Below are 51,333 nucleotides of genomic sequence, written 5' to 3'. Positions count from 1 at the left end.
GGCCGGGGCGGCACCCGTGCGGGCAGGAGCAGCACCCGTGCGGGCAGCCGGAGCCGCAGCCGCCGGGCGAGCCGGGGCGGCGGGCTGGGCCGGGCGCGGGGCAGCCGGAGCGGCGGCCTGGACCGGGGTGGGAGCCGGAGCCTGGGCGGGCGCGGGGGCCGCGGCCTGGGCAGGTGCAGAAGCAGGGGCGGCCGCCGGAGCGGGAGCCGGCTGCGGCGCGGGCGCCGCGGCGGCCTGCGCCTCGGCCTCGGCGGCGCGGCGGCGCTCTTCCTCCTGGCGGCGCGCCTCGGCCTCGGCCTCGCGCTTGCGGGCCTCGGCGGCCTGGCGCTCACGCTCGGCGGCGGCCTCGGCCTCGCGGCGGGCGGCCTCGGCCTCCGCCTCGGCACGGCGCTTCGCCTCCTGCTGCTCGCGCTCGCGGCGCTGCGCATCGGCCAGGGCCGCGGCGCGGGCGGCGCTCTCCTGCTCGCTCAGCGTGCGCAGCACGACGCCCGAGGAGGGGCGCGGCGCGGGCCGCGCAGCCGCGGCCGGCGCCGCGGGAGCGGGCCGGGGGGCGGGTGCCGCCTCGCGCGGGGCAGGAGCCTGGGTGCCGGGCGTCGCGCCGATCACGCGGCGCTTGACCGTCTCCACAACGACCTGTTTCGACCGGCCGTGGGAGAAGCTCTGACGCACGGTTCCCGACTCGATCGGCCGCTTGAGGGACAGCGGCTTCGCGGGTGCCTTCGTCAGAGTCTTGTCGCCCGGGTTGTTCGTATCGCTCATTCAGTTCGAACCCTTGAGGGTTTCCATCGTCCCGTGAACCGACGCCCCCTTGGACGCCGACCAGACTCGTCCTGAGCAGGAAGCGGTGAGCTTGAGCCCACGGATCCAGCCAAGAATTCCTAAGATGTCGCGTCCCGCAATGACCGCGAGCCTCGACCCCGCTACCGCCGGAAGGTCTATGGACCTCCTGGCAGGGGCGGGTCGCCCCCGTCATCGCGGGCCAAGCCCGGCTCCTCGATCGCCGTACCGGCGCCCTCGAAGGAGCGTAGCCGACGCCAACGCGCCAGGCAGCCGGTGGCTCCGACTCCTGCGACGAGCGCAGCGTGTATCACATGATCCCGACCCAAGGCCATGTCCAATTCGCTCTCGGACAGGTCATCCACGATCGGGATCCCCGATATGGCGTCGCCATGCCGCCGCCGCAACGCCTGAGTGAGCTTGCGCCGCCCGTCCGGGCTCGCCTCGGCCGCGTGGAACAGGGCGGCGATGCCGGGCTCGCCACCGATCGCCGCCTCGACCTTGCCGAAGCCCGTGACGACGCAGCCCGCCTTGTTGGCGAGCGCCAGCGCCTGGCGGAGATCCGCCCGCAGGCCGGCGCCGACCCGGTCCGCGAGATCCTCGGGTACGGCCTTGGCCTTGCCCTTGAAGGCCCGCTGGAACTGGCGGCGGCGCACCGCCTCGGCCACCGTCTCGCGCCGGGCGCCGACCCAGGCGCCGCGGCCGGGCAGCCGGGCGCGCAGGTCCGGCACCACCGCGCCCTCGGGATCGAGCACGAAGCGGATCAGGGCGTCGGGCGCCGCGACCGCGCGCGTGACGATGCAGGTGCGCTGCGGCACGCGGCCGCCGGGCCCCGCATCGAGCGCCGGCTCGTCCTCGATCTCGGTCGCGGCTTCCATGGGACGATCCTCAGGCCTGCGCCTCGGCGGATTCGCCCTCGGCCGGGCCTTCCTCAGCCTCGGCCTCGGCCTCCGGCTCGTCCTGCACCCAGCCGGCATGGCGGCGGGCGGCCATGATCATGGCCTCGGCCTCGGCGCGCGACAGGTCGAACCCGTCGAGATAGCCCGCATGGCGCACGGCCTCGGGGCCGCGCCCTTCCGTGTAGCCCACGAGGTCGTCGGTGGCGCAGCCGGCGAGGTCCTCGATCGTCTTCACCTCGTTCTCGCCGAAGGCGACCAGCATCGGCGTGGTCACGCCCTCGATCTCGCGCAGCTCGTCCTCGACCCCGAGCTCGCGGCGGCGGTCGTCGTGTTCCTGCTCGATGCGGGCGAGGTGGTCCTGGGCGCGGGCCTGGATCTCGGCGCCGGTCTCCTCGTCGAGGCCGTGGATGTTGCCGAGCTCGCCCGGCTCGACATAGGCGATCTCCTCGACGGAGCGGAAGCCCTCGGCGGCGAGCAGCTGGCCGACGGTCTCGTCGACGTCCAGCGCCTCCATGAAGATCTGGGTGCGCTCGGCGAATTCCTTCTGGCGGCGCTCCGATTCCTCGGCCTCGGTGAGGATGTCGATGTCCCAGCCGGTGAGCTGCGAGGCGAGGCGCACGTTCTGGCCGCGGCGGCCGATGGCCAGCGAGAGCTGGTCGTCGGGCACCACCACCTCGATGCGGTCGGCCTCCTCGTCGAGCACCACCTTCACCACCTCGGCGGGCTGGAGGGCGTTGACGATGAAGGTCGCCTGGTCCTCGGACCACGGGATGATGTCGATCTTCTCGCCCTGCAGCTCGCCGACCACCGCCTGGACGCGCGAGCCGCGCATGCCGACGCAGGCGCCCACGGGGTCGATCGAGCCGTCGCGCGAGATCACCGCGATCTTGGCGCGCGAGCCCGGATCGCGGGCGACCGCCTTCACCTCGACGATGCCGTCATAGATCTCGGGCACCTCCTGACCGAACAGCTTGGCCATGAATTGCGGGTGCGAGCGCGAGAGGAAGATCTGGGGCCCGCGTACCTCGCGGCGCACGTCGAACAGGTAGGAGCGGATGCGGTCGCCGGGGCGGAAGGTCTCGCGCGGGATCATCTCGTCGCGGCGCACGATGCCCTCGCCGCGGCCGAGATCGACGATGACGTTGCCGTACTCGACGCGCTTGACGAGGCCGTTCACGACCTCGCCGATGCGGTCCTTGTACTCCTCGTACTGGCGGTCGCGCTCGGCGTCGCGCACCTTCTGCACGATGACCTGCTTGGCCGACTGGGCGGCGACGCGGCCGAAATCGAAGGGCGGCAGGGTGTCGGAGATCACGTCGCCGACGAGCGCGCCGGGATTGTAGCGGCGGGCCTGGTCGAGGGTGATCTCGCGGGCGTCGTTCTCGACGAGATCGACCACGAGCAGGTGGCGGGAGAGGCGCAGCGCCCCGGTCTTCGGATCGATCTCGGCGTGGACGTCGGTCTCGGCGCCGTAGCGGGAGCGGGCGGCCTTGGCGATCGCCTCCTCCATCGCCTCGATGACGATCTGGCGGTCGATCACCTTCTCGCGGGCGACCGCGTCGGCGATCTGGAGGAGTTCGAGCCTGTTGGCGCTGACGACGGCCATCGGTTCAGGTTCCTTCTACTCGTCAAACGTGCGGACCGCCCGGGGCAGTCCGTTGAAACGGAATCAAGGTCTTCACTGCGCTCTTCTTCGCCGAACCGGCCTCCGCTTCGGCTTCAGGAACGCGCTAGTGGAGCGAGTCGCGGTCCTTGAGGCGTGCGGCCTTCGAGATCACGGGCTTCTTCGGGCCGGGCCCCTTTGCGGGCTTGGCCTTCACGGGCTTGTCGGCCTTCGGCTTCGGGCGCTTCGGGGCCGGGATGAAGCGCACCTGCGGCGCCGCCTCCTCCGGCTCCTCGTCCTCCTCCGGCTCCTCGTCGGCCGGCGGGCCGCCGCGGCGGAGCGATTCGCGGATCAGCTCGTCGGTGAGGACGAGATGGGCCTCGGCGAGATCGGCCAGCGGCAGCACGATGCGGCTCGGCAGGCCCTCCTTCACGTCGGGCAGGTCGATCGGCACGGTGCGCGCGACCGCGTCCGGCTCGCCGATGATGCCGCGGAAGCGCTTGCGCCCGTCGAGCGGACGGGCGAGCTCCACCTTGGCCTCGTAGCCGGACCAGCGGGCGAAATCCGAGACCCGCACCAGCGGCCGGTCGATGCCGGGGGAGGAGATCTCGAGGTTGTAGGCGCCGCCCACCGGATCGTCGAGATCGAGGATCGGCGAGATGGTGCGGCTCACCGCCTCGCAATCCTCGATGGCGCAGGTGCCGTCCGGCCGCTCGACCATGATCTGCACCGTGGCGTTGCCGCCGGAGGTGACCTTCACGCGCACGATGCGGAAGCCGAGCCCCTCGATCGCGCCCTCGATGACCTGGACGACGCGCGCGGCGACGCCGCTCTCGCTGACGAGACGCTTCTCGGTGGCTTCCGCCATATCCGCCATGCTGGTCGATCTCCGGCGCTTCGGGAGCGCGCGACGTAGGGCGCGGCGGGGTGCGGCAATAAAAAAGAGCGGGCCCCGGGGGACCCACTCCGAACCGCAGCCTCGCGACTGCCATCAGAACTGTTGCCGCGTAGATAACGCCGGATTGGGGCAAGTTCAAGTTCGCCGGGCGACGAGTCTTCCCATTTCCGCCCGACCGGCATGGCATCGGGCCGCCTCCCGATCCGGCAGAGGTGAGCACGCATGACGCACGACGACGCCTCCGGCCCGGACCCCGCACGCCTCCACCCGCTGCCGGCGCATCCGCGCGTCGTCTTCCTGAGCAACCTCGACCTGCCGCCGAACGTCACGGTCGGCGCCTACAGCTATTACGACGACCCGGCCGGGCCGCAGGCCTTCCTCGACAACATCCTCTACCACTTCGCCTTCCTGGGCGACCGGCTGAGGATCGGGAAGTTCTGTGCGCTGGCGAGCGGGGTGCGCTTCCTGATGAACGGCGGCAACCACCGCCTCGACGCGCCCTCGACCTACCCGTTCCTGATCTTCGGCGGCGCCTGGGCCGCCTACGAGCCGGCGGGCAGGTTCCCGAACCGGGGCGACACGGTGATCGGCAACGACGTCTGGCTCGGCTACGACGCGACCATCCTGCCGGGCGTCACGATCGGGGACGGCGCGGTCGTGGCGGCGAAGTCGGTGGTGAGCGCGGACGTGCCGCCCTACGCGATCGTCGCCCGGAACCCGGCCCGCGTGGTGCGGCTGCGCTTCCCCGAGGCCGACATCGCCCGGCTCCTGCGCATCGCCTGGTGGGACTGGGACGCCGAACGGATCACCCGGAACCTCGCCGCCATCAGCGACGGCAGCGTCGACCGCCTGGAGGCCGCCGCCTCAGCGTGAGGTCTTCGCATAGGGTACCGCCGGCGGGGTCAGCGGCGGAGCCTGCTCGACGCGGCAGACGGCCGCGACCCAGAGGGCGAGCAGGCAGAGCAGCGAGATCTCGCGGAAGCGCAGGCGGGGTGGATTCGGCACGGGCATGAACGGGCATCCTCGGGGAGGGCGCCTTGTGCCGGGCTCGTGTTTCCGGATTGTGTGGGAAATTTGCCCACAAACTGAAGGAACGGATCAATCCTCCTCGATCGGGAAGGGCGTCGGCTCCCAGTACCGCTCGACCTTGTGGATGCGCACCGCCTCGGCCTCCCAGCGATGGAGGATCGCCGCGATGGCGGCGCGGTCGCCCGTGCGGAGCGGCTCGGCGATCTCGAGGATGCGGCGGCGCTCGTCCCGGTACTGGATGCAGTCGGAGGCCTTGTCCCAGGCCTCCATGGCGCTCCGCGTACGCGTGCCGCGCTTGGGATAGACGAGGGGCTCCGGAGGCTCGTAGTCTCCGTAACGATCCGTCTCGTGGCGTTCCCAGAGCCGCGCGAAGACAGCCCGCGCCTCGTCGAGAGCCCCCTCCGCGAGCGCGATGGCCATGCGCTGCCCATCGTGCAGCCCCCCGTGGGGGACGAGGTAGCTGTGGTAGAAGGCCAGATAGGCGCGATGGTCCAGCGCCATCGGGCGCAGCAGCGGCAAGACCTGCTCCTCGACGGCACGCGTGAAGATCTGGTCGATCTCGGGAACCGTCAGTTCCCAATGCCCGATCGTTTGCCCCCAAGCGGCGAGCTGCGGATAGTCCGGCTGCAGATCGCATTCCGGTTGCAGAAAATATTCTCTGGTAAAGGGTGCCGGAGGAGGTTCGCGGCTGAACAGCTCTGAGAAGCTGCCGATATCGGAATGGATTGACGCTCCACCCCAATATAAAGGCGTCAGACTCAGACTTGGACTAAACATACTCGGATCGCGGCATGAATTGACCCAGACCTGAGCAATGAAATGCCGAACCGGCTGGATCCAGATCGCGTACGAATTGGCCTGGAAAAGATCCGGATTGCGCTCCAGCAACGCACGAAAGAGCCACTTCTTCTGCTTGGCGTTCGTCACGTGCGTGGCCTCATCTGGATGACGATGATCCGTTGGGTTTCAGGGAAATATTTCTTTGCCGCGTCCGCGTAGCGGACCGCATTCGACCAAGCGAGACCGCGAGATCCCGTCTTGTGGTCGTAGATGCAGGCGACCGTCGGCCTAGGCCTATGATAGATATCAAGCCGGCTCGTCCCAGCTTCACCATATTTTCCCTCCTTTCCGTCCGTTCTGATCGAAAGCTCAGAAAAGAGATTTTTGCTTTTCTGAGCTTTGGCCCACTGGTCCATCCTGTAATGAACGGCATTTCCGACCTCGGCCGGGGTCCGATACAGACCACTTCCGCGCACGGCCGCGTTGAAAGCGTCGAGCCGGGATTGGAGCTCCTCAGTTTTCGGACAGGCGGCCTCAAGGGCCTGCTGATCGACCCGGCCGACCCAGATAACCGGCATCTGTCCGTCATCCTTAGTCCCTCGGAACTCGTGCGCCGTGATACCGAGGACAGTGCCGTAGCCGCCGCGCCGCGCTGAGAGGGCCGAGAAGAGGGTGCCGGCAAGTTCCAGCGTCCGCAGGATCCGGACGGCCGCCACGGCTGCCGGGACAAACTGCAGGAAGGCGGGCTGCGCTATCGCCTCTGCCTCGGCGCCCTGCTCCGTGAAGGTGCTGCGCGAGAGGATCTCGCCGGAGACGCCGTCCCGGATGGTCTGCGTCGCGCCGGAGGTCTCGAAGATCCGGCTCTCGCCGTCCGGCGCGGTGACCGCGTGCTGCTCGTCGAAGTCGCGCCGGCCCGCATGGATGCGGATCGACAGGATTCGGGTGCCGTCGTCGAGGAGCGTCTCCTCGCGGGTCTGGGCAGGCTCGGATCCGGGAAGCTGGGCCCATTGCGGCCGGATCACCTGCGCATCGTCGTCAGAGAGCGTCCACCCTCTATCCCCTCCGCCGCCCTCGGCGACCCATTGCCCGCCATTCGACTGCCCGGCCGGCGCGCGCGCTTGGTCGGACCAGTCCTTCCGGCGCAGGGCCTGCTCCAGACGGAGCAGCTTCGTCTCCGTGGACAGCCCGGCCAGCAGGCCCTTCAGGCTTCGGACCTCGTCACCGACCCGCGGTTGTCTTGCCATGGCACCGATCCGAATCGCCCTTGATTAGGATCAAATACCAGAACAAAACGGGAATTTCCAGCCTTATTTCCTAGTGCGCCGGCAACGAAAAACGCCGCCCCGCGAGCGGGACGGCGTCGGTAGAGCGAGAAGGCCGACCCGGCGCCTCGGCGCGGGCCGCGAGCAGGATCAGGCGGCCTGCTTCGCCTTCTGGAGGAGCTTGCGGTTGATCAGCACCTCGGCGATCTGGACGGCGTTGAGGGCCGCGCCCTTGCGGAGGTTGTCCGAGACGCACCAGAAGGCGAGGCCGTTCTCCACGGTCGCGTCCTCGCGGATGCGGGAGATGTAGGTCGCGTCCTCGCCGGCCGCCTCGTGCGGGGTGATGTAGCCGCCGTTCTCGCGCTTATCGACCACGAGCACGCCCGGGGCCGCGCGCAGGATCTCGGTGGCCTGCTCGGGCGTGATCGGGCGCTCGAACTCGACATTCACCGACTCGGCATGCCCGATGAAGACCGGCACGCGCACGGCGGTGGCCGTGAGCTTGATCTTCGGGTCGAGCATCTTCTTGGTCTCGGCGACCATCTTCCACTCTTCCTTCGTGTAGCCATCCTCCATGAACACATCGATGTGCGGGATGACGTTGAAGGCGATGCGCTTGGTGAACTTGGTGTTCGTCACCTCGCCGGCCGTGAACACGGCGCGGGTCTGGTTGAACAGCTCGTCCATGGCGTCCTTGCCGGCGCCGGAGACCGACTGGTAGGTCGAGACCACCACGCGCTTGATGCCGGCCGCCTCGTGGAGCGGCTTCAGCGCCACGACGAGCTGGGCCGTCGAGCAGTTCGGGTTGGCGATGATGTTGCGCTTGGTGAAGCCCGCGACCGCGTCGGCGTTCACCTCGGGCACGATCAGCGGCACGTCCGCGTCGTAGCGGAAGGCCGACGAGTTATCGATGACCACGCAGCCCTGCTGGCCGATGCGGGGGCTCCACTCCTTGGAGGCCTCGCCGCCGGCCGACATCAGGCAGATGTCGGTATCGGAGAAGTCGTAGGTATCGAGGGCTTTGACCTTCAGAATCTTGTCGCCGAAGGAGACCTCCTGGCCCTGGCTGCGGCGCGAGGCGATCGCGACGACCTCATCGGCGGGGAATGCCCGCTCGGCCAGAATGTCCAGCATCTCGCGGCCCACGTTGCCCGTGGCGCCGACGACGGCAACCTTGTAGCCCATCTTACCTCTCCGCTATCCGACGATCCGTCCGCGGCGATCCTTCGGTCCCGGCGGCCTCGCGCATCGCGGGCCGGCACGGATCGTTGCCCGAATCCGGGCATGGCCGGGCGGGCCCGACCTGACGAGGCAGGTGGGGCCGGCGGCCGGCCAGAGCAAGACGCCCGGTTCCCACCCCTGTCAAGGGCGTGCGCGAACAGGACGGGCGGTTCTCTCATCCGGCAACGGAGGATTCACCAGGGCGGGAGAAAGCGCCGCACCATCGCGCCGCCGGAAACCGATCGCTTGGGCGCGCCGCGGCATGCTCGCCACCGGCGGGGCCGTCCCGCCGGAGGTGACGCAAGGCCGCGATGCAGAGCGAGCGCAGGTTCGAGCCCCCGATCGGGGAGGGCGGGACGGAGGGCCTGGCGGATCGACGCCGGCTGCCGCTGGTGTCGCTCACCCTCAGGCTCGCCGCCGCCTCCGCCGCGATCGCCGCGCTCAGCCTTCTCGCACATGGCAGCCTGCGCCGGGCGTCCGCACCCCAGCCGGAACCGCCGGCCGAGGTCGCCGCCACGCCCTTCGTGCCCTCCACCCCGGCCGCGCCGGCCAAGCCCGCCCTGGCGCCGCTGCCCGGGCGGCTGGCGCTCGCCGATCCCGACGGGCTCGACCCGGTACGGATCGAGCCGGCGCGGATCAACCCGGCGACGGGCCTGCGCGAGGAGGTGGTGGCGCGGGGCGCCTTCGACGCGATCGAATCCCCCGCCCTGCGGCTGACCCTGACCCGCGATGCCGGCACCGCGGCGCCGCCGAGCCTGTTCGTGACCCTCGCCCGGCGTGCCGCGGACGGGCCGGCGCTGGCGGTGATCCGCACCGGCGCGCGCGGCCGGGTCGCCACCAAGTTCGGCACGGTCGAGACCCTGGAGGCGACGCTCGCGGGCGCCGCGCGGCGGATCTGCACCGGCTTCGTCACCCTGGAGGCCGCGCCGGCGCGCATCGACGGCTGGCTCTGCGCGCCGCTCGGCCAGCCGCCGGAGCCGCGGGCGCTCGCCTGCGCCCTCGACGGCCTGACCCTCGACGGCGCCGAGGAGCCGGCAGCCGGCGTGTTCCGCGCGGCGGAGGGGCGGCGCGATCCGGCCTGCGGCAATGCCAGGCCGAGCGCGGCGGCGGAGGCGGCCGGACGCACCGGCTCGATCCGCGGTCGCCGTCAGGTGTCGGGCTCGCGCGGCTGACGCGCGCAGGCAACAAAAATTGAGGCGATTCCTGGGCGAAACCGTGTTAGCTCGGCCGTGCGAGCGGAACAAACGGCAACGCTCAGGCGTCTACTCCACAAGAATGCGGCGCGGATTGTTAACACATCGGCGCCACGATCAGCCCCGCTTCAACCAAGGTGCGACATGCGCTCGATCCAGATCGCCCTCCTGGGCGCCCTCGCCGTGACCGGCCTCGGCCTTGCCGCCCCGGCTCCCGCGGCGGCCCAGGACGGCTACGCCCCCGGCGTCGGCTACTACCGGGTCAGCCGCCCCCTGCCGATCCGCATCCGCCCGCGCAGCTGGCTCGACGCCGGCAACGTGGTCGAGCCCGGCAACGGCTCGGTGTCGAACCCGGCGACCAACCCGGTCCTGATCGCGCAGTCCAACGCGCTGAACCCGGTCTATGGCCGCAACGACCGCTTCGGCTACGGCATCCTGCCCGACCCGATCACCAACGGCCCCTTCGTCGGCGCCCGCTCGACCGCGATCCGCAACGTCGACCTCTCGGCCATCGACGCGATCGACCCGACCTCCTACGTGTCGCGCTACGGCAACCCGTACTGATCGCGACACCCACCCCGGACACGAAAAGGGGCGCGCGGCGAGGGCCGCGCGCCCCTTTCTCGTTTGGGATCCGGGTGTCGAGAAGGCTCAGCCCTCTCGCGGGTCCAGGGCGGAGCCCTGGTCATCGAAGATCAGGGCTCCGCCCCGATACCCCGCCCAAGGGACTAGGCCCTTGGGATCCCAGGTTCAGGCCACGCGGGCGCGGAGTGCTGCGGCGATCGCCTCGGCCATGGCCTTGGTGCCGACCGCCGTGGCGCCGTCCGTCGCGATGTCGGCGGTGCGGGTGCCGGCGGCGAGCGTGTCGGTGATGGCGCGCTCGACCAGATCCGCCGCCTCGCCGAGGCCGAAGGAGTAGCGCAGACACATGGCGAGCGAGCCGATCATCGCGATCGGGTTCGCCTTGTCGGCGCCCGCGATGTCGGGGGCCGAGCCGTGCACCGGCTCGTAGAGCGCCTTGCGCAGGCCGCCGGCCTCCGCCGCGCCGAGCGAGGCCGAGGGCAGCATGCCGAGGGAGCCGGTGAGCATGGCGGCCACGTCGGAGAGCACGTCGCCGAACAGGTTGTCGGTCACCAGCACATCGAACTGCTTCGGGCGCCGCACGAGCTGCATGGCGCAGTTGTCGGCGAGCACGTGCTCCAGCTCCACGTCGGTGTAGTGCTGCGCGTGGACCTGCGTGACGACCTCCTTCCAGAGGACGCCGGACTTCATCACGTTGTTCTTCTCGGCCGAGGCGACGCGGCCGGAGCGCTTGCGCGCGAGGTCGAAGGCGACGTGGGCGATCCGCTCGATCTCGCCCGTGGTGTAGACCTGGGTGTCGACGGCCCGCTTCGAGCCGTCCGGCAGCACGGTGATCTCCTTCGGCTCGCCGAAATAGACGCCGCCGGTGAGCTCGCGCACGATCATGATGTCGAGGCCCTCGACCAGCTCGCGCTTCAGCGCCGAGGCGTCGGCCAGGGCCGGGTAGCAGATCGCCGGGCGCAGGTTCGCGAACAGGCCGAGATCCTTGCGCAGGCGCAGCAGGCCGGCCTCGGGGCGGATGTCGTAGGCGACGCCGTTCCATTTCGGCCCGCCGACCGCGCCGAGCAGGATGGCGTCGGCGGATTTGGCGCGGGCGAGGGTCTCGTCCGCGAGCGGCTTGCCGTGCACGTCGATGGCCGAGCCGCCGACGAGGTCGGTCTCGGTCTCGAAGCTGGCGATGCCGGTCTCCTTGAGGGCGGCGAGCACCGTCTCGACGCCGGCCATCACTTCGGGGCCGATCCCGTCGCCGGGCAGGAGCAGGAGGTTGTAGCTGGCCATGGGCGCTCGTCTCGTCACGCAGGGAATACGTGCCCGGGGCTGTATCGACGGGGCTGGCCGCTTGGCAAGCGGGGAGGGGAATCCTGCTGACTCTCCCTCCCCCCTCTGCGGGGGAGGGTGGCGCCCGAAGGGCGTCGGGAGAGGGGAGCCCGGCTTCAGGGTCCCGGCACGGCATCGATGCCGCGCACCATCCTGCGCCGTCGCACCCTTCTCCCGCGCTGCATCCGCAAGGCACCCTCTCCTGCAGAGGGGGGAGGGCGATCCCGCGCGGGTCGGACAGGACTACGAAGTGCGCGCGCCCCGCCGAAGCGGGGCGCGGGATGGATCAGGCAGCCGGCTTCAACGCGCCGGTGCGGAGGTGGAAGTCCGGCCCGTTGATCGTGCGGGCGACGTGGCCGGCGCGGATCAGGTAGTCGCCGAAATGCTCGCCCGGATTCCGGCCCTTCGCGTAGTCGGCGAAGAGCGGGTCGAGGGTGGAGCGGATCTCGCCCGCCGTCACGTCCTCGCGGTAGAGCTTGCTTAGGCGCGAGCCGTCGAAGGCGGCGCCGAGATAGAGGTGGTAGCGCTCGGGGCCGCGGCCGACGAGGCCGATCTCGGAGATGAAGGGCCGGGCGCAGCCGTTCGGGCAGCCGGTCGAGCGGATGGTGATGTCCTCGTCTTGGAGGCCGTGGCTCGCGAGGCTCTCCTCCAGCTCGGCGACGAGGTCGGGCAGGTAGCGCTCGCTCTCGGCGAGCGCCAGGCCGCAGGTCGGCAGGGCGACGCAGGCCAGGGAGTTGCGGCGCAGCGCGCCGGCATCCTTGGTCAGGCCGTATTCGTCGACCAGCGCGTCGATCTCGGCCTTCCGTGCGGCCGGGACGTTGGCGATGATCACGTTCTGGTTGCCGGTCAGGCGGAAATCGCCCTCATGCACCTCGGCGATGCGGCGCAGCCCCGAGAGGAACTGGGGCCCGGCCTCGATGTCCTTGATGCGGCCGGAGGGCACGTAGAGCGTGAGGTGATGGCGCCCGTCCTCGCCCTCGACCCAGCCGTAGCGGTCGCCGTTGCCGGTGAAGGTGAAGGGCTTCGGATCGGCAAGCTTCTTGCCGACGCGCTTCTCCACCTCGGCGCGGAAGGCGGCGAGGCCGTAGCGCTCGATCGTGTATTTCAGGCGCGCGTTCTTGCGGTTCTTGCGGTTGCCCCAGTCGCGCTGCACGGTCATCACCGCCTCGGCGGCCTTGAGCGCGTCCTCGGGCTTCACGAAGCACATCACGTCGGCGGTACGCGGGTAGGTGTCGGTCTCGCCATGGGTCATGCCCATGCCGCCGCCGACGGTGACGTTCCAGCCGGTGAGCGTGTTCTTCTTGTCGAGGATCGCGATGAAGCCGAGGTCGTGGGCGAAAATGTCGACCTCGTTGGAGGGCGGCACCGCGACCACGGTCTTGAACTTCCGCGGCAGGTAGGTCTTGCCGTAGATCGGCTCGACCTCGCTCGCATCCTCGCCGCCGACCACGCGCTCGCCGTCGAGCCAGATCTCGCGCCAGGCATTGGTCTTCGGCAGGAGCGAGTCGGAGATGTCCTTGGCGAGCTGGTAGGCCGCCTTGTGGGCTCCGGTCTGGGCCGGGTTCGTGGCGGCCATGACGTTGCGGTTGACGTCGCCGCAGGCCGCGATCGTGTCGAGCAGCGCCGCATCGATCGCCGCCATGGTGCGCTTCAGGTTCGACTTGATGACGCCGTGATACTGGAAGGTCTGGCGCGTGGTCGCGCGCAGCGTCCCGTTGGCGTAGGTCGTCGCGATGTCGTCGAGGATCAGCCACTGCTTCGGCGTGACGACGCCGCCGGCGATGCGCAGGCGGATCATGAAGCTGTAGGCCTTGTCGAGCTTCTTCTTGGTGCGCTCGGCCCGGATGTCGCGGTCGTCCTGCAGGTACATCCCGTGGAACTTCACGAGCTGCCCGTCATCCTCCGAGATCGCGCCGGTGGCGTGCTGGAGGAGGCCGTCGGCGAGGGTGCCGCGGAGATAGCCGCTCGCGATCTTGATGTGCTCGTTGGCGGCGAGCTTGGCCGCGCGCGCGGCCTCGGCCTCGGTGATCGGCCGCTCGGTCGGCGGCGTCTCGTAGACGCGCTCGGGCGAGGCGGCGGTGTCGGCGTCGTCGCGGGGGCTGTGGTCGTCCATGGGATGTATCCGAATAGCTGAACGCGTCTCCCTCCCCCCGCTGCGGGGGAGGGTGCCGAGCGGAGCGAGGCGGGAGAGGGGAGCGACGCCGCAGGAGAGGTTGCGCCTCTCACCGATGCTCCCCCCTCCGGAGGCCGGGCTCCCCTCTCCCGACCCTCGCCGAGGCGAGGGCCACCCTCCCCCGCAGAGGGGGAGGGCAGGTGTCTTCCGGAGACTAGAGCCGTTCCCGATCGCGCTGCAAACGAGAACAACTCTAAATCTTTGTCTTGACGCTCCCCTTCACCGAACCGGCCTCCGCTTCGGCTCTGGAGCGCCCTCGTCCCTAGTAAACGTCCTGCTGGTAGCGGTGGCTCCGCTCGAGGCCGGCGACCTGCGCCTCGGCATCGGCCGCGCTCAGGCCCTTCACCGCCTCGTAGGCCTTCACCACGGCGGCGCGCACGTCGCGGGCCATGTTCTTGGCGTCGCCGCAGACGTAGAGATGGGCGCCGCCATCGAGCCAGGCGACGAGGTCCTTGGCGTTCTCGGCGATCCGGTCCTGCACGTAGATCTTCTCGCGCTGGTCGCGCGAGAAGGCGACGTCGATCTTGGTCAGCGAGCGGTCGGCCAGCGCCTCCTGCCATTCGAGCTGGTACAGGAAGTCGTGGGTGAACTGGCGGTCGCCGAAGAACAGCCACGAGCGGCCGGGGGCCTCGACGGCGCGGCGCTCCTGCACGAAGGCGCGGAAGGGCGCCACGCCCGTGCCGGGGCCGACCATGATGATGTCGGTGGCCGGGTCCGCCGGCAGGCGGAAATGGCGGTTGGGCTTCACCCGCACGCGGAGCTTGGCGCCGTTGCGGATGCGGTCGGCCACGTGGACCGAGGCGACGCCGGCGCGGGCCCGGCCATGCGTCTCGTAGCGCACCGCCGCGATGGTCAGGTGGACCTCGTCGCCCACCTCCTTGCGCGAGGAGGCGATCGAGTAGGCCCGCGGCGGCAGCGGCCGGGTGATGGTGTTGAGGTGCTCGGCCGAGAGCTTGGCCGGGTAGGTCTCGATCAGGTCGATGAGGTGGCGGCCCTCGATCCAGGCGCGGACCTCGCCGCTCTCGATCAGCCGCTGCGCCTCGGCATGCCCCGTGGCCTTCACGAAGCGCTCGACGGTGGCGGCCGAGAGGGTGGTGATGTCGCGCTCGGCGAGCAGCGCCTTGCGCAGGGCCTCGTCGCCCGCGAGGCCGGCGGCCTTGAGGATCTCCTCGACGAGCTGCGGGTCGTTCTCGGGATAGATCTCCAGCGAATCACCCGGCTCGTAGGCGGGCGCGCTCTCCTCGAAGGCGAGCGCCAGGTGGATCGTCTCCTTGTCCGATCGCGAGGAATTGAGATTCACGTGGTCGACGACCTCGACCACGACCGGCTCGCGGCTCGGCTCGGCCTCGTCGTCCTCGGCCGCCCCGGCGCGGGCGAAATCCACCGCCACCACGTTGTCGGCGGCGGCCGGCGCCAGCGCCTTCAGCGCGCCCTTGATCCAGTCGGCGGCGGGCTTCTCGAAGTCGAGGTCGAGGTCGGCGCGCTCGGCCGCGCGCTTGCCCCCCAGCGCCTCGAAGCGGGCGTCGAGCGCCTTCCCGATGGCGCAGAACTCCGCGTAGCTCGTGTCGCCGAGAGCCAGCACCGCGAACTGGACGCCGTCGAGGCGGGGGGCCGAATCACCCATCAGCTCGCCATAGGCGCGCACCGCGCGGGCCGGCGGCTCGCCCTCGCCCCAGGTGGCGGCGATGGCCACGATCTTGCCGGCCTTGGGCAGGGTCGCGAGGTCGAGGTCGGCGAAGTCCACCACCTTCGGCTTGAAGCCCTGCTTGCGCGCGAGCTTGCCCACGTCGCCGGCGAGCTTCTCCGAGTTCCCCGATTCGCTGGCGTAGAGGATCGTCAGCGGCTCGGCGGCCTTCGGCGGGGCGGCCGGGACGGCGGCGGGCTGGCCGCCCGCGGCGTCGAGTCCCGCCAGGAACCCCGCGAGCCAGGCGCGCTGGATGGGCGTCGCCGTGCCGAGCACGGCGTCGAGACTGGCGCGCTCGCTGTCGGCGAAGGGCGCGGTTCGGGGGAGGAGGGCAGGGCGTGACATCAGTTGGACCATGTCGTCGTCGGCGAGGCTTCTGTCAACGGGGGACGTTCTTTTTATAGAACTAGATACCGAGAGAAGAAGCCGTCTGTTGTTGCGATGCGAAAGAGAATTTCATTCTCCCACCACCGCCAGCGACGGGGCCGTGCCCGGCAGATGGCGGCTGTTGGTGGGCGGAGCGGGAAGCGGCAGGGCGGTGGTGGACTTCACCTTCTCCATGGCGAAGCGCGAGGTCACGTTCTTGAGCGGCAGCGTGGCGATCAGCTTCTTGTAGAAGGTGTCGTAGGCCTGCATGTCGGCCACCACCACGCGCAGCATGTAGTCGACGTCGCCGGCCATCCGGTAGAATTCCAAGACCTCCGGCATCGAGGCCACGGTCTCGGCGAAGCGCTCCAGCCACTCCCTGGAGTGGTCGGCGGTCTCGATGGAGACGAACACCGTCAGCCCGAGGCCGAGCTTGACCGGATCGAGCACGGCCACGCGCCGGTCGATCACCCCATCCGCCTCAAGGCGCTGGATGCGCTTCCAGCACGGCGTCTGCGACAGGCCCACGCGCTCGCCGATCGTGGCAATGGAGAGCGTCGCGTCCGTCTGGAGCAGTGCCAGGATCTTCAGGTCGATCGAATCCACGGAGCCTCCTGCGAGAGAGGGGCGGGCCGGCTTGCGAGAAGGATCTTTCCCTCAGGCGCAACCCGGTCGCCCGGACTCCGTTGCGCCTTCCGTTCTCGCCGCGGGGCTGGATGCACCGCGTGCAAGGCGACCCCGCCTTGACTTCGTTCGTTATAGCGAACATTTCTGAAGACACCAAACGCAGTTTTCCACCCGATACGCCATGAACGCCTTGGACTCACAGGCCGCGGACTCTCTCGCCGCCGCCATGAAGGAGCGCGACCTCGCCGGCCGGATCCGGCTGATCGAGGCCGAGCTGCCCGGCCGCCTGGTCTTCACGACGAGCCTCGGCATCGAGGATCAGGTGCTGACCCACGCCCTAGCGCTGGCCAAGGGCCGCACCGAGATCGTCACCCTCGACACGGGCCGGCTCTTTCCCGAGACCTACGACGTCTGGGCCGAGACCGAATCCGCCTACGGCATCCGCATCCGGGCCTATGCGCCGGAGCGCGAGGCCGAGGAGCGCTTCGTCGCCGAGGAGGGCATCAACGGCTTCCGCCACTCGGTGGCCGCGCGGCAGGCCTGCTGCGGCTTCCGCAAGGTCGAGCCGCTGGGCCGGGCGCTCGAGGGCGCGCGCGGCTGGCTCACGGGCCTGCGCGCCGGCCAGTCGGCCAACCGCGCCGCCACCCCGCTCGCCAGCTTCGACGCCGAGCGGAACCTGATCAAGCTCAACCCGCTGGCCGACTGGTCGCGCGAGGACGTGGACCGCTTCGTGCGGGACAATTACGTGCCCTACAACGCGCTCCACGACCGCGGCTTCCCCTCGATCGGCTGCGCCCCCTGCACCCGGGCCGTGCGCGTCGGCGAGCCCGAGCGCGCCGGCCGCTGGTGGTGGGAGCAGGAAGAAAAGAAGGAATGCGGCCTGCATATTGGGCGCCCCGAGGCCTCCGTGCAGCCCGGCCGCGAGGCCGCCGCATTCGAACCCGACACCTCACGGAATTTGGAGATGGCCCGATGAGCGCCGCTTCCTCGGCGAGAGCCGCGCTGACCCAGGAACTGAGCCAAGCCCAGCGCCACGCGCGTCTGACGCATCTGCAGCGCCTCGAGGCGGAGAGCATCCACATCTTCCGGGAGACGGTCGCCGAGACCGAGCACCCGGTGATGCTCTACTCGATCGGCAAGGATTCCTCGGTCCTGCTGCACCTCGCGCTCAAGGCCTTCGCGCCGGGCCGGCTGCCCTTCCCGCTGCTCCACGTCGACACGACCTGGAAGTTCCGCGAGATGATCGCCTTCCGCGACCAGCGGGCGAAGGAGCTCGGCCTGGACCTTCTGGTGCACACCAACCCGGACGGGCTCGCCAAGGGCGTCGGCCCGATCAGCCACGGCTCCGAGGTGCATACCGACGTGATGAAGACGCAGGCCCTGCGTCAGGCGCTGGACAAGCACAAGTTCGACGCGGCCTTCGGCGGCGCGCGCCGCGACGAGGAGGCGAGCCGCGCCAAGGAGCGCATCGTCAGCCTGCGCACCGCGCAGCACCGCTGGGACCCGAAGCGCCAGCGCGCCGAGCCCTGGCATCTGTACAACATGAAGAAGAAGCGCGGTGAATCCCTGCGGATCTTCCCGCTCTCCAATTGGACCGAGCTCGATATCTGGCTCTACATCGAGCAGGAAAACATCCCGATCGTGCCCCTCTACTTCGCCAAGGAGCGTCCCGTCGTCGAGCGCGACGGCCAGCTCCTCATGGTGGACGACGAGCGCCTGCCGCTGGAGCCGGGTGAGGCCCCGCAGATGCGCCGGGTCCGCTTCCGCACGCTCGGCTGCTACCCGCTCACCGGCGCCTTCGAGAGCCCGGCCACGACCCTGCCCGAGATCATCGGCGAGACGCTGGCCGCGCGGACCTCGGAGCGGCAGGGACGCGTGATCGACAAGGACGGGGCTGGCGCGATGGAGCGCAAGAAGCAGGAGGGGTACTTCTGATGACGATCCACCAGTCGCCGGAAACCTTCGGATACGAGGCCTTCCTCGCCGCCCATCAGCGCAAGGAAGTGCTGCGCTTCATCGCCTGCGGCTCGGTGGACGACGGCAAGTCCACCCTGATCGGGCGCCTGCTGCACGACACCAAGCAGATCTTCGACGACCAGATCTCGGCGCTGCAGCGGGATTCGCGCAAGCACGGCACGCAAGGCGAGGAGGTCGACCTCGCGCTCCTCGTGGACGGCCTCCAGGCCGAGCGCGAGCAGGGCATCACCATCGACGTGGCCTACCGCTTCTTCTCCACCGAGAAGCGCTCCTTCATCGTGGCCGACACGCCCGGCCACGAGCAGTACACCCGCAACATGGCGACCGGCGCCTCGACGGCCGACCTCGCCGTGATCCTGGTCGATGCCCGCCAGGGCCTCACCCGGCAGACGCGGCGGCACGCGCTCCTCGTCTCGATGCTCGGCATCAAGCGGGTGGCGCTCGCGGTGAACAAGATGGACCTCGTCGGCTGGTCGCAGACCAAGTTCGAGGAGATCCTGGCCGGCTTCAACGCCTTCACGCGGAATCTCGGCTTCTCCGAGATCCGGGCGATCCCGCTCTCGGCCAAGAACGGCGACAACGTCGTCCTGCCGGGCACCGCCGCCACCTGGTACGACGGCGGCACCCTGCTCGCCTATCTCGAGGAGGTGCCGATCCGCGAGGAGGCGCTCGCCGCCCCCTTCCGCATGGCGGTGCAGTGGGTCAACCGGCCGAATTCCGAGTTCCGCGGCTATTCGGGCCGGATCGCGTCGGGCCGGGTGCGCCCGGGCGACAGCGTCACCATCGCGCCGAACGGCCGGACCTCGACGGTGGCCCGCATTTACACCGCCGACGGCGACCTCGCGGAGGCCGGCGAGGACCAGTCGGTCACGATCGTCCTCGCCGATCAGGTCGACGCCTCGCGCGGCAACGTGATCGCGGCCGCGGATCGCCCGGTCCAGGTCTCGAACACCCTGGAGGTCCGCCTGTTCTGGGCCTCCGAGAGCCCGCTCGCGCCCGGCGCCGCGCTGCTCGCCAAGATCGGCACGGTGACGACCAACGCCACCGTCACGGCGATCCGCACCCGCATCGACCCGGAGACCGGCCAGCCCGGCCCGGCCGAGCAGCTCACCGCCAACGACATCGCCGACGTGACGATCACCCTCGACCGTCCGGTGGCCTTCGACCCCTATGCCGAGAACCGCGAGACCGGCGGCCTCATCCTGATCGACCGCGAGACCACCGACACGGCGGCGCTCGGGCTCGTCCAGGCGCCGCGCCCGGCGGAGCCGAAGCACGCCGCTCCGGTGGTGGCCGAGGTCGTCGCCGCCAAGCCCGAGGCCCGCGGCCTCCTGGCGAAGCTGCGCGGCCTGCTCGGGGGCTGAAGACCAGACGGCGACGAGCCTGACATTCGGCTCCGTCGTTCTCCGCCCCCTTGCGAGGGTGGCCCAGGGTGAGGTGGGGCGGTGCCGTCTGCACCATCCCCACCTCCGGCTCCTCCCGCGAGGGGGAGGAGAGCGGGCCCGGCTTATGACGATAAGCTTGATATCCGAGCGCGAAACACGCACGCAGCTCCCCACGCGCTGTCCCGCAGCGCGACGGGTCCTGCAACCCGCCGCGCCGCGAGCGGGGATCCCGAACCGGATGACCGCCGGCGCGGGCCAAGGGCAGCGCGGCGGTTCCCGCGTCGCCGGCCTCCGCGGCGCCCCGCGTCTCCCTCTCCGGCCAGGCCTCCGGCGTCACACGACGCGTGGGGATGAGAACGCGTGCCTGTGGCATTTCGCCGAGCCGGGTCGATCGGCCCCCGCCCTGCGCTAGCTGCCGGCCCCGTATCCTCAACCCAGCGAGCGCCGTGTCGAAACCCATCAGCGACTATGCCATCATCGGCGACACCCACTCGACCGCGCTTATCGCCCGGGACGGCTCGGTGGACTGGCTGTGCTGGCCGCGGCACGATTCGCCGGCCCTGTTCCTGAAGCTTCTCGACGACGACAAGGGCGGCTTTTGCCGGATCGACCTCGACGGGCTGGAGCGGACGAGCCGGCGCTACGTCCCTGAGACCAACGTCCTGGAGACCACCTTCGAGACGCGGACCGGCCGGGCCGTGCTCCTCGACCTGATGCCGGTCGACCCGCCGAATCCCGAGCCCGAGGAAGGGCCGGACGGGGAGGGGGAGAGCCGGCTCCTGCGCCTCCTCACCTGCGAAGCGGGCACGCTCTCCGGCACCTTCACCGTGCGGCCGACCTTCGACTACGCCCGCTGCGCCTGCACCCCCGTGCAGGAGGCGCACTGGGTGCTGTTCGAGGCCGGCGAGCAGCGGATCCGGGTGAGCGGGGGCGAGCCGCGCGTGGCAGGCGAGGCGGCCGAGAGCCGCTTCTCCCTGCGCGCCGGCGAGAGCACCTACCTCGTCCTCACCCATGGCGAGGACGGCGACACGGCCGGCATCGACGATTTCGCCAGCGCCCACGCCCGGGTCGAGGCGACGATCGACTATTGGCGGCGCTGGAGCGGGCGCTGCTGCTATCGCGGCCCCTATCGCGAGGCGGTGCTGCGCTCCGCGCTCTGCCTGAAGCTGCTGACCTACTCGCCCACCGGCGCCATCATCGCCGCCGCGACCGCGGGCCTGCCCGAGGCGGTGCCGGGGGAGCGCAACTACGATTACCGCTTCACCTGGATGCGGGACGCGACCTTCACGGTCACCGCCTTCATGATGCTCGGCTACGTGCGCGAGGCCTCCGAGTTCCTGCGCTTCCTGCGCGAGGCGGATGGCAGCTTCGGCCGGGAGACGAAGCTGCTCTACGGCATCACCGGGCCGATGCCGCCCGAGGAGGCGCTCGATCATCTCGCCGGCTGGAACGGGATCGGGCCGGTCCTCGTCGGCAACGCCGCCGAGTTGCAGGACCAGCACGACATCTTCGGCGAGTTGATCCGCGCCATCGCCGTGTTCCTGGAGGCGGTGAATTACGACCCGCCCGAGAAGGTCAACGACCGCCTGCCCGAGGTGCTCGACAACCTCACCCGCCGGGCGCTCGCCGCCCGCGACCGGCCCGACCACGGCATCTGGGAGCTGCGCACGGAGCCCCGCCACCAGCTCCACAGCAAGGCGATGATCTGGGTGGCGCTCACCGACGCCGCCCGCATCGGCCGCCGCATCGACGGGGTGCCGCCGGAGACGATCGCCTATTGGGAGCGGGAGGCCGCGGCGCTCCGCGCCGAGTATCTGGAGACCTGCTGGAACCCGGATCGCCAGGCCTTCGTCGGCGCCTACGGCTCGACCGATCTCGACGCGGCGGTGCTGCGCGTGGTGCTGTTCGGCGCGATCGACGCGGACGACCCGCGCATGCTGGCGACCCTCGCCGCCATCGAGAAGGAATTGGGCGCGGGCGACCTGATCTACCGCTACCGCGCTGAGGACGGGTTGCGGGGCGAAGAGGCGACCTTCACCCCTTGCGCCTTCTGGCGCGTGGGCTGCCTTGCGCTGGCCGGCCGCACCCGCGAGGCCACGGCCGTGTTCGAGCGGCTGATCGGGCGGGGCAACGACCTCGGCCTGTTCGCGGAGGAGATCGACGCCGCCACCGGCGAGCAGCGCGGCAACGTCCCGCAGGGATTCTCGCATATGGCGCTGGTCAACGCGGCCCTGCGGCTCGAAGCCTGCATCGACCGCTTCGGCCTGCCGGAGGATGAGCCGCGCCACGCGGCGGAATAAAAGAATCCGGGTTTCCAAAGGCCTCAGGCCTTTGGCGGGTCCAGGGCGGAGCCCTGGAATGTCCATCAGGGCTTCGCCCCGAGACCCCACCAAAGGGATGATCCCTTTGGGATCCCCGGATTCAGACGCCGCTCGATCCGAAGCCGCCGGCGCCGCGGGCCGAGCCCGACGCGGCCTCGACCAGGCGGAGGCGCGGGCGGGCGATGCGCGTGAACACGATCTGCGCGATGCGGGCGCCCGGCTCGATCACGATCGGCGCGCCCGGGGCCGGGTTGCGGTTCCAGGCCGAGATCAGGAGCGGCCCCTCGTAATCGGCGTCGATCACGCCCGTCCCGTTGCCGAGGACGAGCCCCTCGCGGTGGCCGAGGCCCGAGCGCGGGAAGACGAGCCCGCACCAGGCGGGATCGCCGATCATCAGGCAGCACCCCGCCGGGATCAGGGCGGGGGGCCCCTGCGGATCGAGCGTCAGCGGCGCGTCGAGACAGGCATGCAGGTCGAGCCCGGCCGCGGCCTCCGAGCCCCAGCGCGGGAAGCCCCAGCCGGCGAGCCGCGGATCGAGGATCCGGACCGCGATCTCGGGCAGGTCCGGACCGCTCACGCCCGGAGCTGCGCGATGGACTCGGCGAGCACCAGGACGCGCCGCGCCTCCTCGGCATGCAGGCGCTCCACCATCCGGCCGCGGAAGGGGATGGCGCCGCGCCCGCGATTCTCGGGCTCGGAGAAGGCGGCGATCAGGGCCTCCGCCTCGGCGGTCTCGTCCGGTGTCGGGCCGAAGGCGGCGTTGGCGGCCGCGATCTGGCTCGGATGAATCAGCATCTTGCCGTCGAAGCCGCAATCGCGGCCCTGCGCGCACTCGGCCGCGAAGCCGTCGGCGTCTTCGAAGGCGTTGTAGATGCCGTCGATCACGTCGATCTCGTAGGCCCGGGCGGCGGCGACCGCGCTCATCAGCCAGGGCATCAGCGCCGCCCGGCCCGGCACCGGCCGCAGGCGGCCCGCCTTCAGGAGGTCGTTCGGGCCGACCACGAGGCAGGCGAGGCGCACGTCCACGTCACGGGCCGCGCTCGCGATGTCGGCGAGGTTGAGGATGGCGGCCGGGCTCTCGATCATCGCCCAGATCCGGGTCTGGGGCGAAGCCTTCAGCCGGCGCAGGCGCGAGCCCACAGCCACGAGCGTGTCGGCCCCGGTCACCTTCGGCACCAGCACCGCATCGGGTCCCGCAGGCGCGAGCGCGGCGAGGTCGTCCTCGCCGTGGTCGCCGTCGAGGGGGTTGATGCGCACCACCACCTCGCGGCGGCCGAAGGACTTGGCCGCGACAGCCGCGGCGACGGCCTCGCGGGCCTGCGGCTTCACCTCGGGCGCCACCGCGTCCTCGAGGTCGATCATCACCACGTCGCAGGGCAGGCCGCGCGCCTTCTCCAGGGCGCGGGGATTGGAGCCCGGCATGGAGAGCACGCTGCGGCGCGGGCGGATCTCGGTCATGGCACCCTCTCCCCAGATCCTCGGAACGACCGGCCGATACAGGGAGCGGTGAGCGGAGACAAGGCGGCAATGGCGGCGAGAGCAGCGGCCCGGCGGCCCCAAATTCTCCTTGCCCCGGAGCCAACCCGAATTCACGGGAGGCCGCCGCCAAATCCTGCTAACCCGATGGCCATGACCGAATCCGCGCTTCACGTCCGGCACATCGCCCGCGCCCTCGTCTTCGACCCGCAGGATCGCCTGCTGCTGATCCGCTACCAGTCGGTCCACGCCACGGGACCGGATGGAAACCCCAAGACCTTCTGGTTCATGCCCGGCGGCGGGCTGGAGCCCGGCGAGAGCCATGTGGAGGCCTGCCGCCGCGAGCTTCAGGAGGAGATCGGTCGTGAGGCCGAGATCGGGCCCCAGATCGCCGCCTGCGACGGCCCCTTCCACCTGTTCAAGCAGTCGCGCGACGCGCGCGAGCGCTACTTCTTGGTGCGCCTGCCCGACGACCGGGTCGATACCAGCCTGCTCGCAGAGACCGAGGACAACCCCGTGCTCGGCACGCATTGGTGGCCCGTCAACGAATTGTGCGCGACCGAGGAACACATCGAGCCGGCGGGACTTGGGGAGCTGGCGCGGGCCGTGATCGAGGACAGGGTTCCCACCGAGCCCGTGCGCCTGACCTGGCGCGACGCCTGATCTTTTAGGCGCGACGCCCGAACCATCCGCCGCCGAATGCCGGCCGCCAGCTGCAGGAGACCGCATGTTCCCCCAAGCCCTGACCGAGGGTTACCGCTCCTTCCTCTCGGACCGCTTCCCGCAGGAAAGCCGCCGCTTCAAGCAGCTCGCCACCAGCCAGGATCCTGACGTGCTGGTGATCGGCTGCTGCGACAGCCGCGTCGCGCCCGAGGCGATCTTCGATGCGGGGCCCGGCGAGCTCTTCGTGATCCGCAACGTCGCCAACATCGTGCCCGTCTACGAGACCGGCGGCGACTATCACGGCACCTCGGCGGCGATCGAGTTCGCGGTGCAGTCGCTCGAGGTGGAGCACATCGTGGTGCTCGGCCACGCCACCTGCGGCGGCATCAAGGCCTATGCCAACAAGGCCAAGCCGCTCTCGCCCGGCAACTTCATCGGCAAGTGGGTCTCCCTCGTCGCCCCGGCCGAGGCCAAGGCCGGCGATTCCTCGGCCACGGACTACCTCACCCGCCTGGAGCACGCGATGGTGAGCCAGAGCATCGAGAACCTGCTGACCTTCCCCTTCATCAAGGAGCGGGTCGAGGCGGGCAAGCTTCAGCTGCACGGCGCCCATTTCGGCGTGGCGAGCGGCCAGCTGCTGGTGCGCGACCCGCAGACCGGCGATTTCGGCCCCGCTGTCGACGGGCAGGGCAGCCCGATCCGCCCCTCCGCCACCATCACGTGCACCTGAGCCGGACGCGCGAAGGGCGGCGAACCTCTCGGCTCGCCGCCCCGATCGAGCGGAACCTCCCCCGGCCGGAGCCGGGGGACGCGGCCTCACATGCTGCGGCCGCCGGGCAGGCGCTGCGCCTGCTCGTAATGCATCTGGTAGACCGGCAGCGCCTGCTGCGCGTAGGTGCGGAGCGCCGGGTTCGGGCCGGTCTGGGCGTAGGCCTGGGTCATGCCGATCGCCATCTGGTGCGCCTTGAGCTGCTGGCTCACGTAGAGGCGATCGAACTGCGCGCCGGCCGGGGCCGCCGACAGCTCGGCCAGCATGGCCTGCTGCTCGGGGTTCGGCTGGACCAGGGTGCCCGCCGTGGTGTCCACGTCGCCGCGGCCGATCCGGCTGCCAGCGGCGGCGCCGCGCGCCGCGCCCGAGGTCGCGCCCTCGACGGCGCCGACCGGGCCGCCGTTCAGCGTGCCGCCGACGACGCCGCCCGCCGCGCCCGTGGCCGCCCCGACGGCCCCGCCCGCCACCGCGATCGGCGCGCCGATCAGGTCGCCCGGGCCGCCCATGGCCATCGGGCCGTCACCGCCGGCAAGCGCGGCATTGGCCGCGCGGTGGTCGCGGATCGCCTCGCGGGCGAAGGTGCGGATCTTGGGGTTGCGCGATTTCGACAGGGCGATCTGGCTCGCCTGGATCTCGAAGGCATTGGCCTGCAGGGCCTGCAGGCGGTAATCCATCATGCCCTGCGCCATGGCGGGCGTGGACATCGCAATCACAAGGGCGGACACGGCGGCGTATGTCTTGAGCATTCCGTACCTCGAATGAAGATGTGCAGCGTATCAGCCTGCTCGGCGCATGCGCCTGAGCGACTGGAACCGGCAGGAACGCCGGTCTCGCTTCACGCCGTAAACGAGGGTTACGGGCCTTGGTTCCTGGGAATTTGAACACGCCGTGGGTTTTGTCGGAGCCAATACTGTCACGCTTGAGACAGCCGCGCGGCAGGACGCATCGGTGAGGCTCGACCTCCTCCAAGTCCTGCGGGCCCTCGCCGCGCTGATGGTGGTCGCCCACCACCTGCGGCACGAGCTCGGCGCGCTGAGCCTCGGCAGCGGGGGAGCGGCCCTGATGCCCTGGTGGGCCGGCGTCGACGTGTTCTTCGTGATCTCCGGCTTCATCATGGTCCACGCCACCGGCCCGGATTACGACCGGCCCGGCGGCCGGGCCCGCTTCCTCGTCCACCGCATCGCCCGGGTGGTGCCGCTCTACTGGCTCGTCACCCTGCTCTTCCTCTTGGTGGCGCTCGCCGCGCCGCGGGCGCTCGGCGACGCCGCTGCGGCCGCCGACCCGGCCTATGTCGCGGCCTCCTTCCTGTTCTGGCCGGCGGCGCGGACCGATGGCAGCCTGCTGCCGCTCTACGGCCTCGGCTGGACGCTCAACTACGAGATGTTCTTCTACGCCGTCTTCGCACTCGGCCTCGGGCACGGCCGGGCCCGGACGGTGGCCTGGACCGCCGCCCTGTTCGCCGTACTGGTCGCGGCGGGCGCGGCCTTCCGCCCGCTGCCGGCGCCGCTCGCCTTCTGGTCGGACCCGATCGTCGCGGAGTTCCTGTTCGGCGCCGGTCTCGGGCTCGTCCATCATCACGGCCTCCGCCTCGCCGCGGCTCTGCGCCTCGCCCTGGCACTCGCGGGGCTCGCCGGCCTCGCGCTCGTCGCGTCAGGCGAGCCCGCCGGCTTCGGCCGCCCCATCCTGGCCGGCCTGCCGGCCGCGATGCTGGTGGCCGCCGCCGCCCTCGGCCGCAGCGAGGCGCCCGCCCGGCGCCCCCTGGTCCGCCTCCCGGTCCTGCTGGGCGATGCCTCCTACGCCCTCTACCTCGTCCACCCCTTCGCCCTGCGGGCCGTGCGCGAGGCCGTCCTGCGGCTCGGAGCGGCGCCGGCGCTCGGCGGCATCGGGGTCGGCGCCCTGATGCTCGCGGGCAGCGTCGCCGCCGCGATCCTCACCTACCGCCTCGTCGAGCGGCCCCTGACGCGCCGGCTGCGGCGCCGGCTCGACCGCGCCGATGCGGCGCCGCGCGCGAAAACCGTGTGAGCCGCCTGCCGCAGGCGATTTCCCGGCGGCGCCGCGCGCATTAGCCTCCGCGCCGAAGACCCGGCGGCGGCCCCCGGCCCGCGCCCCCAGAGAGGATCCGGCGATGAAGACCCTGCTCGTTCCCGTGACGCTGCACGACACGCTGCCCTCCGTCTTCGAGACGACGCGCCTCGTGGCGCAGCGCTTCGGCAGCCTGATCGAGGGCGTGTCCCTCCGGCCCGCGCTCGCCGAATACGTGCCCGTCGACATGGTCGGCGGCATGACCTGGCTGCGCGACGAGGAGGCCGACCGCGCCGAGGCCGAGGAGGCGGGCGGCCGCTTCATCGCCTTCATGGACGGGGCCGGCATCCCCCGCCACGCCCGCGACGGCCTGTGCGTGCCGGAGAAGGTGCTGGATGCCGGCCCGCGCTATCGCTGGCGCCAGGACGTGCCGGCGGGCGACAGCTTCCTCGGGCAATATGCCCGCCTGTTCTCGGCCACCGTCGTCGGCCGGCCCGGCTCCACGGACGGAGCGCCCAGCATGGCGACCTTCGAGACCGCGCTGTTCGAGGGGGGGCGCCCGATCCTGCTGGCGCCCCCCACCGCCCCGACCGGCCTCGGCGAGGCGATCGTGATCGCCTGGAACGGCTCCACCGAGACCGCGCGGGCGGTGGCCTTCGCGATGCCCTTCCTGCGCGCCGCCAAGCGCACCCTGGTCCTCAGCGTCGAGGGCGGCACCGTGCCGGGGCCGAGCGCCGAGGACCTCGCCCGGGCGCTGGCCTGCGAAGGGATCGCCGCCGAGTTCAAGGCCATGCCGGCCGGGCGGCGCACGCCGGGCGAGACCTACCTCACCGAGGCGATGGAGTTCGGCTGCGACCTCCTGATCAAGGGCGCCTACACCCAGAGCCGCCTGCGCCAGATGATCTTCGGCGGCCCGACGAGCCACCTCCTGACCCATGCCGACCTGCCGGTCCTGATGGCGCACTGAGACCGCCCGCGGCACCGCGGCGCAGGAACCTCGGCCGTCCGGTGGCGTTGCGGCAGCGCCAATCCGGCACGCGCCCAGGACCACAAGCGTGATCAGAACCGCGATCGGAACCGCCCTCGTCGGCCTCGCCCTCTCCGGCCCGGCCGACGCCGTCAACGGCCTCGCCCGCATCCGCGGAACGGTGGAGATGCGCGCCGACGACACCCTGGTGGTGCGCCGCTACGACGGCGGCACGGTGACGGCCTACATGAACCCGAAGACCCGGTTGCTCATCGCCACCCGGAGCCGGATCCGCGACATCAAGCCGGAGAGCTACATCAGCGTGATCTCGGAGCCGAAGGGCGAGGGACGGGCGGCGCGGGAGGTCGCGCTCTACGCCCCTTCCGAGCGCGGCTTCGAGGCGGGCAGCCAGCCCTGGGATACCGGCCCCGGCGCCACCCTGACGGGCGGCTGGATCGCCGACCGGACCGGGTCCGACCCGGTCCATGTCCGCCTGCGCCACGGCGAGGACACGCCGAGCTTCACCCTGCCGCGGGACACGCCGACGACGCAGATCGGGCCGGGCGAGAGGGCGCTGCTGGTGCCGGGCGCCAACGTGGTGGTCTTCGCCCGCACCGACGCCAAGGGCCTCCTCAACGCCGACACCATCGCGGTCGGGCGCCTCGGCGTGCGGCCGGCACTCTGATGCCCGGCGACGGGAGCGCGGCCGCGCGCTAGATGAGCTGCATGACCGACGCCTTCGCCCTCGACCCGCGTCTCGCCGCCGACACGGTGGTGGTCGGCGACCTGCCCCTCGCGCAGGTCCTGCTGATGGACGATGCCCGCTACCCCTGGCTGATCCTCGTGCCGCGGCGTCCCGACGTCAGCGAGCTCACCGACCTCTCGGCGGAGGACGGCGACACCCTCAGCCGAGAGGTGCGGCTCGCCGTCGGCGTGATGCAGGCTCTGGCCAAGCCCGACAAGGTGAACGTCGCCGCTTTGGGCAACGTGGTCTCGCAGCTCCACGTCCACGTGGTCGGCCGCTTCCGCTCCGATCCGGCCTGGCCCGGCCCGGTCTGGGGCCAGGGCGAGGCGCGCCCCTATCCGCCGCATGCCCGCGCCCAGCTCGTCGAGCGCGCCGCCGCCCTCTTCGCCGCCGCCTGAGCCGATGCCCGATCCCTTCGCGACCCTCGGCTTCGCGCAGAGCCGCCTGCTGCGCCACTCCTCCGAGCAGCCGGAATCCGCGGTGCCGAGCCCGGACGTCCCGGGCGCGCGCCTCGTCCTCCTCGTCGGGGACCGTCCCGTGCTGCAGGCCGGCACCGCCCTGCACGAGGCGGCCGGCGTCGCGCCCGAGGGCGCCGCGATCCGCCAGCGCATCTTCCTCGGCCATATCGACGACAGCCCGGTCTTCGCGCTCGGCCTCCATCCGGATGCGGGCGCGGCCTACGAGGCGGAGCCGTTCACGATCCTCGACCTCCGCTCCATCGCCACCGAGGGCGCGGTCGAGCCGCAAGAGCTCGGCCTCCTCGCCACCGCCAAGTCGATGCTCGACTGGCATGCCCGCCACGGCTTCTGCGCCAATTGCGGCACCCCGACCGAGACCAGGGCCGGCGGCTTCCGCCGCGAATGCCCGAACTGCCAGGCGCACCATTTCCCCCGCACCGATCCGGTGGCGATCATGCTGATCCGACGGGGCGAGACCTGCCTGCTCGGGCGCGGCCCCCACTTCAAGGAGGGGATGTATTCCTGCCTCGCCGGCTTCCTGGAGCCGGGCGAGACCATCGAGGCGGGGGTCGCCCGCGAGATCTACGAGGAGACGCGCATCCGTGTCGGCGCGGTGCGCTACCTCGCCTCCCAGCCCTGGCCCTTTCCGTCCTCGCTGATGATCGGCTGCATCGCCGAGGGCCTCGACGAGGCCATCGTCACGGACCCCACCGAACTCGCCGATGCCCGCTGGTTCGACCGCGAGGCGGTGGTCCAGATGCTGGAGCGGCGCCATCCGGAGGGCTTCTTCGCGCCGCCGCCGATGGCGATCGCCCACACCCTGATGCGGGCCTTCCTCGACGGCGCCTGAGCGCCGCCCGCCCACAGGAAATCCGGCGATGATCACCGTCCACCATCTGGAGAACAGCCGCTCGCAGCGGGTGCTCTGGCTCCTCGAGGAACTCGGCCTCGACTACGAGATCCGCGCCTATGCCCGCGATCCGAAGACGCTGCTGGCGCCGCCGGCCTTGCGGGCGGTGCACCCGCTCGGCAAGTCGCCGGTCATCACCGATGCGGGACGGGTGGTCGCCGAATCGGGGGCGATCGTCACCCACCTCACCGAGCGCTGCGGCGGCGCCCTGGTGCCGGCGGAGGCGGAGGCCCGCGCCCGCTACACCTACTGGCTGCACTATGCCGAGGGCTCGGCGATGCCGCCGCTCCTCCTGAAGCTCGTCTTCTCGCGGCTCGCCCCCGCGAGCCCGGCGCTCGTTCGGCCGCTGGTGCGCGCGGTGGCGGGCCGCGTCCTCGGCGGCTTCGTCGAGCCGGAGCTGCGCCGCCACGCCGCCTACTGGGAAGCGGAGCTCGCCGACCGTCCGTGGTTCTGCGGCACGGAGTTCTCGGCCGCCGACATCCAGATGAGCTTCCCGCTCGAGGCCTTCGCGGCGCGCGGCACCGGGGCCGGGCCACGCGTCACCGACTGGCTGGCACGGATCCATGCCCGCCCCGCCTATCAGCGCGCCCTGCAACGGGGCGGCCCCTACGCCTACGCCTGACCGCGGCTCGGCGCCCTGGAGCCATTCCCGATCGCGTTGCGATCGGGAATGGCTCCAAGTCCTTGTTGCAACACGCTCTCTTGCGCCGAACCGGTGTCCGCTTCGGCGGAGATCGCTTTAAACGGATTGCGGCCCGGGGGGCTCGCTCGACCGGGCGCTCTCGGACCGGTGCAGGCGGCTCAGGAGGACGAGCAGATGGCCGGGCAGGGGGCCGTGCGGCGCCTCGACGAATTGCGGACCGGTGCGGCGGGAATCGTTCGAGGCCTTGGCATTGTCGTTGATGACAACCGGCCCACGGCGGACGGATCGTCTGGACTTGGTCACGCGAACGCACCTCGAAGACAGGGCATGCTCAGGAGAGCCAGCGAGAACGCGGCAGCACCTGCCCGGTTCCGCGCCATTCTGAGCCCATCGCGTGACCAGGCTGCTACAACCCTGTGCCGTTCCGATGACGATTCGCGTGAGGCGGCCATGATCCGATCCCGTTCCGCATCGGCGGCCGCCCTCGCTGGCGGAGCCGCCCGCCCGGTGCTAGAGGCCGCGCCATGATCGAAGGCCTGCCCCCGCACCGTCCGACCCACATCCTCCGGATGCTGACCGACGAGGCCTCGGCCCGCGCGATGACGGACATCCTCGGCGAGATGTTCGATCCCACCGAGACCGCGGTCGCCGCCTTCGAGGCCGAGGACGGGGTCACGTGGCGCCTCGAGGCTTACTTCGCAGACGCGCCGGACGAGGGTTTCATCCGCGACCTGATCCGCCCGGTGGTGGGCGAGGCCGCCGATGCGGCCGAGTTCCGCACCATCGAGCAGCAGGATTGGGTGCGCGCCTCCCTCGAAGGGCTGAATCCCGTGCGGGCCGGGCGCTTCCTCATCCACGGCGCCCATGACCGCGACGCGGTGCGGGCCAACGACCTGCCCATCGAGATCGAGGCGGCGCTCGCTTTCGGCACGGGCCATCACGGCACCACCCTCGGCTGCCTGCGCGCGCTCGTGGCCGAGCTGAAGCGGCGCCGCCCGGCCCATATCCTCGACGTCGGCACGGGCACCGGCATCCTCGCCTTCGCGGCAGCCAAGGCCCTGCGCAGCCCGGTGGTCGCGGGCGACCTCGACGGCGAGGCGGTGACCACCGCCCGGGAGAATGCCCGGCTCAACGGCCTCGGCCCCTATCTGCGGCTCTACGAGGGACCGGGCGTGCGCCACGCGCTCGCCGACCGGCCGCGCCGCTTCGACATCGTCTTCGCCAACATCCTGGCCCGGCCGCTCAAGCGCCTCGCGCCCTCCCTCACGGCGGTGGTCGCGCCGAACGGCGTGCTGATCCTCTCCGGCCTGATCGAGCGCGACGTGGCGGGCGTGCTCTCGACCTACCGCCATCGCGGCTTCCACCTCGCCCGCAAGGGCGTGATCGAGGGCTGGGCCACCCTGGTCCTCCGCCGGGGCGGCGCCGCGCCGCGCCCGTGAACCGCGCGGCCTGAAGCCGGGTTTCCATAGCGTTCATCCCTGTGGCGGGGACCGGGGCGGCGCCCCGACGGACGCCCCGGGATGCCGATCGGAGGCGCGGGACCATGGCGACGCTGAGCGATCATCCGCAGGCGCGGGATCCGGTCACGGAGGGCGCGCGGGCGCGGGCCGCGGGCCGGCCGAAGGACGCCTGCCCCTATCCGGCGCATTCGCAGCAGCGCACGGACTGGTTCGCGGGCTATGACGGACTGCCGCCCGGCCGTCCCCCGGATCCCCCGGCCGAAGGCGCCTGATCCCGGTTGCGGGAAGGCCACGCCCCGCCATACTGGCGGGCATGAGCCAGAGCACCCGTTTCCAGACCTTCGACGATCCGAGCCACCGCAAGGGCCCCGAGCGGGTCGCGGCCCTGCGCGCCGCCCTGCGTGAGGCCGGGGTCGACGGCTTCGTGGTGCCGCGCGCCGACGAGCACCAATCCGAATACGTGCCCGCCAATGCCGAGCGCCTCGCCTGGCTCACCGGCTTCACCGGCTCGGCCGGCACCGCGATCGTGCTCACCGACCGCGCCGCCCTGGTGGTCGACGGCCGCTACACCCTGCAGGCGCCCGAGCAGGTCGACACGGCCGTCTTCACCGTCGTGCCCCTGGCGCAGACGAGCGTGGAGGCCTGGGTCTCCGAGAACCTGAAGGCGGATGCGGTGCTCGGCTACGATCCCTGGCTGCACACGCCCGACGGCGTCGCGCGGCTGGAGCGCGCCGCCCAGAAGGCGGGGGCGTCCTTGCGCGCGCTGCCCGCCAACCCCGTGGACGCCGCCTGGGCCGGCCGGCCGAAGCCGCCCGCCGGGCCGGTCGAGGTCCACGCCATGGAATTCGCCGGGGAGGCGGCCGCCGGCAAGCTCGCCCGCATCCGCGCCGAGCTGGAGGCCGCGCGCTGCGACGCCCTGGTGATCTCGGACCCGCACAACCTCGCCTGGGCCTTCAACCTGCGCGGCGCCGATATCGGCCACACGCCGCTCGCCCTCGGCTACGCGCTGGTGCCGCGCGAAGGTGTGGCGCGGCTCTTCCTCGGCTCCTCCCAGGTGTCGCCGGACGTCGTCGAGGCGCTAGCGGGTCTCGCCGAGGTCGCGCCGCGGGCGGGTTTCGAGGACGCGCTCCAGGGCCTGTCGGGCGCGCGCGTGCGCCTCGACGGCGCGACGGCGGCGGAGGCGCTGAAGAGCCGGATCGAGGCGGCGAGCGGCACCGCCGATGTCGGGCGCGATCCCGTCACGGCGATGAAGGCCGTGAAGAACCCGGTCGAGATCGCCGGCAGCCGGGCGGCGCATCGGCGCGACGGCGCTGCGGTCGTCCGCTTCCTCGCCTGGCTCGACGGACGGGCGGCGGAGGGGCTCACCGAGATCGAGGCGGTGGAGGCTCTCGAAGCCTTCCGGGCCGCGGGCGGGGAGCTGCGCGACGTCTCCTTCCCGACCATCTCCGGATCGGGGCCGAACGGCGCCATCGTCCATTACCGGGTGACGCGGGCGAGCGACCGCACGGCCCGGCCGGGCGAGCTGTTCCTGATCGATTCGGGCGCGCAGTACCGCGACGGCACCACCGACATCACCCGCACCGTGGCGGTGGGCGAGCCCGGCCCCGAGATGCGCGACCGCTTCACCCGCGTGCTCAAGGGCCATGTGGCGATCGCCCGCGCGGTCTTCCCCAAGGGAACGACGGGGGCGCAGATCGATTCCTTCGCGCGGCTCCCGCTCTGGCAGGCCGGGCTCGACTTCGACCACGGCACCGGCCACGGGGTCGGCAGCTTCCTCTCCGTGCACGAGGGGCCGCAGCGCATCGCCAAGACCGGAACGGTGGCGCTGGAGCCGGGCATGATCCTCTCGAACGAGCCGGGCTACTACAAGACCGGGGCCTACGGCATCCGGATCGAGAACCTCGTCCTCGTCGAGCCGCGGGCCATCGCGGGTGCGGAGCGGACGATGCTCGGCTTCGAGACATTGACGCTGGCGCCTTACGACATGCGCCTGATCGACGTAAGGCTGCTCGACCCGGCCGAGATCGCCTGGATCGACGCCTATCACGCCCGGGTGCGGGAGACCCTGAGCCCGAATCTCGACGCCGAGACCCGGTCCTGGCTCGACCGGGCGACCGCCCCGCTCGCACCCACGACCTGAATCACGGCGGGCGATTCCGCCGCGGCCGGCTTTCTCCCGGGGCCGGCCCGCGGATGTGCTATGAGGAGCGGCGATGCTGCGCTTCCTCGCCCTCCTGCTCCTCGCCCTCGGTCTCGGCCCCGCCGCCGCACAATCCTTGCGCGCGCCGCCCGACCTCGTGAAGGCGAGCCTCGTCGCCGAGCCGGCGAGCGTGCAGGGCGCCGAGCCCTTCACCGTCGCCGTCCGGATGGTGATGAAGCCGGGCTGGCACGTCTACTGGCGCAATCCCGGCGATTCCGGCCTGCCGCCCGAGGTGACCTGGACCCTGCCCGCCGGCTTCTCCGCCGGCCCGCTGCGCTGGCCGGCGCCCGAGCGCATCCCGGTCGCGACCCTGATGAATTTCGGCTACGCGGGCGAGGCCGTGCTCCTGGCGCAGGTCACCCCGCCGCCGAGCCTCGACCCGGCCGTGCCGGCGCGGCTGACGGCCAAGCTGAGCTACCTCGTCTGCGAGACGGAATGCGTGCCGGGCTCGGCGGAGCTCGCCCTGACCCTGCCCGTCGGTCCCGGCGGCGCCGACCCGCGGAACCGCGCCCTGTTCGAGCGGGCCCGGGCGGCGATCCCCGTCGCCGCACCCTGGCCGGCGCGCCTGTCGAGCGAGGGCGACGACCTCGTGCTCAACCTCGATGCCCCGGGCCTCAAGCCCGAGACCATCCGCGCGGCCGCCTTCTTCCCCTATTCGGAGACCGCGATCGAGAACGCGGCCGAGCAGGTCCTGCGCGTCGACGGCGAGGGGCTGCATCTCGCTCTCCGGCGCGCGAGCCCGAAGGAGCCGGCGCCCCGGAGCCTGCCCGGCGTCCTGACCATCAGCGAGGAAACCGGGTCCGGCACGGTGCAGCAGGCCTTCGCCATCGGCGATGAGGGAGCGCCCCCGGCGGCGGGCCAGATCCCCGCGACGGAGCCTGTGCCCGCAGCCGCGGCGCCCAGCGAGACCCCGACGCTCCTCGGCGCGGCCCTGCTCGCGCTGCTGGGCGGCCTCGTGCTCAACCTGATGCCCTGCGTCTTCCCCGTCCTCTCGATCAAGGTGCTGGGGCTGGTGCGCCATTCCGGCGAGAGCGGGCGCCGCGTGCGTCTGCACGGCCTCGCCTACACGGCGGGCGTGCTGGCGAGCTTCCTGGCGCTCGCCGGGCTGCTGATCGCCCTCAAGAGCGGCGGAGCCGGGCTCGGCTGGGGCTTCCAGCTCCAGTCGCCGCTGGTGGTGGCGGGCCTCGCCTACCTGCTCTTCGCCATGGGCCTCAGCCTGTCCGGCGCCGTCCATCTCGGCGGACGCCTCGCCGGGATCGGCGACGGGCTGACCCGGCGGGCCGGCCTGGAAGGCTCCTTCTTCACCGGCGTGCTGGCCACCGTGGTGGCGACGCCCTGCACCGCGCCCTTCATGGGCACTGCGGTCGGCTTCGCCCTGACACAGTCCGTGCCGGCGGCGCTCGCCATCTTCGCGAGCCTCGGCCTCGGCCTCGCCCTGCCGTTCCTCGCCCTCACCCTGTGGCCGGGGGCGTTGCGCCTGCTGCCGCGCCCGGGCGCCTGGATGGAGGTGCTGAAACAGGCGCTCGCCTTCCCGGTCTACGCCACCGTGGCCTGGCTCGTCTGGGTGCTGGCGCAGCAGGTCGGGCCACAGGGGCTCCTCGCGGCCCTGCTCGGCCTCGTCCTGATCGGCTTCGCCGCCTGGGCCTGGGAGCGCGGCCGCGCCGGCACCCGCCTCGGCGCGCAGGTGGCGCAGGGCCTCGCGGTGCTCGCCGTGATCGCGGCGGCCGCGATCGGCTTCACCCTGGAGCGGGATCGCCTGCCGCCGGGCGCGCAGGCCCTGGCCGAGGGCATCGAGCCCTTCACGCAGGCCCGCCTCGACGGGCTGCTCGCCGCGGGCAAGCCGGTCTTCGTCAACATGACGGCGGCGTGGTGCATCACCTGCCAGGTCAACGAGCGCGCGGTGCTGGCCACGGAGCCGGTGCGCGCGGCCATGCGGGCGCACGGCGTCACCTATCTCAAGGGCGACTGGACCAACCAGAACCCGGAGATCACCCGCTTGCTCGAGCGCCACGGCCGCGGCGGCGTCCCGCTCTACCTGCTCTACGCGGGCGGCGAGCCGAAGGTGCTGCCGCAGATCCTGACCACGGGCGCCGTGCTCGACGCGCTGGAGGGCGTCGGCCCGGGCCGGAGCGCGGCCCTGGCCGGAGCGGCGCGTTGAATCGGACCGACGGTCATTGAACATGACCGTCGGTTCCGCACTCTGATGTTCGCCGAGCCTTTGGCTTGATATCGAACATCAGAGTTGGCCCAGCGGCCGGATGCGTCAGCATCTCCAGCCGCGGGCATCAGACCCTCTCGGACGCCGCGGGGCCGGCCTCGGTTCCGGCGCGGCGCCGCCGCTTCCGGCGTAGGACGAAATAGGCCTGCCGGCTCGTCTCGGACCGCGTCACGGCGTGGCGCACCTGCAGGAGGTCCCGGCGGGTCAGGATCCCGACGAGGACGCCCGTCGCCGGGTCCGTGACGAGGAGGCGCCCGCCGCCGCTCTCCGCCATCATGTCGAGGGCGTGCGAGACGACGTCGTCCGGATGGGCGACGATGCCGGACGGGGCGCGGAGATGGTCGCGCAGGCGCTGCTGGACGCCCGCGCCCTCGACGAGCCAGTGCAGGGCGTCCGCCCGCTGCACCAGCCCGACCGGCCGGCGCGCGGCATCGAGCACCGGATAGGCCCGGTGGCGCCCGGTCTCCAGGGTCGCGATCGCCGTGGCAAGGTTCATGTCCGCGTCGAGCACCTCGACGTCGTGGACCATGACGTCGGCCACCCGCATCAGCTCGTAGGGGTCGACCCCGTATTCGCGGCTGACATGCTGGCCGCGGCGGGCGAGCTTCTCGGTCAGGATCGAGCGCTTCAGCAGCAGCACCGTCACCGCGTAGGCGGAGACCGTGGCCGCGAGCAACGGGCTGAGCACGTGCACGTTCCCGGTGAGTTCCACCGCGAACAGCGCTCCGGTCAGGGGCGCCCGCATGGTGCCGCCGAGCATCGCCGCCATCCCGAGGAGCGCCCAGAAGCCCGGCGTGCCCGGCAGCCCGAGCCCGAGCAGCCAGCCCATCGCGCCGCCGAGGATCAGGAGCGGCGCCAGCACGCCGCCCGAGGTGCCCGAGGACAGGGCGATGAGCCAGATCGCGGCCTTCACGCACAGGATGAGCAGCACCGCCCGCAGCGCCAGCTCGCCGTTGAGCAGGTCGGCGATCACGTCGTAGCCGACGCCGAGGGCGCGCGGCTCGACGAGGCCGCCGAGGCCCACGAACAGGCCGCCGAGGGCCGGCCACCACATCCAATGGATCGGCAGGCGCTCGAACGCATCCTCCAGGCGGTAGAGCAGGGTGGTCAGGAGACCGGATTGCAGCCCGGCCGCCACCCCGACCGCGGCGCAGGCGGGCAGGCCCCACCAGGGCAGGGCGGGGTTGGCGGTGAAGGGAAAGAGCGGCCCGGCCTCGAACAGAGCCGGGCGCAGGACGAAGGCCGTGAGGCAGGCGGCGGCCACCGGCACGAAGCTGCGCGGCCGCCACTCGAACAGGAGCAGTTCCACCGCGAGCAGCACCGCCGCGACGGGCGTGCCGAAGATCGCCGTCATGCCGGCCGCCGCGCCCGCGACGAGCAGCGTCTTCCGCTCCATCGCGCTGAGATGGAAGAACTGGGCGAACAGGGAGCCGACCGCCCCGCCCGTCATGATGATCGGCCCCTCGGCGCCGAAGGGGCCGCCGGTCCCGATGGAGATGGCCGAGGAGAGCGGCTTGAGGAGCGCGACCTTGGCCGACATCCGGCTCGCGCCGATCAGGATCGCCTCGATCGCCTCGGGGATGCCGTGGCCGCGGATCTTCTCGGAGCCGAACCGGGCCATCAGGCCGATGGCGAGGCCGCCGAGGACGGGCACCAGCACCATCCAGGGCGTGCGCGCCGCCTCGGCGAGGCTGCGCGGCACCGTGTCGAGGCGGCAGAACCAGGCGAGGTTGGTGACGAGCGCGATCAGGCGGATGAGCACGGCGGCCGCGAGGGTGCCGGCCGCCCCGATCAGCAGCGCCATGGCGATGAGCATGAGGATGCGCGGATCGGCCGAGAAATCCGCGAGCGGCCGCCGCCGGATCCGCGCAGCCGGATCGCGCTTCGCTGTCTCCCCCACCCGCTGGTCCACACCGATCTCCTTCGTCGTTCCCGGCTCGATATACATCGCATTACGATATAATCGAGTCCGAGCGGAACGCGCGGGAACAGGCTACCAGGGGCGCTCTGCAGGAATGCGCGGCGGGGGCGCTGAATGATCGACGATGCGCCGGCCGGGCCGGCCCTCTCGGAGCCGCAATACGCGGTGCTGGCGGCCTTCCGCTACGAGTTGCGGCGCTTCCTCGCCTTTAGCGAAACGGCCGCGCTCCAGGCCGGCCTGCCACCCCAGCAGCATCAGGCGCTGCTCGCCATTGCCGGGCTCGCCGGCGCCGAGCCGCCCACGATCGGCTGGCTCGCCGGCCGGCTCCTGATCGCCCCGCACACGGCGGTGGAGCTGGTCGCCCGGATGGTCGAGGCAGACCTGCTCACGAAGACGCGCAGCAGCCAGGACCGGCGGCGGATGGAGCTGTCCCTGACGGCCAAGGCCGAGATCCTGCTGCAGACGCTGACCGCAGCGCATCTGCGCGAACTGCGCGCGCTGGAGCCGACGCTCGCGCGCGCCCTCGCCCTCAGCCGTGGGGGAGCGTCATAGACTTTGCGCACGCGGCGCAATGGCCACCCTCTCTCCGCTCAGCCGGAGAGGGTGGCTCCTGCGTTTACAAGACGAGGCGCGGGTCCCCTCTCCCGTTCGGGAGAGGGACAGGGTGAGGGTCGAGAACTCTCAGGAATGAGCGGAGCCGGAGCCGCCTCGCCGTCGCGACGTCTCCGGACAATTCTCGACCCTCACCCCAGCTCTCTCCCGAACGGGAGAGGGGGTCTGTCGCGGATCCTGCGAACATCCAAAACCCTAATCGCGCCGCCGGCCGCCGCCGCCCTTGTAGCGCGGCTTCTGGCCACCCAGCCCTTGCGTCGAACGCGGCTTCGGCCGCTCCTGCCAGACGGGGGCGCCGACCGGCAATTCGCGGTCGGTGCCCGGCCCCATATTGTCGAGGTCCGGCTTGGCGATGCGGCTGCCGCCCGCCGGCCGCGGGGCCTTGCGGCCGTATTTGCCGGCCTCGCGCTCGATCTCGCCCTGGCGTGCCATCGGGTCGTCGGAGACCAGGAGCTCGGTGGCCTGGAGCCGCTTCAGCTCGTCGCGCAGGCGAGCCGCCTCCTCGAAGTCGAGATCGGCGGCGGCGGCGCGCATGCGCTTCTCCAGATCCGCCATCACCGCCTTCAGGTTGTGGCCGACGGTGATCGCATCCTTGGCGAGGCCGGTATCCACCTGCACGTGGTCGCGCTCGAACACGCTGTTGAGGATGTCGGCGATGCCGCGCTTCACGCTCTGCGGCGTGATGCCGTGCTCGGCATTGTAGGCGAGCTGCTTCTGGCGCCGCCGCTCGGTCTCGGCCATCGCCCGCTCCATCGAGCCGGTGACGGAATCGGCGTAGAGGATGCAGCGCGCCTCGGCGTTGCGGGCGGCGCGGCCGATGGTCTGGACCAGCGAGGTCTCCGAGCGCAGGAAGCCCTCCTTGTCGGCGTCGAGGATGGCGACCAGGGCGCATTCCGGGATGTCGAGGCCCTCGCGCAGCAGGTTGATGCCGATCAGCACGTCGAAGGCGCCGAGCCGGAGATCGCGGATGATCTCGATGCGCTCCAGCGTGTCGATGTCCGAGTGCATGTAGCGCACCCGCACGCCGTTCTCGTGGAGGTACTCGGTGAGGTCCTCGGCCATGCGCTTGGTCAGCGTCGTCACCAGCGTGCGGTAGCCGGCCAGGGCCACCTCGCGGACCTCGCCCAGCAGGTCGTCCACCTGGGAGCGGGCCGGTCGCACCTCGATCACCGGATCGACGAGGCCGGTCGGGCGGATGACCTGCTCGGCGAAGACGCCGCCGGTCTGCTCCATCTCCCACTTGCCCGGCGTCGCCGAGACGTGGACCGACTGGGGCCGCATCGCGTCCCATTCCTCGAAGCGCAAGGGGCGGTTGTCGAGGCAGGAGGGCAGGCGGAAGCCGTATTCGGCAAGCGTCGCCTTCCGCCGGAAGTCGCCCCGGTACATGCCGCCGATCTGCGGCACGGTGACGTGGCTCTCGTCGGTGAAGACGAGGGCGTTGTCGGGCAGGTACTCGAACAGGGTCGGCGGCGGCTCGCCGGGCTTCCGGCCGGTGAGGTAGCGCGAATAGTTCTCGATGCCGTTGCAGGAGCCTGTGGCCTCGATCATCTCGATGTCGAAGGTGCAGCGCTGGTCGATGCGCTGCGCCTCGATCAGGCGGCCCATCTTGGTCAGTTCCTCGATGCGGCCCGTCAGCTCCGTCTTGATGCCCTTGATCGCCTGCTGCAGCGTCGGGCGCGGCGTGACGTAGTGGGAGTTGGCGTAGACCTTCACGAACTTCAATTCGGAGATGGTCTTGCCGGTGAGCGGGTCGAACTCGACGATCTTCTCGACCTCGTCGCCGAACAGGCCGATGCGCCAGCCGCGATCCTCCAAGTGGGCCGGCCACAGCTCGATCGTGTCGCCGCGGACGCGGAAGGTGCCGCGAGCGAAATCGGATTGGATGCGCTTGTACTGGAGCGCCACGAGGTCGGCGATGAGCTGGCGCTGCTCGATGCGCTCGCCGAGCGACACCGTGAACGACATCGCCGTGTAGGTCTCGACCGAGCCGATGCCGTAGATGCACGAGACGGAGGCGACGATGATGACGTCGTCGCGCTCGAGCAGGGCGCGCGTCGCGGAGTGGCGCATGCGGTCGATCTGCTCGTTGATCGAGCTCTCCTTCTCGATGAAGGTGTCCGAGCGCGGCACATAGGCCTCGGGCTGGTAATAGTCGTAGTATGAGACGAAATACTCGACCGCGTTGTCGGGGAAGAACGACTTGAACTCGCCGTAGAGCTGCGCGGCCAGCGTCTTGTTCGGGGCCAGGATCAGGGCCGGGCGCTGCGTCTCCTCGATGATCTTGGCCATCGTGAAGGTCTTGCCCGAGCCGGTGACGCCGAGGAGCACCTGGTCGCGCTCCTGGCCGGCCACGCCCTTCACCAGCTCGGCGATGGCGGTGGGCTGGTCGCCGGCGGGCTCGAAGTCCGACTTCATCACGAAGCGGACGCCGCCCTCGCTCTTCTGCGGACGCTCCGGCCGGTGCGGCATCCAGGCCTGGCCGTCCTTGAACAGCGGGTTGCCCTCGGTGAGCAGACGCTCCAGCGCGGCCACCGTCGCCGAGGCCCCGCCCGGCGCGTCGAGCGGGGCAGTGTCGGGATCGCCCTCCGGCGCCGGCCCGTCCTCCGGCGGGGTCAGGCCCAGCGCCTGGGCCAGGCGCGGATCGACCTCGGCGCCCGGCGCGACGGTGAACCCCGCCTGCGGCGCCTCGCCGAAGCCCTGCGGCGCGGCGGCCTTGCCCTTGCGCCCGCGCTTCGCCGGAGCCGGCGGATCGGGCAGGCGGTTGCGGTTGAGCGCCGGGTTCAGCAGCTCCGCCAGGAAGGGGTCGAGGGGCTGAAGCTCCGGCTTGTCGGCCTTCGCGCTGGCCTTGGCCGGATTCGCCGCGGCGCGGCGGGGCTTAGGGGGTGTCGCCATGCCGGGAATATGGCCCTTGCACCCGCCCGGCGGAAGGCTGCGGGCGCGTCGCCGACGACGCATTCGCACGTCCCTGCATAGATCCCTGCGCCGGAACGATGCGCCAAGGCCGCGCTGAAACCCGCGCGCCGACTCGTGGGTTCGCTTCGTGGGGAGCGGTGCCGCGCGGCACCGCTTGCGGGAAAGGATGAACGGGTGTCAGGCGACGAAGGCAGGGTCGATCCATGGGGGGGGGCGCGGAGCCCGACGAGGACGGGCGCGGCGCTGTGGAGGCGGCGCCGCCTCGAACCGGACCGGTGGCGGAGAACCGCCGGGTCGGCGGCGCGGACATCCGGCGGGAGCCGGAGGGAGGCGACGAGATCACCTTCGAGCGGATCCGCGAGCGGGCCTACGACCTGTGGGAGCGCAACCACCGCCCGGAGGGTCTGGAGATCCAGTTCTGGCTGGTCGCCGAGCGCGAGTTGCGGGCCGAGCGCGAGCGGCGCCTCGCGGACCGGGACGGCGCGCCGGAAGGCGAGGCGTGAGCCAGATCCTCAATCCAACACAGGTTAAGATAAAAGCTCGGCAATAGATGGATTTATCGGCGCAGCCGACCTGCGCAGCAACATTTCACAGGAACCTTTGGCAATTGAGAAAGGTTTGTCGGGCGAGAAATTTTGGAGGAGACACCCCATGAAGATGACCGGTTTCGTCGGTGCGCTCGCGATCGTGGCGTTGACTTCGGGCACGGCGCTCGCCGCTCCCTGCAATACCGGCTCGACCAAGGGCAAGATGCCCGACCAGACCATGAACGAGAAGAGCTCGGACATGGACAAGGGCAGCAAGAACCTCGCGGGCGGCCAGCAGCCGGCCTCGCCCGGCACCGTCGGCGCGATGAACAACGCCGGCACCAACCAGGGCCTCGGCGAGAAGTCCGGCGCCAACGACACCAGCAAGAACATGGCCGGCGGCAACCAGCCCTCCTCGCCCGGCACAGTCGGCGCCATGAACAATTCCGGCACCGATCAGAAGCTCGCCAAGGGCGACAACGACTGCTGATCCCTCGACCAGCCAGCGCTGCCTCGCGCGACGGCCAGCGGCACCCTGCCGCTGGCCGTTTTCCGTTGTCGAGACGCCAACCCCAAATTCTCCATCTGATCGAGGGTGACGCATTTCTTCTCGCGGAACCGGCAACCGCTTCCGCGGAAAATTCCCTAATGCTCCGTGCCGGGCATGTTCTGGCGCGGGGCATCGCCATGATGATGGACGAAGCTGGATCGCCTCGGGTCGCCCTTCTGCTGCGCGACCCGGATCCGCATCACGAGTGCGGCGGCCACGGCGATGACGAGGGTCATCAGGGCCAAGGCGATGATCAACTGACCGCTATCGGACATTATGACGGCTCCACGGTATCGAATTACCGAAGCAACCTCCGCAAGTCCGACGAAGTTCTCCGTACCCGGCGTCATTTCCGGCGGTCCTGCGTTTTACGCCGGATCATGTGATGAGTTGGGTCAGGAAATCTCCGGCGGCAGGAGCCGGCCGCCGATCGCGCAGAGCCCGGCGAGTTGCCGGATCCGCCCGATGACGCGGCAACTGGCCTCGTCCGCGCCGAACCGCTCGGCGTCCATCTCCAAGTCGGCGAGATCGCGGAACAGCCGTTCGTCGCGGCGCTGATAGGGCGTGGTAGCCTCGTCTGCGAGGATCTCGATCAGCTCGCGGATGAAGCGGCACGAGTGCGGGGGAGAGGAGGCGACCATGCCGACAGCCCTCAGACGAGATGCCCGGGCGGTAGTCTAGCGCTAATCGCGGTGATCTTCCGCAACCCAGGACACAGGAAAAGTGATTTTCATCCGTTCATGATGCGCATAACGGTCCGGCGACGGGCGCGCCGGGATTCGCCCACCATTTTCGGCGCTCCCGAAACCTGCTCAGCTGAATCGAAGGCGATGGCACCGGTTGCAATGCCATCCAAAACGGCGTCAGCTGTGCCGCTATCCAATGACCCCGAGGGTGAGAGATGGGTATAGACACCCAAGCGTCGCCCGGCATCTTGTTCTGCGACGTCGTCGGGAGCACGCGACTGTATCGCGCTCTCGGCGACGACAATGCACACTCGGTCATAGCTGAATGCCTGGCCGGCATCAGCGAGAAGATTTCCGCCGTACAAGGTCGCATCATCAAGACGATCGGCGATGAGATCATGGCCATCTTTCCCGATGCTCTCGCGACATACGATGCCGCGGTGGCCATTCAGCGCGACCGCAGCCTTGAGGTCAGCCGAAAGCTGCGGGACGAGAAGGAAGTACATTTCCGCATCGGGTTTCATTGCGGCTCGGTGGTGCTCTGCGACGGAGATGTCTTCGGGACGACCGTGAACATTGCCGCGCGCCTCGCCTCCCTCGCCAAGGCCGATCAGATCATCACGACGGATGCGGCCATCGAGCATCTCGACATGCCGCGACGCGCGACGACGCGCCTCATTCCGGCGCATGCGCGCGGGCTCGGCGACGACGTCAACGTGGTCGAGGTCGTCTGGCATTCCCATACGGACAGCGAGACGGTCATCTTCCACCTGCCCAGCGCCGCCCGCCCGTCCGAATCGGCCGGCGTGCTCAAGCTCATCAGCGACGGCCGGCGCTGGGTCTTCGGCCCGGAATGCGAGAGCATCACGCTCGGCCGCCTCGCCGAGAACACGGTCGTCATTCCGGGCGAGTTCGCCTCCCGCCGCCACGCGACGATCGAGCGGCGCTGGGACAAGTGGATCCTGGTCGATCACAGCACCAACGGCACCTTCGTCCGGCCCGCCGGCATCGCCGAGTTCCGCATCTGCCGCGAGGAGGTCATCCTGCGCGCGGCGGGAAGCCTCGGCTTCGGACGCTCCTCGAAGGGCAGCGGCGGAGCCGACGTGGATTTCGTACTGATCTCCGATCACTGAGAGCGCTCAGCCGGAACAGGGAGCGCGTCAGCCGCTCTGTGTTACGCCCTGGCTGGCTTCATCCCTCCAGACCCCCTCATCCTGAGGTGCGAGGCGGGGATCCGCCGGATAAACACCCGCTTGATCTGCTCGAACAGGCGCTGAGGTGATGGGTTGGGATGAACGGGTTGGACAGGCTCTCAGCGCAGGCTGGAGCCGGTCCGGATCTCGCGGGCAGGATCCCAATCCGTCAGCCCCGCCGATGCCGGATGGGGCGCCGCTTCTTCCGCAGGGCCTGGGCGGAGACCACCGTGATCTGGATCTTCTGCGACTGGACGGAAGGCACGAACGGCCGGTGCAGCGCGTCGCCCAGGACGAGTTGCAGGGTGTGCGGGCCGTTGGGCAGGTCGAGGCGCGTCTCGGTCTGGCCGCCGCCGAAATGGAGGTGGTTCTTGTCCGCCGGGAGCGGCTCGCCGCCGGCGACCGGCTCCCTCACGTCGACGAGCAGATGATGGTGGCCGGCATTCTTGGCGCTGCTGCCGGCCTGGGTGACGCCCATGTTGCGCAGGCCGAACTGCACCGTCACCGGGCTCGTCACGCGCGACCCGGACCTGGGCGCGATGATGTAGAGGGCCGCGTCCGGCGGGGCCGCGACCGGCGGAGGCGGCGGCGGCTTGTCGGGCGCCGTCTGGGCCGAAGCCGGCCCGCCCAGGACAACCAGCAACCCGGCTGAAACTGCCGCCCGGATTCTCATCGCTCGTCTCCTCCACCGGCCTCGGGTTCGAGAGGCTCGATCTGTGCCCTCGCGCCCCCGCTCAGAGGTCGCGGGCGATGCGGACCCCGTTGCCGGGATAGCGCACCGCCGGGTCGTAGAAGTCGCGGCTCGTCACGCGCTCGGATTCGGCCCGGCTCCGCCAAGTGCCGCCCCGGAGCACGCGCTGCTTGCAGTTCGGGGCGCTCCAAGAGCTGCCGTCGGCCGGGGCACCGCGATAGTTCCTGTGCCAGCAATCGGAGACCCATTGCGCGATCACGCAGGTCGTGCCCAGCAGGCCGAAGGGGTTGTCGGGAAAGTCGGCAGCCGCGGGCGCCGCGTCCGGCGGGGTCCCGCCGGAACTGCGGCAGGGCGCCATCTCGCCGCGGAACTGGTCGCCCCACCAGAAGCGCGTGCGCGTGCCGCCGCGCGCGGCATATTCCCACTCCGCCTCGCTCGGAAGCCGGTAGGCCTTCTGCGTGACGCCCGAGATCCAGCGGACATATTGCTGCGCGTCGTCCCAGCTGAGATTGGCGGCGGGCTGGTTCGGGGCGCCCTCGGCCTTGAACTCGCACCGGCCGGCGGCGTGGCAGGCGTTCCACTCGCCGACCGTCACCGGGCCGCGGCTCATCAGGAAGGCCTGGATCCGGACATGGTGCGCCGGCCGCTCGCTCGGATCGGCGGTGCCGCCCATGCTGAAGCTTCCGGCCGGCACCTCGACGAGCGGCGGGCAGCTGCTGCAATCCCGCTTGCTTCGCCCGAGGGCGAGGGGCTGGTCGGAGGCCGGTCCCGCGACGGAGACCGGCGCCTGGGGGGTGGGGAGCGCCTGGGGAGCCGCGGGCGCTTGCACGGCCACAGGCGCTTGCACGGTCGCAGGCGCCTGCACGGTCACAGGCGCCTGCAGGACCGCAGGCACCTGAGAGACGGCGGGCGGCTCGGCCTCCCTGCCCGCAGCGACGGGATGCTCGGGCGGGGCGGGCGCATGCTCCTCGGCAGCCTGGGGCGGGGAAGGCGGCTCGGCGAGCGGCGGCTCGCGCCGCGCCTCCTGCAAGGGAGCGGTCCGGGGCGGCTCCTCGATTCGCGGATTGCCCTGCGAGGCCGTCTCGCCCGGTCGTTCCGCCTGCGGTGGGTTGTGGTCGCCGGGGCGGCTCTTCTCGGCGGAGGCGGTCGGGGCAGGCTCGGGTCCGGCACTCCGCGTGAGGCCGTACCAGCCGGCGAGGCCGCCGACGACCAGAGCGAGGCCGAAGGCGGCGACGAGGCCCCGCCGCCGCCGCGCCTCGGGATTCGGGGCGGCCGCCGCGCGCCGCGCCAGAACGACGCTGCCGCCCTCCTGCGCCTGGATCAGGTCGGCGATGGTGTCCGGACGCTCGGCCGGATCCGGCTGGAGCATGCGCAGCAGGATCTTGCGGATCCGCGGATCGATCTTGCCGAGATCTGGGACGCTCTGGCGGCGGCGGATCATCTCGACCTGGGTGCCGCCGAGGTCCAGCGGCGCGCCGATCAGCGCCGCCGCCAGCGTCAGACCGAAGCTGTAGATGTCCGATTTCGGGGTGACCTTGCCGCCGTTCAGGCCGAGATGCTCGGGCGAGGCGAATTTGAGCTTCCCGGCGAAGCGGTCCGCGATGATCGTCTCGTCCTCGTTGAGGTTGCGCGCGATCCCGAAGTCGATGAGCTTCGCGCGGCCGGGATCGGAGCGGGGCAGGATGATGTTGTCCGGCGATATGTCCCGATGCGTGATGCCGAGCCGGTGCGCCACGTCGAGGCCGGTGCCGACCCTGTTCAGGAGGACGAAGACCGCCTCCACGCTCAAGGGGCCGTCCTTGATCAGATCGGCGAGGGAGGGCCCCCGCACCAGCTCCATGGCCAGGTAGGGGCGCCCGAGCTGCGGATCGACCGAGAACAGCAGATGCTTGACGATGGCCTCGTGCGAGATCTTGCTGAGCGTCTGAGCTTCCTTCTTCAGGAGACCCATCAGGCTCTGGTCGCGGGCGATCTCGGGCTTGACGACCTTGATCGCGACCGCGTCGTCGGCCTCCAGCGTGCGGGCCCGGTAGACCTGCGCCATCCCGCCCTGACCGATCAGTTCCTCGATCTCGAAGATGCCGTTGAGTCGCGTCCCCTTCGGCAGGAAGGCCGGGTCGAACGGGTGCAGGGGAACGACTGTTTTCATCGAGACGCGGCTCGCCTGGTCGATGTTCGGTCTACATCACGATCTGCGCAGGCGGCGGTGCTCGGTCGCACCGCCGTTCAAGGATTGCAATCCTTCCAACGGAATCAACACAGACGACACCCAGCCGCACGGATCTTGCCGGAGACGCAGAGGACGGGCCGGCAACGGCGCAGCGAAATCAATGGTATGCCACGCCCCGTCCAAGGGCAATTCCGATCTTACTGACGCTATCGTGCTCTTGTTGGATCTGATTTCCGTTCGAGGCCGCCGGATGTCTTCGCATCGAACGACAGCCTCGCGCGGCTTCCCTGAAGCCGTCGCTTCAACGCGCTCTCCTGCGTCGAACCGGCGTCCCGTTCGGCGCAGAGCGACCTGAGCGAGGCCGAACCCCTCTCAGGTCATGCGCGCGAGCACGTCTTCCTTGCGTAGCACCCGGTGCACCCACGCCATGGCGGCGTGGCCGAGCACCACCGCCAGGAGGATGAAGCCGAGCCAGTAATGCAGCAGGTCACCGGGGGCGACCATCCAGGCGATCTTGCTGTCGCGGGCGGGCATCAGCGGGATGCCATAGGGCGCGAAGGGCTTGCCTGAACCGTACTGGCGCAGCAGGGCGAGGCTCGGCACGACGATCATCAGGGCGTAGATCAGGGCGTGGCCGGCCGCCGCGGCGCGCCCCAGCCGGCCGGGATGCGGCGGGCGCCGCTTCAGGTTCGCCAGTCCCCAGGCGCCGCGTAGCAGGACCAGGACGAAGAGCGTGAAGCCGAGCGTGAAATGGCCTCCGCCGACGAAGCGCGTGAGGGCATTGTCCCCCGTGGCGACGTAGAGCAAGGCCCCCGCGAACTGCCAGGTGAAGAGCGCGGCCATGAGCCAGTGGAAGCCGCGGCTGATGCGGCCATAACGCTGCGGCGTATCGAGCCAGCCCCCCGTCGTCATGGTTGTCCGTCTGTCCCCCGCGCACCGATGCCGGCCAGGACGTCGAGCCGGTAGGCGTCTGTCCGGGTCTGGCGGATGGGGCGCAGGAATGTCCGCGTCCCCGCGATGACGCGCTCGGCCGCCTCGTCGCCGCTCAGCGGATAATGCGTCTCGCCCGTCCAGTGAACCAGCACGACGTCGCCGCCCGTCCGCAGGCTGCCCTTCACGCGCGCGATCAGGCGTTCGACGTCGCCCGCATCGAGAAAGTAGACCACCTCCGACAGCACGATCAGGTCGAACGACCCGTCCGGCCATTGTCCCGGCACCTGCGCGCGCGCGAAGCGAACATGGCCGAGGTCGCGGCAGCGCTCGCGCGCCTGGATCAGCGCGAGCTCGGCCAAGTCGAGGCCGACGAGCGCGTCGCAGCGCGTGGCCAGGGCCTCGGTCAGCACGCCAATGGAGCAGCCCACCTCTAGCGCCGAGGCGTATCGCGGTCGCGGCAGCGCGGCGAGCGTCGCCGCGTATTTCTCGCGCTCGTAGAGGCTCGCGGTGAACTGCCACGGGTCCGGGTTCCCCGCGTACTGGTCGTCGAAGTAGCTCGGCGGGAGCGTCGCAGTGAACCGGCTCATCGGATGCCTCCGGTCCAGAGGTCGCCGGCCATGCCGCCGGCCTGCAGGATCTCGGCCGCCGCGCTGACGAGGGCACGGTCGGGCGCCGGCTGGCGCAGATAGGTCGCGAGGTCGCGCGAGAGCCGCTCCAGCGGATGGCCGCGCAGGAAGCCCTGCAGCCCGACCGAGCGCTGGGCGAGTTGCAGGACATCGAGCCCCGAGCGCTCGACCGCGAGGCGCGTCAGGTCGACCTGGGCGACGATGCGCTCCGGCGGGAGCAACGCCTCGGAGACCGCCGCCGCGGCGCGTGCCACCCAGAGCCGCGCGCCCTCGACCGCGATGGCTCCTTCGCCGAGGCGGGCGAGCTGGTGCGGATCGGTCCCGCGGCCGAGGCGCGCGAGGTGCCCGCGCCAGGCGTCGAACACGGCCTCGATGCCGCCGAGCTGCACCGCCGCGAAGCGCCACGCCCCGCCCGAGAAGGTCGGCTGTCGGTGGTAGTCGTCCGGTCCGCCGAGCACGTCTTCCGCCGCGACCGGGATCCCGGTGAAGTCCAGCGTGCCGGTGGCCGAGGCGCGCATGCCGTGGGCGCGCCACGCCGAGAGGTCGGCGCGGGTGCCGACCTCCAGCGGTACCACCAGCATGAGCGGCGCGGCCTCGTCCGGATGGCGCCCGGTGACCAGTGCACGGGTGACGTAGCCGGCGCCCGAGGCGAAGGTCTTCACGCCACTGAGGTGCAGGCCGCCTCGCGCCTCTTCGAGAACGAGGCCGTTTCCGGCCGGCTCGGTGTTCCAGACGCCGAAGAGGTGGCCGGCGCGCGCATCGGCGAACAGGCGGGTGCGCTGGCCGGCCTCGCCGTAGCGGGCGATGAGTTGGAGCGCGTTGACATGCCCCTCGTAGAGCCGGCCGAGCGCGAGGCTGCCATAGCCGACGAGGCGCAGGACGTCGGCCAGCTTCGCGGCGCCCGGCTCCTCGCCGAGGCCGGCGCCGCCCTGCGCAGAGGGGATGGGGGCGGCGAGCAGGCCGAGGCGGGCGAGGTCGGCGACGTCCTCGGCCGGAAAGCCGTCGTCGCGATCCTGCGCGTCCGCGCGCGTCGCGGCCGTCGCGGCGACCTCCCGCGCGGCGGCGATGGCATCATAGGCCAAGTTGAGCGGGGTCCTCTGGTCCATACGCCTCTACTCCCGTCCTGCCGGATCCAGTCGTCCCTTGGGGCGACGGATCCGGGCTTCGCTCAGGCCGCCGTCGCGGCGATGTCCTCGATCGAGCGGCCGGTCGCGACCGAATGCGGCTTCTCGTCCAGAATGTCGGGCTCGCCTGGGCCGCGCGCGGCCGCATCGTGCGCCTTCACCAGCAGCCACGACACCCGGCGCTCGCGCGCCCGCGGCTTCATGCGCATGAGGCGCCAGCGGCCGCCGAGCTTCTCTCCCTGCAAGGTGAAGGCGAGCGAGCCGGCGGCGAGCGCCGCGGCGGGGTCACCCTCGGGCTCCCAGGTGCCGCGATCCCACAGGAGCACGACGCCCGCACCGTAGCCGCCCGCCGCGATGACGCCCTCGAAATCGGCATAGCCCAGGCCGTGATCCTCGACCGCGACGGCGAGGCGGCGCTCACCCGCGACGAGGCTCGGCCCGCGCGTGACCGCCCAGCTCTTCAGGACACCGCCGAGTTCCAGCCGGAAATCGTAGTGAAGCCGGCGCGCGGCGTGCTTCTGCACGCGGTAGGCGAGGGCGCTGCGATCACGCATCGCCGGGCCGCGACAAGACGCCGGCTCGGCATGGGACCGCCCGGGACGACAGGGCGAGGCGGTTCCTTCCCAGGGTCATGACGCCTCCGTCGGGCCGGAGCGCGACGGCCGGCAAGCGTGGCAACAACTCTGGGTAGGGCCTCTGGTTCTGGATCGTCGAAACATGCGCCATCGTGGCGCAGGCGGGGGCGGGATGAGGTTCGCGCGG

Annotated in this window: 48 protein-coding genes and 1 pseudogene; 23 read left to right on the top strand and 26 right to left on the bottom strand. The window is 71.1% G+C overall.

Going from position 1 to position 51,333, the window contains the following annotated elements:
* The 4 genes from MTDSW087_RS15245 to rimP all read right to left on the bottom strand — a co-directional run.
* The coding region (locus MTDSW087_RS15245; protein ID WP_186383856.1) for a translation initiation factor IF-2 associated domain-containing protein at window positions 1-759 on the bottom strand (759 nt) is incomplete at its 3' end.
* Window positions 760-935: 176 nt separating this feature from the next.
* Entirely contained in the window at window positions 936-1,655 is a 720-nt protein-coding gene (locus MTDSW087_RS15240; protein ID WP_144765312.1) for an RNA-binding protein, read from the bottom strand.
* A 10-nt stretch (window positions 1,656-1,665) separates the two neighbouring features.
* Entirely contained in the window at window positions 1,666-3,282 is a 1,617-nt protein-coding gene (gene nusA, locus MTDSW087_RS15235) for a transcription termination factor NusA (RefSeq protein WP_144765310.1), read from the bottom strand.
* Between the two features lie 124 nt (window positions 3,283-3,406).
* Window positions 3,407-4,147 carry a ribosome maturation factor RimP gene (gene rimP, locus MTDSW087_RS15230; RefSeq protein WP_144765323.1) on the bottom strand — a complete coding sequence of 247 codons (741 nt, stop codon included), beginning with the start codon at window positions 4,145-4,147 and terminating at the stop codon, window positions 3,407-3,409.
* Between the two features lie 252 nt (window positions 4,148-4,399).
* Here rimP and MTDSW087_RS30825 point away from each other — a divergent pair, with 252 nt between their 5' ends.
* Window positions 4,400-5,050 (top strand): CatB-related O-acetyltransferase, encoded by a 651-nt coding sequence (locus MTDSW087_RS30825; protein WP_144765308.1) that lies wholly within the window; start codon window positions 4,400-4,402, stop codon window positions 5,048-5,050.
* Here the strand turns inward: MTDSW087_RS30825 and MTDSW087_RS30165 are convergent.
* The 4 genes from MTDSW087_RS30165 to MTDSW087_RS15210 form a co-directional block, all read right to left on the bottom strand.
* Window positions 5,042-5,188 carry a hypothetical protein gene (locus MTDSW087_RS30165; protein ID WP_186383855.1) on the bottom strand — a complete coding sequence of 49 codons (147 nt, stop codon included), beginning with the start codon at window positions 5,186-5,188 and terminating at the stop codon, window positions 5,042-5,044. The genes MTDSW087_RS30825 and MTDSW087_RS30165 overlap by 9 nt on opposite strands.
* Window positions 5,189-5,275: 87 nt before the next feature.
* Window positions 5,276-6,133: a hypothetical protein gene (locus tag MTDSW087_RS15220; protein ID WP_144765306.1), complete on the bottom strand. Its 858-nt coding sequence runs from the start codon at window positions 6,131-6,133 to the stop codon at window positions 5,276-5,278.
* Entirely contained in the window at window positions 6,130-7,230 is a 1,101-nt protein-coding gene (locus MTDSW087_RS15215; RefSeq protein WP_144765304.1) for a hypothetical protein, read from the bottom strand. The genes MTDSW087_RS15220 and MTDSW087_RS15215 overlap by 4 nt, the downstream gene beginning before the upstream one ends.
* Before the next feature lie 168 nt (window positions 7,231-7,398).
* Window positions 7,399-8,433: an aspartate-semialdehyde dehydrogenase gene (locus MTDSW087_RS15210; protein ID WP_144765302.1), complete on the bottom strand. Its 1,035-nt coding sequence runs from the start codon at window positions 8,431-8,433 to the stop codon at window positions 7,399-7,401.
* A gap of 347 nt (window positions 8,434-8,780) precedes the next feature.
* Here MTDSW087_RS15210 and MTDSW087_RS15205 point away from each other — a divergent pair, with 347 nt between their 5' ends.
* Together MTDSW087_RS15205 and MTDSW087_RS15200 are read left to right on the top strand one after the other, a co-directional pair.
* The gene (locus MTDSW087_RS15205; RefSeq protein ID WP_144765300.1) at window positions 8,781-9,641 is read left to right on the top strand and encodes a hypothetical protein; all 861 of its coding nucleotides are present in this window, start codon (window positions 8,781-8,783) and stop codon (window positions 9,639-9,641) included.
* Between the two features lie 165 nt (window positions 9,642-9,806).
* On the top strand, window positions 9,807-10,226 hold the full coding sequence (locus MTDSW087_RS15200; RefSeq protein ID WP_144765298.1) for a hypothetical protein: 420 nt from the start codon (window positions 9,807-9,809) through the stop codon (window positions 10,224-10,226).
* Between the two features lie 186 nt (window positions 10,227-10,412).
* On the opposite strand, the gene leuB is transcribed toward MTDSW087_RS15200, so the two are convergent.
* From leuB to MTDSW087_RS15180, 4 genes are all read right to left on the bottom strand, one after another.
* On the bottom strand, window positions 10,413-11,522 hold the full coding sequence (gene leuB, locus MTDSW087_RS15195) for a 3-isopropylmalate dehydrogenase (RefSeq protein WP_144765296.1): 1,110 nt from the start codon (window positions 11,520-11,522) through the stop codon (window positions 10,413-10,415).
* A 325-nt stretch (window positions 11,523-11,847) separates the two neighbouring features.
* Entirely contained in the window at window positions 11,848-13,674 is a 1,827-nt protein-coding gene (locus tag MTDSW087_RS15190) for an NADPH-dependent assimilatory sulfite reductase hemoprotein subunit (protein ID WP_144765294.1), read from the bottom strand.
* A 322-nt stretch (window positions 13,675-13,996) separates the two neighbouring features.
* Window positions 13,997-15,763 carry a diflavin oxidoreductase gene (locus MTDSW087_RS15185; protein WP_144765292.1) on the bottom strand — a complete coding sequence of 589 codons (1,767 nt, stop codon included), beginning with the start codon at window positions 15,761-15,763 and terminating at the stop codon, window positions 13,997-13,999.
* Between the two features lie 111 nt (window positions 15,764-15,874).
* Window positions 15,875-16,390 (bottom strand): Lrp/AsnC family transcriptional regulator, encoded by a 516-nt coding sequence (locus MTDSW087_RS15180; RefSeq protein ID WP_144765290.1) that lies wholly within the window; start codon window positions 16,388-16,390, stop codon window positions 15,875-15,877.
* A 202-nt stretch (window positions 16,391-16,592) separates the two neighbouring features.
* Here MTDSW087_RS15180 and MTDSW087_RS15175 point away from each other — a divergent pair, with 202 nt between their 5' ends.
* The 4 genes from MTDSW087_RS15175 to MTDSW087_RS15160 all read left to right on the top strand — a co-directional run bounded on the left by MTDSW087_RS15175 (window position 16,593) and on the right by MTDSW087_RS15160 (window position 22,073).
* The gene (locus MTDSW087_RS15175; protein ID WP_144765288.1) at window positions 16,593-17,387 is read left to right on the top strand and encodes a phosphoadenylyl-sulfate reductase; all 795 of its coding nucleotides are present in this window, start codon (window positions 16,593-16,595) and stop codon (window positions 17,385-17,387) included.
* On the top strand, window positions 17,384-18,346 hold the full coding sequence (cysD, locus tag MTDSW087_RS15170; protein ID WP_238179657.1) for a sulfate adenylyltransferase subunit CysD: 963 nt from the start codon (window positions 17,384-17,386) through the stop codon (window positions 18,344-18,346). The genes MTDSW087_RS15175 and cysD overlap by 4 nt, the downstream gene beginning before the upstream one ends.
* Window positions 18,346-19,752 (top strand): sulfate adenylyltransferase subunit CysN, encoded by a 1,407-nt coding sequence (gene cysN / locus MTDSW087_RS15165; protein ID WP_144765286.1) that lies wholly within the window; start codon window positions 18,346-18,348, stop codon window positions 19,750-19,752. Before cysD ends, cysN begins: the two co-directional genes overlap by 1 nt.
* Before the next feature lie 467 nt (window positions 19,753-20,219).
* Window positions 20,220-22,073 carry a glycoside hydrolase family 15 protein gene (locus MTDSW087_RS15160; RefSeq protein WP_144765284.1) on the top strand — a complete coding sequence of 618 codons (1,854 nt, stop codon included), beginning with the start codon at window positions 20,220-20,222 and terminating at the stop codon, window positions 22,071-22,073.
* Window positions 22,074-22,194: 121 nt separating this feature from the next.
* Here MTDSW087_RS15160 and dut read toward each other — a convergent pair whose 3' ends face one another.
* Complete coding sequence (gene dut / locus MTDSW087_RS15155) at window positions 22,195-22,671, bottom strand: dUTP diphosphatase (RefSeq protein WP_186383854.1); 477 nt, start codon at window positions 22,669-22,671, stop codon at window positions 22,195-22,197.
* The gene (locus MTDSW087_RS15150; RefSeq protein WP_144765282.1) at window positions 22,668-23,552 is read right to left on the bottom strand and encodes an HpcH/HpaI aldolase/citrate lyase family protein; all 885 of its coding nucleotides are present in this window, start codon (window positions 23,550-23,552) and stop codon (window positions 22,668-22,670) included. The genes dut and MTDSW087_RS15150 overlap by 4 nt, the downstream gene beginning before the upstream one ends.
* Window positions 23,553-23,723: 171 nt before the next feature.
* Here MTDSW087_RS15150 and MTDSW087_RS15145 point away from each other — a divergent pair, with 171 nt between their 5' ends.
* Both MTDSW087_RS15145 and MTDSW087_RS15140 read left to right on the top strand, forming a co-directional pair.
* A complete protein-coding gene (locus MTDSW087_RS15145; protein ID WP_144765280.1) occupies window positions 23,724-24,233 on the top strand; it encodes an NUDIX hydrolase in 510 nt (169 codons plus the stop codon).
* A gap of 64 nt (window positions 24,234-24,297) precedes the next feature.
* Window positions 24,298-24,963 carry a carbonic anhydrase gene (locus MTDSW087_RS15140; protein ID WP_144765278.1) on the top strand — a complete coding sequence of 222 codons (666 nt, stop codon included), beginning with the start codon at window positions 24,298-24,300 and terminating at the stop codon, window positions 24,961-24,963.
* Between the two features lie 86 nt (window positions 24,964-25,049).
* Here MTDSW087_RS15140 and MTDSW087_RS15135 read toward each other — a convergent pair whose 3' ends face one another.
* The gene (locus MTDSW087_RS15135; RefSeq protein ID WP_144765276.1) at window positions 25,050-25,748 is read right to left on the bottom strand and encodes a DUF4142 domain-containing protein; all 699 of its coding nucleotides are present in this window, start codon (window positions 25,746-25,748) and stop codon (window positions 25,050-25,052) included.
* A gap of 202 nt (window positions 25,749-25,950) precedes the next feature.
* Here MTDSW087_RS15135 and MTDSW087_RS15130 point away from each other — a divergent pair, with 202 nt between their 5' ends.
* The 6 genes from MTDSW087_RS15130 (at window position 25,951) to MTDSW087_RS15105 (ending at window position 30,726) form a co-directional block, all read left to right on the top strand.
* Window positions 25,951-27,024 carry an acyltransferase family protein gene (locus tag MTDSW087_RS15130; RefSeq protein ID WP_144765273.1) on the top strand — a complete coding sequence of 358 codons (1,074 nt, stop codon included), beginning with the start codon at window positions 25,951-25,953 and terminating at the stop codon, window positions 27,022-27,024.
* A 103-nt stretch (window positions 27,025-27,127) separates the two neighbouring features.
* Entirely contained in the window at window positions 27,128-27,991 is an 864-nt protein-coding gene (locus MTDSW087_RS15125) for a universal stress protein (RefSeq protein ID WP_144765272.1), read from the top strand.
* Between the two features lie 88 nt (window positions 27,992-28,079).
* On the top strand, window positions 28,080-28,676 hold the full coding sequence (locus MTDSW087_RS15120) for a hypothetical protein (RefSeq protein ID WP_144765270.1): 597 nt from the start codon (window positions 28,080-28,082) through the stop codon (window positions 28,674-28,676).
* Window positions 28,677-28,717: 41 nt separating this feature from the next.
* A complete protein-coding gene (locus tag MTDSW087_RS15115) occupies window positions 28,718-29,134 on the top strand; it encodes an HIT domain-containing protein (RefSeq protein ID WP_144765268.1) in 417 nt (138 codons plus the stop codon).
* 4 nt (window positions 29,135-29,138) lie between these two features.
* A complete protein-coding gene (gene nudC / locus MTDSW087_RS15110) occupies window positions 29,139-30,044 on the top strand; it encodes an NAD(+) diphosphatase (RefSeq protein ID WP_144765266.1) in 906 nt (301 codons plus the stop codon).
* Window positions 30,045-30,072: 28 nt separating this feature from the next.
* Window positions 30,073-30,726 (top strand): glutathione S-transferase, encoded by a 654-nt coding sequence (locus MTDSW087_RS15105; RefSeq protein WP_144765264.1) that lies wholly within the window; start codon window positions 30,073-30,075, stop codon window positions 30,724-30,726.
* A 117-nt stretch (window positions 30,727-30,843) separates the two neighbouring features.
* Here MTDSW087_RS15105 and MTDSW087_RS15100 read toward each other — a convergent pair whose 3' ends face one another.
* Window positions 30,844-31,050: a hypothetical protein gene (locus tag MTDSW087_RS15100; protein WP_144765262.1), complete on the bottom strand. Its 207-nt coding sequence runs from the start codon at window positions 31,048-31,050 to the stop codon at window positions 30,844-30,846.
* Between the two features lie 221 nt (window positions 31,051-31,271).
* Here MTDSW087_RS15100 and MTDSW087_RS15095 point away from each other — a divergent pair, with 221 nt between their 5' ends.
* From MTDSW087_RS15095 to MTDSW087_RS15080, 4 genes are all read left to right on the top strand, one after another.
* Window positions 31,272-32,186, top strand: coding sequence for a 50S ribosomal protein L11 methyltransferase (locus MTDSW087_RS15095; protein ID WP_144765260.1), 915 nt, complete (start codon window positions 31,272-31,274; stop codon window positions 32,184-32,186).
* 104 nt (window positions 32,187-32,290) lie between these two features.
* Complete coding sequence (locus MTDSW087_RS15090) at window positions 32,291-32,479, top strand: ribosome modulation factor (RefSeq protein WP_144765259.1); 189 nt, start codon at window positions 32,291-32,293, stop codon at window positions 32,477-32,479.
* A 41-nt stretch (window positions 32,480-32,520) separates the two neighbouring features.
* The gene (locus tag MTDSW087_RS15085) at window positions 32,521-34,347 is read left to right on the top strand and encodes an aminopeptidase P family protein (protein ID WP_144765257.1); all 1,827 of its coding nucleotides are present in this window, start codon (window positions 32,521-32,523) and stop codon (window positions 34,345-34,347) included.
* Window positions 34,348-34,420: 73 nt separating this feature from the next.
* A complete protein-coding gene (locus MTDSW087_RS15080; protein ID WP_144765255.1) occupies window positions 34,421-36,565 on the top strand; it encodes a protein-disulfide reductase DsbD domain-containing protein in 2,145 nt (714 codons plus the stop codon).
* Between the two features lie 127 nt (window positions 36,566-36,692).
* Here MTDSW087_RS15080 and MTDSW087_RS15075 read toward each other — a convergent pair whose 3' ends face one another.
* On the bottom strand, window positions 36,693-38,573 hold the full coding sequence (locus MTDSW087_RS15075; RefSeq protein WP_144765253.1) for a chloride channel protein: 1,881 nt from the start codon (window positions 38,571-38,573) through the stop codon (window positions 36,693-36,695).
* An 87-nt stretch (window positions 38,574-38,660) separates the two neighbouring features.
* Between MTDSW087_RS15075 and MTDSW087_RS15070 the strand changes: the two genes are divergently transcribed.
* The gene (locus tag MTDSW087_RS15070) at window positions 38,661-39,098 is read left to right on the top strand and encodes a MarR family winged helix-turn-helix transcriptional regulator (protein WP_144765252.1); all 438 of its coding nucleotides are present in this window, start codon (window positions 38,661-38,663) and stop codon (window positions 39,096-39,098) included.
* Window positions 39,099-39,353: 255 nt separating this feature from the next.
* Here MTDSW087_RS15070 and uvrB read toward each other — a convergent pair whose 3' ends face one another.
* Window positions 39,354-42,050: an excinuclease ABC subunit UvrB gene (gene uvrB, locus MTDSW087_RS15065; RefSeq protein WP_144765250.1), complete on the bottom strand. Its 2,697-nt coding sequence runs from the start codon at window positions 42,048-42,050 to the stop codon at window positions 39,354-39,356.
* A 224-nt stretch (window positions 42,051-42,274) separates the two neighbouring features.
* On the opposite strand from uvrB, the gene MTDSW087_RS15060 reads away from it, so the two are divergent.
* Window positions 42,275-42,574, top strand: a complete 300-nt coding sequence (locus tag MTDSW087_RS15060) for a DUF2934 domain-containing protein (protein ID WP_144765248.1) — start codon at window positions 42,275-42,277, stop codon at window positions 42,572-42,574.
* A gap of 148 nt (window positions 42,575-42,722) precedes the next feature.
* Window positions 42,723-43,088, top strand: a complete 366-nt coding sequence (locus MTDSW087_RS15055; RefSeq protein WP_144765246.1) for an exopolysaccharide production protein YjbE — start codon at window positions 42,723-42,725, stop codon at window positions 43,086-43,088.
* 155 nt (window positions 43,089-43,243) lie between these two features.
* Here the strand turns inward: MTDSW087_RS15055 and MTDSW087_RS15050 are convergent, their stop codons facing one another.
* Both MTDSW087_RS15050 and MTDSW087_RS15045 read right to left on the bottom strand, forming a co-directional pair.
* The gene (locus tag MTDSW087_RS15050) at window positions 43,244-43,423 is read right to left on the bottom strand and encodes a hypothetical protein (protein WP_144765244.1); all 180 of its coding nucleotides are present in this window, start codon (window positions 43,421-43,423) and stop codon (window positions 43,244-43,246) included.
* Between the two features lie 120 nt (window positions 43,424-43,543).
* Complete coding sequence (locus MTDSW087_RS15045; RefSeq protein ID WP_144765242.1) at window positions 43,544-43,789, bottom strand: hypothetical protein; 246 nt, start codon at window positions 43,787-43,789, stop codon at window positions 43,544-43,546.
* Window positions 43,790-44,049: 260 nt separating this feature from the next.
* Here MTDSW087_RS15045 and MTDSW087_RS15040 point away from each other — a divergent pair, with 260 nt between their 5' ends.
* Entirely contained in the window at window positions 44,050-44,967 is a 918-nt protein-coding gene (locus MTDSW087_RS15040) for an adenylate/guanylate cyclase domain-containing protein (RefSeq protein WP_144765240.1), read from the top strand.
* 229 nt (window positions 44,968-45,196) lie between these two features.
* Here MTDSW087_RS15040 and MTDSW087_RS15035 read toward each other — a convergent pair whose 3' ends face one another.
* The 6 genes and pseudogenes from MTDSW087_RS15035 to MTDSW087_RS15010 all read right to left on the bottom strand — a co-directional run.
* Window positions 45,197-45,700 (bottom strand): DUF4399 domain-containing protein, encoded by a 504-nt coding sequence (locus tag MTDSW087_RS15035; protein WP_144765238.1) that lies wholly within the window; start codon window positions 45,698-45,700, stop codon window positions 45,197-45,199.
* 61 nt (window positions 45,701-45,761) lie between these two features.
* Window positions 45,762-47,867 carry a bifunctional serine/threonine-protein kinase/formylglycine-generating enzyme family protein gene (locus tag MTDSW087_RS15030; RefSeq protein ID WP_144765236.1) on the bottom strand — a complete coding sequence of 702 codons (2,106 nt, stop codon included), beginning with the start codon at window positions 47,865-47,867 and terminating at the stop codon, window positions 45,762-45,764.
* Between the two features lie 393 nt (window positions 47,868-48,260).
* Window positions 48,261-48,800 carry a cytochrome b gene (locus MTDSW087_RS15025; RefSeq protein ID WP_144765234.1) on the bottom strand — a complete coding sequence of 180 codons (540 nt, stop codon included), beginning with the start codon at window positions 48,798-48,800 and terminating at the stop codon, window positions 48,261-48,263.
* The gene (locus MTDSW087_RS15020) at window positions 48,797-49,408 is read right to left on the bottom strand and encodes a class I SAM-dependent DNA methyltransferase (protein ID WP_144765232.1); all 612 of its coding nucleotides are present in this window, start codon (window positions 49,406-49,408) and stop codon (window positions 48,797-48,799) included. The genes MTDSW087_RS15025 and MTDSW087_RS15020 overlap by 4 nt, the downstream gene beginning before the upstream one ends.
* On the bottom strand, window positions 49,405-50,553 hold the full coding sequence (locus MTDSW087_RS15015; RefSeq protein WP_144765230.1) for an acyl-CoA dehydrogenase family protein: 1,149 nt from the start codon (window positions 50,551-50,553) through the stop codon (window positions 49,405-49,407). Before MTDSW087_RS15015 ends, MTDSW087_RS15020 begins: the two co-directional genes overlap by 4 nt.
* Window positions 50,554-50,615: 62 nt before the next feature.
* A pseudogene (locus tag MTDSW087_RS15010) lies at window positions 50,616-51,140 on the bottom strand (DNA polymerase ligase N-terminal domain-containing protein); the annotation flags it as partial.
* Window positions 51,141-51,333: the final 193 nt, after the last annotated feature.

It is taken from the genome of Methylobacterium dankookense (assembly GCF_902141855.1).
Lineage (GTDB): Bacteria > Pseudomonadota > Alphaproteobacteria > Rhizobiales > Beijerinckiaceae > Methylobacterium > Methylobacterium dankookense.
Note: the sequence above shows the minus strand (reverse complement) of the source record. Positions and strands in the feature narration are given on the sequence as shown.

Bases quoted from the DNA above. Each gene is read 5' to 3' on its own strand.
- MTDSW087_RS15075 (WP_144765253.1), bottom strand. From the start codon at position 38,573: ATGTATATCGAGCCGGGAACGACGAAGGAGATCGGTGTGGACCAGCGG.
- MTDSW087_RS15025 (WP_144765234.1), bottom strand. From the start codon at position 48,800: ATGACGACGGGGGGCTGGCTCGATACGCCGCAGCGTTATGGCCGCATC.
- MTDSW087_RS15205 (WP_144765300.1), top strand. From the start codon at position 8,781: ATGCAGAGCGAGCGCAGGTTCGAGCCCCCGATCGGGGAGGGCGGGACG.
- MTDSW087_RS15145 (WP_144765280.1), top strand. From the start codon at position 23,724: ATGACCGAATCCGCGCTTCACGTCCGGCACATCGCCCGCGCCCTCGTC.
- MTDSW087_RS15090 (WP_144765259.1), top strand. From the start codon at position 32,291: ATGGCGACGCTGAGCGATCATCCGCAGGCGCGGGATCCGGTCACGGAG.
- MTDSW087_RS15215 (WP_144765304.1), bottom strand. From the start codon at position 7,230: ATGGCAAGACAACCGCGGGTCGGTGACGAGGTCCGAAGCCTGAAGGGC.
- MTDSW087_RS15115 (WP_144765268.1), top strand. From the start codon at position 28,718: ATGACCGACGCCTTCGCCCTCGACCCGCGTCTCGCCGCCGACACGGTG.
- MTDSW087_RS15185 (WP_144765292.1), bottom strand. From the start codon at position 15,763: ATGTCACGCCCTGCCCTCCTCCCCCGAACCGCGCCCTTCGCCGACAGC.
- nudC (WP_144765266.1), top strand. From the start codon at position 29,139: ATGCCCGATCCCTTCGCGACCCTCGGCTTCGCGCAGAGCCGCCTGCTG.
- MTDSW087_RS15045 (WP_144765242.1), bottom strand. From the start codon at position 43,789: ATGGTCGCCTCCTCTCCCCCGCACTCGTGCCGCTTCATCCGCGAGCTG.
- MTDSW087_RS15085 (WP_144765257.1), top strand. From the start codon at position 32,521: ATGAGCCAGAGCACCCGTTTCCAGACCTTCGACGATCCGAGCCACCGC.
- MTDSW087_RS15175 (WP_144765288.1), top strand. From the start codon at position 16,593: ATGAACGCCTTGGACTCACAGGCCGCGGACTCTCTCGCCGCCGCCATG.
- MTDSW087_RS15135 (WP_144765276.1), bottom strand. From the start codon at position 25,748: ATGCTCAAGACATACGCCGCCGTGTCCGCCCTTGTGATTGCGATGTCC.
- MTDSW087_RS30165 (WP_186383855.1), bottom strand. From the start codon at position 5,188: ATGCCCGTGCCGAATCCACCCCGCCTGCGCTTCCGCGAGATCTCGCTG.
- MTDSW087_RS15050 (WP_144765244.1), bottom strand. From the start codon at position 43,423: ATGTCCGATAGCGGTCAGTTGATCATCGCCTTGGCCCTGATGACCCTC.
- MTDSW087_RS15055 (WP_144765246.1), top strand. From the start codon at position 42,723: ATGAAGATGACCGGTTTCGTCGGTGCGCTCGCGATCGTGGCGTTGACT.
- MTDSW087_RS15125 (WP_144765272.1), top strand. From the start codon at position 27,128: ATGAAGACCCTGCTCGTTCCCGTGACGCTGCACGACACGCTGCCCTCC.
- MTDSW087_RS15030 (WP_144765236.1), bottom strand. From the start codon at position 47,867: ATGAAAACAGTCGTTCCCCTGCACCCGTTCGACCCGGCCTTCCTGCCG.
- leuB (WP_144765296.1), bottom strand. From the start codon at position 11,522: ATGGCCAGCTACAACCTCCTGCTCCTGCCCGGCGACGGGATCGGCCCC.
- MTDSW087_RS15060 (WP_144765248.1), top strand. From the start codon at position 42,275: ATGGGGGGGGGCGCGGAGCCCGACGAGGACGGGCGCGGCGCTGTGGAG.
- MTDSW087_RS15020 (WP_144765232.1), bottom strand. From the start codon at position 49,408: ATGAGCCGGTTCACTGCGACGCTCCCGCCGAGCTACTTCGACGACCAG.
- MTDSW087_RS15190 (WP_144765294.1), bottom strand. From the start codon at position 13,674: ATGGACGACCACAGCCCCCGCGACGACGCCGACACCGCCGCCTCGCCC.
- MTDSW087_RS15240 (WP_144765312.1), bottom strand. From the start codon at position 1,655: ATGGAAGCCGCGACCGAGATCGAGGACGAGCCGGCGCTCGATGCGGGG.
- MTDSW087_RS30825 (WP_144765308.1), top strand. From the start codon at position 4,400: ATGACGCACGACGACGCCTCCGGCCCGGACCCCGCACGCCTCCACCCG.
- MTDSW087_RS15095 (WP_144765260.1), top strand. From the start codon at position 31,272: ATGATCGAAGGCCTGCCCCCGCACCGTCCGACCCACATCCTCCGGATG.
- MTDSW087_RS15035 (WP_144765238.1), bottom strand. From the start codon at position 45,700: ATGAGAATCCGGGCGGCAGTTTCAGCCGGGTTGCTGGTTGTCCTGGGC.
- MTDSW087_RS15040 (WP_144765240.1), top strand. From the start codon at position 44,050: ATGGGTATAGACACCCAAGCGTCGCCCGGCATCTTGTTCTGCGACGTC.
- uvrB (WP_144765250.1), bottom strand. From the start codon at position 42,050: ATGGCGACACCCCCTAAGCCCCGCCGCGCCGCGGCGAATCCGGCCAAG.
- MTDSW087_RS15105 (WP_144765264.1), top strand. From the start codon at position 30,073: ATGATCACCGTCCACCATCTGGAGAACAGCCGCTCGCAGCGGGTGCTC.
- cysN (WP_144765286.1), top strand. From the start codon at position 18,346: ATGACGATCCACCAGTCGCCGGAAACCTTCGGATACGAGGCCTTCCTC.
- cysD (WP_238179657.1), top strand. From the start codon at position 17,384: ATGAGCGCCGCTTCCTCGGCGAGAGCCGCGCTGACCCAGGAACTGAGC.
- MTDSW087_RS15015 (WP_144765230.1), bottom strand. From the start codon at position 50,553: ATGGACCAGAGGACCCCGCTCAACTTGGCCTATGATGCCATCGCCGCC.
- MTDSW087_RS15140 (WP_144765278.1), top strand. From the start codon at position 24,298: ATGTTCCCCCAAGCCCTGACCGAGGGTTACCGCTCCTTCCTCTCGGAC.
- nusA (WP_144765310.1), bottom strand. From the start codon at position 3,282: ATGGCCGTCGTCAGCGCCAACAGGCTCGAACTCCTCCAGATCGCCGAC.
- MTDSW087_RS15200 (WP_144765298.1), top strand. From the start codon at position 9,807: ATGCGCTCGATCCAGATCGCCCTCCTGGGCGCCCTCGCCGTGACCGGC.
- MTDSW087_RS15210 (WP_144765302.1), bottom strand. From the start codon at position 8,433: ATGGGCTACAAGGTTGCCGTCGTCGGCGCCACGGGCAACGTGGGCCGC.
- MTDSW087_RS15150 (WP_144765282.1), bottom strand. From the start codon at position 23,552: ATGACCGAGATCCGCCCGCGCCGCAGCGTGCTCTCCATGCCGGGCTCC.
- rimP (WP_144765323.1), bottom strand. From the start codon at position 4,147: ATGGCGGAAGCCACCGAGAAGCGTCTCGTCAGCGAGAGCGGCGTCGCC.
- MTDSW087_RS15070 (WP_144765252.1), top strand. From the start codon at position 38,661: ATGATCGACGATGCGCCGGCCGGGCCGGCCCTCTCGGAGCCGCAATAC.
- MTDSW087_RS15080 (WP_144765255.1), top strand. From the start codon at position 34,421: ATGCTGCGCTTCCTCGCCCTCCTGCTCCTCGCCCTCGGTCTCGGCCCC.